Here is a 56,729-nt window from a genome sequence, read left to right on the forward strand (position 1 = left end):
TCGCGGTCGCGGGAGTATCAGGCCGACCAGTCCGGGGCCGAGTTGACGGGTGACCCGCTGGCGTTGGCCAGCGCGTTGCGCAAGATCAGCGCGGGCGTGCAACGCTCGCCGCTGCCACCGGAGCCGCAGCTGGCCGATCAGGCCCACCTGATGATCGCCAACCCGTTCCGCGCGGGCGAGAAGATCGGAAAGCTCTTCTCGACGCACCCGCCGATCGAGGACCGCATCGCGCGCCTCGAGCAGATGGCCGGCCGGGGGCCTGGCCAGTACTAGTTCGTTTGTCGAATGTGCGCGGCAGCGCTGCGCCCGGCGGTACCGTCCAGCTAACTCACAACCTGGAAGGTCGCTGCACATGGAACGCTATGGCAAACGGGCAGCTGCGGCCGTCATCGGCCCGGCCGCGATGGCGCTGGCCCTGTCCGGGCTGCTGGCCCCTGCGGCTTCGGCCGACACCACGCTCACCCTCTTCGAACGCGACGACGTGCAGAATTTCGTCGACCATGGCGAACCCGGGCCCGGTCCTGGGGATCAGTTCCTCTTCGCCGGCGATGTGTTCGACCGTCCTGGCGGTGTGTTCCTCGGGCGCTCGTCTGGCGTCTGCACCACCTTGACCGGTGATGGGCAGGCGGGCCAGACGACCTGCAGCGCTACGTTCGACCTCGCCGGCGGTCAAATCCTCGTGCAGGGTTTCGTGGACAGCAACGCATTGTTCGTTTCGGGCGGCACGAATCCCTTGGCCATCACGGGTGGTACCGGCGTATATCGCAACGCACGTGGTGACGGAACAATTCAGGTACCCGTGGACGTCCCCAATCAGACCGACGCGAACTTCGTGCTCAACGTCATCGACGGGTGAACGAGACCAAGCGTGCTGCGCCCCGGGTCGGCACCGTCTAGGGTGAGCGGGTGCTGAGCAGAATCCTGATCGGCCTGGTCGCTGCGGGGGCAGCTGTGATCGGTGCGCCCGGTGTGGCGTCCGCAGATCCCGAACCAGCGCCGGCCCCGCCCCCGCCCAATGCCAACATGTTCGCGCCCGTCAAGGCGTCCGACTTCGCCATGCAGAACGGCGAGGTCTACGCCTTTGCGGTGCCCGGTGACATCGCTTGCGTGATGACCCGCGGTACCGGCAGCTACGGCTGCAGTGGCCCCATCCCCGCCGCACCGGGCGGCGCCAACGCCGTCACCGGTTCACAGCAGGGCCCGGCCGGCTTCGCCAACGCGGACCGCCCGCTGTACATCTTCGAGACGCTGCCCAAGCCGTTGCCCCCAGGAACGCGCATCAACTTCCGCAACGTCGCGTGCGGGACTGACGGCACCAACACGGTCTGCAACAACAACTACGATGGCGGTGGCTTCGTCATCAGCCCCGCGGGCAGTTTCGTCATCGAACCCAACAATCCGCTGTTGACCAACGACGGCGGCGGGCGCAACCCGTACTTCAACTAGCGACACGTCCCGGGCCCATTTTCGGGCCGGGGTTCGGGATAGATGTCGATCTCGGTGCTATGGGCGAGAACGACGCCATGGTCGTGATTTTCGAAGCGACAGCCAAAATCGCAGCCCTCACATGCCATTCGGCCATAGCACCGAAGTAGGTAGTGACTCCCAGGTCCTCGATTGCCGAAATCGGCTAGAAGCCGGCGCCGTGCACCTCGTGGCCGGGCTTCTCGGCGGCCAGCCCGCGGTAGGCGTCCTCGACGGTAGAGCCGTGGTTGACGACGCCGTCGACTTCGCGCGCGATCGGCATGGTGATGCCGTACTTCTCGGCGAACTCCATGATGACACTGGCGGCCTTCACGCCCTCGGCGACCTGGTTCATCGCGGCGATGATCTCGTCGATGGTCTTGCCCGAGCCCAGTTGCTCGCCAACGTGGCGGTTGCGGCTGCGCTGGCTGGTGCACGTCACGATGAGATCGCCCATGCCGGCCAGTCCGGCGAACGTCTCGCGTGCACCGCCCATCGCGACACCGAGCTTGGACATCTCGGCCACCGCGCGGGCCATCACCAGGGCGCGTGTGTTCTCGCCGATGCCCAACGCGTAGCCCATGCCGACGGCGATCGCGTAGACGTTCTTGAGCGCGCCGGCCATCTCGACGCCAACGACGTCGTCGGTGGTGTACGTACGAAAACGCTGCGTGCGGAACAGGTTTGCGAGATTGGCGGCCAGATGCTGGTCGGGCATCGCCAGGACGGCGGCGGCGGCGTAACCCTCGGCGACCTCACGCGCGATGTTCGGCCCGGCCAGAATCCCGGCAGGGTGGCCAGGCAGCACCTCGTCGACGACCTGGCTCATCCGCATGTTGGTGCCCTGCTCGAGACCCTTCACCAGCGACACCACCGGCACCCACGGCCGTAGCTCCTTGGCCAGCTGCTCCAGCACGCCGCGGAAGCCGTGCGACGGTACGCCCATCACGATGACGTCGGCGCACTCGGCGGCTTCGGAGAAGTCGGTGGTGGCCTGCAAGGTGGGCGACAGCGCGACCTCGTTGCCCAGGTACTTCGTGTTGCGGTGCTTCTCGTTGATGTCGGTTGCGGTTTCCTCCGAGCGCACCCATTGCAGCGTCGGCCCGCGCCGCGCGCAGATGGACGCCACGGTGGTGCCCCAGGAGCCTCCACCGAGGACGACGACTTTGGGTTCGCGTTGTGCAGCAGCCATCCGGTCAGCGTATTGCCGACAGCGGTGGCGGGAGGTGGGTTTTGGCCTAGCGACGCGAGGTCACCAGCCCCAGCCGCCGCCGCCCTTGTTCTGGCCGGGAGTGGCGTGGGCGGGCGTCTGTGTGATCTTGGGGGCCACGCTGATGGGTGCGCGGGTCACGTTGGTCTGCGGCGGCTTCTGCTGGGTCGGCTCGGTGTAGCGGGGGTAGTACCGCGGCTGCTGCGGCGCTGCGGGCGGCGGAGGCTCTGCCGGGGGCGGCGGTGGAGGAGGCAGGGGCAGACCGACGGGTGGCGGGGCGAGCGGGGGCAGCAGGCTGGGTTGCTCGGTCTGCGTCGGCGTCGCCGAGGCGCTGGGCGACGGGGCAGGCGTCGTCGTGGTGCCGGCGTCCTGCGGCGCGGGGGTCGAACTGGGCCACAGCAGTACGACGATGGACGTCACCGCCGCGACGAGGCCGGCGACGAGCAGCGCGATCTTCGCCGCGTTGGAGCGGTACCAAGGCTCTGGCTTCGCGCGGAAGGTCAGCGTCGTGAAGGCCGGGGCGGTGGCGGGGTGCGGGGCGTAACCGTTGGTGTACTGGGGGGCGCCGGCGAAGCCGGGTGGGAGGTGGTCGCGGGTGGGATCGTCGTCGATCTCGTCGGGGAGTTCGACGATGGGCAGCCGCGGATCGGTGGGCGCCTCGTCGATCGCTTCTTCGGCGGCGCGACGAATTTGTCGTCGCTCCACGATGCGCTCTACGGGCTTGACCACCAAACGAGCTTAACCCCGTGGTACGCCCGTTTTCACCCCGATCAGCGCTCTCAGAGGGTCGGGGTGCGGGGTGGCGTTGGGAGGGAACGTCTTTCGCGCGTCAGCGATAGTTGACGAATTGCAGCGCCACGTCAAGATCGGCGCCCTTGAGTAGCGCGATGATGGCCTGAAGGTCGTCGCGCTTCTTGGAGCTCACCCGGATCTCGTCGCCCTGGATCTGCGCCTTGACGCCCTTGGGGCCCTCGTCGCGGATGAGCTTGGTGACCTTCTTGGCGTCCTCGCTGGAAATGCCCTGCTTGATGCTGCCAATCACCTTGTACGTCTTGCCCGACGGCTGCGGGTCGCCCGCGTCGAACGCCTTCATCGAGATGTCGCGGCGGATCAACTTCTCCTTGAAGACGTCGACGGCGGCCTTGACGCGCTCCTCGGTGGAGGAGACCAGGATGATGCCCTCCTCGCCCTGCCACTCGATGGTGGTGTCGGTGCCGCGGAAGTCGAACCGGGTGGCCAGCTCCTTGGCGGCCTGGTTCAGGGCATTGTCGACCTCTTGACGATCGACCTTGCTGACGACGTCGAACGATGAATCCGCCATTGGATCCGCTCCTCCTGTGCTCTGGTGCGTTTTCGTCTTGGGACCATCCTCGTTGTACTCTGCTTCTCGCACCAAACCCGGGTATGGGTTGGTGCAGCCAGGCAGGTTGCCCGAGCGGCCAATGGGAGCGGACTGTAAATCCGTCGGCTTACGCCTACACAGGTTCGAATCCTGTACCTGCCACCAAGTCAGGCCCCCCTTGAGGGGGCCTGACTTGTTCGAACAGCAGAAAGGTGCGCCGTCGGTGCACTCACGGCAACGAGCCGAAAATGGCTGCGAATCTTTTGGTTCTTCTGCAACGAGCGAACCTGCCGAGGGGAAGACTTTGCCCCGTGCGGTGCGATAGCTCCGCGCGAACTACTGGTACAGCGAAGTACTAGGGGGAAGAAATGAAGTATGTGATGGCCTGGACGAGCCGACTCGGCGGCTCCGGCAAGGAGAACGAAGCGGGCGTGGCACGCGCCTTGGAACTGTTCTCGAAGTGGCAGCCCGCTGCGGGCACGACCTTCCACCAATTCGTCGGCCGACTCGATTCCGAAGGTGGATTCGCCGTCGTCGAGACCGACAACCCCACGGAACTGCTGGAGTCGACGGCCAAGTTCGCTCCCTTCAACGTGTTCCAGATCCATCCGGTCGTGGACATCAACGACTGGGCGCAGACCGCGCAGGAGGCAGTCGAGTTCCGAGTGTCGATCGGCTAAACCTGGCGCGCACCGTGGCATAGGTCGACGAGCTGACTGGTAGTCCACGTCGGCGTGACCCTGGGCGTCCGGAGCAGATAGTCGGCGCGCTGCTCCGCAGTGCCGCCGAACGTCTCGGCGAGCCCGTCCAGCATCGTGCGCCGACGGCGCAGTGGGCTCGAGCATGTTCGAGAAGGCCGACAGTTGTCACCGATTGGAACAATCAGGGCGAAACTGAGCGCGGAGCGGATGAATTTACGGATCCAGCACCCGAAGGATGTCGTCGGCTATCCAGCGGTGGCGGGTTCCTGGACCTTCTCCGATTTCACGAACGATTCCTGCGGAAGTGAGCGTTCTGAGAAGATTTGTCGCTCCGGGTTGACTCATATCGAGTCGGGTCTGCACGGCACGAACGGTCATGATCGGGTTAGCGAACAGAAGGTCGGCGACCTCGATTGCGCGACTTCTGCTGCCTTGCAGTGCTATTCGATAGTGCTCACGTAAGTCGGCCAGTTCCTCCGCCCTAGTCACCGCGTCAGCGGCTTGACCAGCAATGCCTGCCAGGAAGAAGTTGAGCCACTCCTCGATTTCTCCGCGTTCTCGGACGAATTGGAGTCGGTCGTAGTACTCCTCTTTTCGCTGCTCGAAGTAACTCGAGATGTAAAGAAGAGGGGTGGGCAAGCGTCCAAGATTGAGCAGGTACAGGATGATGAATAGGCGGCCGATGCGGCCGTTTCCGTCCAAGAACGGGTGGATCGTTTCGAACTGGTAGTGCATGAGCGCGCAGCGCACGAGCAAGGGCAGCTTTGGATCTTTGTCGTGGAGGCATTTTTCCCAATCATTAAGAGCTGCCCACATGTTGTCGACGGTGGGAGGGACGAAGCGTGCGGTTCTTGGTTGATTGTCCGGTGACGAGATCCAGTTCTGCGTCTGGCGAAACTCACCCGGTGTGCGCTCTTGGCCTCGGACGCCGGTCAGCAATATCTCGTGCATCTCCCTGATCAATCGGAGTGAGATCGGAAACTCCGCGAGGCGGGCTAGGCCGTGTTCCAGTGCGAGGATGTAGTTGCGGACCTCCTGGACGTCGGCTCGTGTCGACGTGCCGGACACTGCAGCATCAAACACCTCGGTGACAGACGCTTGTGTGCCTTCAATCCTCGAACTCGCCACGGCCTCACGGGTGATGTAGGCGTTGACCAGCAGGTGTGGGTCTGGAAGAAGCCTCCCTGCGCCAGCTAGTCTCCCGAGGGCGGCGTCAGCTTCCGACAACAACATGATCGTGTGTGGAGCTAGTACGAGCTCGCGCGGGACTGGGCTTGGCTCAAACGCAAAGTAGGCGGCAGTCCCACCGGTCGAAACGGCGCGACCCCAATTGGGAGCTACAAACCTTGTTGGGTCCACAGGCACAAGCTATAACAAAACCGGCTTTTACTTATAGGTTGGCGCAGAACCTACAAACTAGTCTTTAACACAGCTCGATATGCAAGCTAACTACCGCGCTGAACAGGGCGGACGGGTGCAGCGGGTCCGATGGTCGAGATGGTCGCAACTCGGAAGCAAGGCGCGCAGGGCATCGAGTCCGAGGCTGGATTTCGGGTCCCCTGCGCCGCCACGCGAGCGCCCCAACATGCCTCTGAACTGCTGAAATGCATTGCCGTGGTCCAATGGCTATGTGTATCTGCGGCCTCTCTGTGGAACGGTCGCGCTCGTTGCGCTGGCGGTGTCAGTCGTGGGCTGTGACGACCCCGCCCCGCAAGCACAACCGCCCACGGCGACCACCGAGGCTCCGGTCTCCGGAACGCCTACCCCGACACCGGCCGCGCATCCACCACAGAGCTCGTCCGACCCGAGCTGTGATCGCGTGACGTGGCCGCGGCCGATGCCCGCCGTCGTCGGCTTGACCATCGACCGACTTAGCCCTGATATTCAACCGCTGACGTGTCTAGGCGGCGTGACGCTGGTCGGTCCGGACGGCTCGAGCTCGTCTGGTACCGATGCGGGGCAACTGCTGCGCATCGAAGCGGTCTCGGTCGCACCCGGTACGCCCGTGGGACGCGATGATCCCGTCACGGTGACCGTCGCAACCGCCGACACGGCCGGTGAGCCGGCCGGTGAGCCGGCCTACCGACCGTGCTCATGGGTGACCACCGCCGAAGCGGCTGGCTTCCTCGACGTCGCGCCGGTCATCTCCACTCCCATCGGCGATTGGAAGGGATCGACGGACGTCTCGTGCACCTATTTGTTCAAGGACGAGACCCGGCATCCTGAACGTGGGCAGAACGTCTCGTCCGAACTCCGACTGACGGCCGCACACATCGTCGACGCGGCATCCGAATTCGCCGCCAGCACCACAGCCGATTCCACGAGTATCACCGGGATTGGGATCAAGGCGGCGTGCACGCCCATGCCACCCGAGCCCATCACGCAGAAGACCACCTACCGGCTCAGCGTCTTGTTGCCCGACGAGCACCTCTACATTGCCTCCGGATTACGCGGTGAACCCTGCGACGTGCTCGAACGTTTCGCGCGGACTGCGGTATCCCGTATCTAGATCTAACCGCGGAAGCGACACGGGATCTACCAACCCTGAAGCGGCGGAAGCCATTTGAGGCTCTGTTGGCCGTCCGTGAGGTTCGCCTCGAGGGCCGCGGCCCGTGCAGAGACCGAGCTCGCACCACGCTGAGAACTCTGCGCATTCGCATCACCGCGAGCCAAACACTTCTTGGACGCTGGCTGTGAACCTACGTTCAACCGCGGGGAGCACCGCATGCACTAGGAGAACTGAATCAATGACCGTCACCCCAAACGACATCAGGGTGCCCACGCCAAGCGAGATCAAGGTTGGCGCCCAAGACGTGCACCGGTGGATCCAGGACATGGGGTGGGACGTTCCAGGCGGCCGCTCCAAGTACCCGACGAAGTACCAGTTCGACGGCGGAACTCGTGAGCAGTTCAAGGTGATCGTCGGCGAGTACTGCCGAATGGAGAACGAGAAGGACGACCGCCAATACGGCTCCCTGTTGGACAGCTTGGCCCGCATCCAGGCGGGAAGCCGAATCGAGCCGCGGTGGGCAGAGGCGATGAAGTTCGTCACCAACTTCCTCGAGTTGGGGGAGTACGCCTCGATCGGCGGGTCGGCGATGCTGTTGGACGCGGTGACCTCACCCGAACAGCGCAACGGCTATCTGTCACAGGTGGAAGACGAAGTCCGCCACACGAATCAGCTTGGCTACCTTAAGAAGTACTTCGCATCCCAGTACTACGACCCCGCCGGATTCACCGGCGGGCGGGGACACCGCGTCGGAAACCCACTGTTCTGGAACAACCGGCAACAGGCTTGCGAGACGTTCGTCTCGGGCGACCCGGTGCTGATCTCGCTCAACCTGCAGATCGTTGCGGAAGCCTGCTTCACCAACCCGTTGGTGGTCGCGATGACGGAATGGGCTGCGGCCAATGGTGACGAAGTCACGCCGACTGTCTTCTTGTCGATCCAGTCAGATGAGTTGCGCCACATGGCGAACGGTTACCAGACGATCGTGTCGGTCATCGAAAACGACCACAACATGCAGTACTTGCAGACCGACCTGGAGAACGCCTTCTGGATCCAGCACCGCGGCTTCAGCTCGATGGTCGGTAGGTCGTTCGAGTACGGAGCGGTCAACCGCGCCGAGCCGTGGGCGAAGACCTGGAATGACTGGGTAATCGAGGACTGGGGCGGCATCTGGATGGGCCGATTCTCACGGTTCGGCCTCGAATCACCGCGGAACTTGGCTGATGCCAGCCGGGATGCATACTCGGCACAACACGATTCCTTCGCCGTGGCGTACGCACTCTGGCCGTTCATCGGCTACCGCATCGAGCTTCCCAACGACACGGACAAGGAATGGTTCGAACGGCACTACCCGGGTTGGTACAGCACCTACGGCTCGGTGTTCGACAGGTGGCGTGAGATCGGTGTGGAGGATCCGGCGAATCGCACCAGCCCGGTAGAGCATCTGATCGAACTCGGAAAGGTGATGCACATCTGCCGGGTGTGCCAATCGCCCCTGCTGCAGATCGCGGAGGAGATCCAGGACGGCCTTTCAGGCCCGAGCGGCGTGCACACCCGAGTCATCGAGTACGCCGGTCGCAAGCACGCGTTGTGCTCCGACTCGTGCGAACGGATGTACCTCCAGGAGCCGGAACGCTACACCGGTGAGAATTTCCTGGAGATCTTCGACGGCTGGGAACTCTCCGAGATCGTTCGCGCCACTGGCGGAGTGCGCAGCGACGGCAAAACTCTGGTGGCCCAACCATCCTTGAACACCAAACGGCTCTGGACGCTCGACGATCTCGCGGCGTGCGCCATCGTCGTGCGCGATCCGCACGTGGCTGGCGTCAGCTTCGAGAAGTTCTGAGAGCCAGGGATAAACACAGTGACCAATACCTATCGGCGGAGTCTGCTCAATCCCGAGCACGACCTCGAGCGGGAGCCCATCGAAACACAGCGCACGGCGGTGTATTTCGCGAATCCATACCGCCGCCGCATCTCCGAGTACGAACAGGTGCTGCTCTACGCACAGCCGAACCCGGACTGGATCCGCGGCGGCATCGGCGTCGGTGGCTGGGGCACCCGGTTCCCAGGCGGACGAGGAGCGTGGGAGAACTACTTCACCGAGGCCCGCTGCACCGACTGGTTCGCGTTCAGAGATCCCGAGGGGCGCTGGCAGAAGCCGTACGTCGCGGAGAAGGCAGATCAATGGCGTTCGGCGGGTCGGCTGTTCTCGACCTACGGCACCCAATCACTGCACCGGGGCGCAGACCCGGCCTGGATCGAAACGATGATCGGTGAGCACCTCGGCGCGCTCGTGTTCCACGACTACGGCGTGTTCATGGCGCTCGCTTCACCGATACGCGACAGCCTCGTCGACACGCTCCGGGTAGCGATCGTCAACTGGGCCCTCGACTTCCTCGACAGCGCACAGCAGATCCAGGCCGAGAAAGTGTATCTAGGCCAGGCGATTTCAGAATCGCTGGCCGAGCTCGGACCGGCCAAGCAGCGCTGGCTGCACGATCCGGCCTACGTTGGCGCGCGGTCGTTCGTCGAACACCTCTGGCGCGACGGATACGACCACATCGAGGTCGTCTTCGCGCTCGCCCTGATCTACGAGCCCCTGTTCGGTCGATTCGTGCGCCAGGAGCACTTCTATCGACTCGCCCCGCTCTTCGGCGACCGGCTCACCCCGCAAGTTTTGTGGCCGACCTTCCGTTCGGCCGAGGCGGCCAACACCTGGACCCACGAACTGTTCGCCAACATCCTCGGCTCCGACAAGGAATTCGGTGCCTACAACCGCCAGATCATGGCGTGGTGGGCGAAGCGCTGGCTGCCGCGGGCGGTGAGCGCGGTCGCGGGAATCTCCACGATCTTCCCATCAGATGGGCCGATCTCCGGTGCGCACCACGAAACACCGCGGCAGGTCTTCGAAGTGCTTGCCAACGAGTGGATTCAGCACACCGCGCCGCTCTGGGACTCCGACTTGACCGCCGCTGACCTACTCGACTCGTATGACGCCAGTGTCGCGGTCGGTGCGCGGTGACCGAGGTGCAGGCAAGTGAGCCGAACGCCCATCAAGCCGCCGTCGACCGTCGGGTCGCGGATGTCGACGCCGAGCAGGTACGAGCCAACTTGTTCAATCACCGGGGGGTGGTCGAGAACCGCAGGGTGGTGCTGACGCTCACCAAGGCCGACGAGATCGAGGCAACGGTGGAATGGCTTGCCGAGCAATACACCGGCCAGCCAGGTTTCGGCATCGAGGACTGCGGAACCTACTACCGCATCGATTGCCTCGAGGGTTTCGAGATCGACGCCGACGAGATCGCCGAATTGCTGGGGCACCCGTTCTCCGTCTACGACCTGCTCATCAACGTCTCGACCACCGTTGGCCGGGCTTATGTGCACGGCAACGTGTTTGCCATCACCACCGACCTCATCGGGTGGGAGCGGGAGGTCCCTCGATGAGTACCGAGTACAAGGTCGCGCTGACCTTCGAGAGCGCCGACCGCATCGACATCGCCTGCAGGGCAGACGAAGACGTCATCACCGCCGGGCTGCGGCAGGGTCATCTGCTGCTCAGCGACTGCCGCGCGGGCAGCTGTTCGACGTGCCGGGGCTTCCTCGTCGACGGCGACTACGACGAGTTGCTTCCGCACAGTCCTCACGCGCTGACCGACGCCGAGGAGGAAGAGGGCTACATCCTCGCGTGCCGCCTGCGGCCGACGAGCGACCTCGAGATCGACTTCGACTACCCGGCTGATCGAGTGGGCCGCTACGAGGACGGAACGCGTACCGGGCAGATCGTGGAGGCCGAACGGCTCTCCGACACGGTTGTTCGAATCATCGTTCGCACCAACGCAACGCAGGACCCGTTCGCTTGGGATCCTGGCCAGTACCTCCAGGTCACCTTGCCCGCCGTGGGAGCCACCCGCGCCTACTCGATGGCCAACGCACCCGACGGCACTCGTCAACTCGAGTTTCTCATCCGGCTGCTACCCGAAGGGCGCTTCTCCGGGCACCTTGCCGCCGGGTTGGGGAAGGGCGAACCGGTCCGTCTTCGAGGCCCGCACGGACAGTTCACCTTTCGCGGTAAGCACAACCCGGTCTTCGTTGCTGGCGGGACGGGCCTTGCGCCCATCATCGCCATGCTGCGGTCGTTGGTCGGTACCGCGCCAACCACCGCGGCGCGGCTGGTCTTCGGCGTCGCGACGGAATCGGACCTGTTCTACGTCGACGAGCTGGCGTCGTTGAGTCAGGCCCTGCCCCACCTCGACGTCGTCACCACCGTGGAGCGGCCCACCGCCGGCTGGTCAGGCGCGGTGGGTACGGCGACCGACGAGCTCGGCGAGATCGACCCGACGAGGTCCTACTACCTCTGCGGTCCGCCCGGAATGATCAGCGCCGCTGAAGAACTGCTGCTCGGTCACGGGGTGCCCCGCGATCGCATCCACGTCGAACGATTCCTCGAGACAGGAGATCAGTAGCCATGGCACGGACGGCCAAGGCCGCTGCGGGCGCTACGCCCCGCACCGAATACCCGCCCTTTGGAGATCAGGCCTCCCGCGCGGAGTGGACGGAACGGCTCGCACAGGTGACGACCCTCGCTACTGCCCTCGGCCTGCTGATCGATTGGCGCGACGGGCGGGACAAGGCGCTCGAAGAGGCGGACTTCCTCTGGATCGAGTCACGCATCGAGGACAAGGTCGCGGTGTTCCGGTTCGCCGAACTGTCCGGCGAATTCATCGACACCACGACGCTCACCGGCGAGCCGATAGCACCGACATGCGACGCGGCACTCACCGATGCGAGGTCGGCCGTGGACGTGGCGACACTCGAGGCGATCGTGGCCTCGTTCCGACACCGATACAAGCCACCCGTCATGCCCACCGTGCCGTTCATGCGGACCGAGACCGAACTCACCGAACTGCTCATTCTGCGTCGCAACAAGGGCTGGTACGACGAGCCCCTCGAGGAGTTGCGGCGCCGCCGGGCAGCAGTCGTAGTCGATTAATCAGCCGAGACAACACCAACTCTCAACTCATACAAGGAGATCCGATCATGCCCCAGCTTGACTTCATTCAACAAACAGGCGCATTGGGTTATGCGCTGCTACTCGGCCCTGGACTCGTGCTGCTACTCATTGCCCTGGCCGTCAAGGGTGCCGTCAAGACCACCCACAACTTCGTGATCTCAGGTCGGCTGCTGGGCTTCGGTTTCGGCGTTGCGTCGCTGATTTCGGTGTGGACGTGGTCGATGGCCGTCATGCTCTCGTCCGCCCAGGCCTACACCTGGGGCACGTCCGGACTCGTTTGGTTCATCGTGCCCAACGGCCTTGCGGTGATCATCATGGTGCCCTTCGGGTTGAAGGTGCGCCAGAAGATGCCGGCCGGGTACACCTTGGCGGAGTTCATCCGCGCCCGCTTCCAGACCGGTCTCAGCAGCGTCGCGACGCTGATCTTTCTGATCGGCGCGCTGCTCGGCGTCATCATGATCAACCTGGCCGGACTGGTGTTGATCATGCACACCATCTTCGGGCTGACCCCGATCAGCATCGTCGTCACCGGCATCATCGTCGTCACCGTCTACTCGTACTTCGGCGGACTCACCACGTCAGCGGTGACGGGAACCTTGAACACCCTGCTGCTCGGGGTTGGGTCGTCCGTGGTCGTGCTCTACGCATTGGCCAAGGCCGGCGGAGCGCAACTGGTGTTCGAGGAGGTTGACAAGCTCGGGGACCAACACCTGAACCCCTTCAATCCGGTCACGGCAGCGAGTTTCGGGCTGGCACTGGCGCTCGGCCTGCTCACCAACGTCATTGCCGACCAGTCGTTCTGGCAGCGGGTGTGGGCGATCCGCCCCAACGATCTGGGCCGCAGCTTCCTCTGGGCGGGCGTGTGGTTCTACCCGATCCCGTTGGCGCTCGGGCTGCTCGGCTTCATCGGTCTCGCCGCCGGGGTCACCCTCGACGACTTGGGCTCGCTTGGCGCAGGAGCGGTCGGTCCCCATGTCATCGCCAGCCTCGGCCTGCCGGTGATCATCATCGCCCTCTACTCCCTCGTCGTGGTCAACGCCTGCTTCGCCGCCATCGACGGCGCGCTGTCGGGAGTCACCTCGCTGGTGGCGGTCGACATCGTCCATCGCTACTGGCCACAGGTGTCCGAGCGCAGACTGCTCGGCATCACCAAGACCAGCATGATCGTCGCCGCGGCAGTCGCAGGCGGGGTCGTGCTGACCGGTATCGACTACGTGAATCTCGTTACCACCGTGTACTTCTACGGCACCAGCCTGCTGATCCCAGTGACCCTGAGCATCTTCTGGAACCGCCTGACCGGGGCCGGATACGTCTGGGGCGTGGTCGCAGGCATCGTCGTCGGGGGTCCGCTGCGGGAGACGCTGGGCCCGACGTACGGGCCTCTGTTCGGAATCATCGGGTTGATTGCGGCGTCGGCCATCGTGTCCGTCGTCGTCAGCCTCCGCCAGAACCAAGTGTTCGACTTCGACAGTCTTGCAGAGGGCAAGGCAGCGCTTCTTGAGCGGGAAAAGACCACGGCGACAACCGATGACGCATCAGAACCGGAGGCCCCGGCAGTGGAAGACGCACTGCCGCAGCCAGCCGGACAGCAGTAGTAGACAGAACTAGAAAGGCACTGTCGTGACCATTTTCTATATCGGTGCGGGCATCGGCTTGATCCTTGCCGTGGTGTACCTGTACGTCGGCGCGCTCAGCTTCCTGCGGATCCGGCGAGAGTTGCTGAACGGAACCGGGATCGATGAACTGAGGGAGGAGGACGATTCGTCCGCGGTTGCGCTCGTACCCGGGTTCACCTGGAAGGCAACGTTGGCCGTGCTGACGTCGTTCGTCGCCTTGATCATCGCTTCGTACAGCGGTGCGTTCTGGTACGTGCTCGCCTTGAGCGGACTCGGCACCGCGGCGGCGGTCATCGTCGCCTTCGTGCTCGAACTGCGGGAGGATCGCGAACCGGCGGCGCAGAAGGCATGACCAAGAAGAAGACGCACCTGCTGGGCTTCGTCCAGCACGGGGTGATGAATCACGCGTCGACGATGTGGGCGCACCCTCGGGACAAGGTGGGCTATCACTGGTCGCGCCCGGAGTATTGGCGCGACCTCGGCCGCATCATGGAGCGGGGGTTGTTCGACGCGATGTTCATCGCCGACGAGCTTGCGCCGTACACCACGTACAAGGGCAACTCGGATCCGGTAGTGAAGTACGCCGGGCAGTGTCCGGTGCACGAACCCGCCACTCTGGTGCCGATCGTCGGGGCGTTCACCAAACACCTCGGGATCGGCATCACGCTGTCGACATCCTTTGTGCCGCCGTACATGATGGCGCGGCACCTGTCGTCGCTGGACCACCTGACGAACGGCCGCGTCGGTTGGAACATCGTCACCTCGTACTCCAAGAGCGAGTTCCAGGCGATGGGCAAGGAGAACCTCACGCCGCGCGACAAGCGCTACGAGGTGGTCGAGGAGTACATGCAGCTGCTGTATCAGCTGTGGGATTCGTGGGACGACGACGCGATCGTCTACGACCGCGAGAACGGGATCTTCGCCGACCCGTCCAAGGTGCGCGAGGTCGACTTCCAGGGCGAGTTCTTCAAGTCCAAGGGCCGCCACTTCGTTGCGCCGTCGCCGCAGAAGCGGCCGGTGCTGTGGCAGGCCGGATCATCCGAGCAGGGTCGCGAATTCGCTTCCAAGCACGCCGAATCCGTGTTCGGCATCTTCCCGACGCCCAAGAGCATGCGGGCCTACGCCGACGACATCCGCACGCGCGCAGACGATCACGGCCGCGACCCGGAGTCGGTCAAGCTCATCTACGGGCTGCAGACGATCATCGACCGCGACAAGTCCCGCGCCAACGACAAGTACGCGGAGTTCGTGGAGAAGGTGCAGATCGAAAGCGCGCTCGGAATCCTCTCCGGCCATACGGGTTTCGACTTCTCGACGCTGGGCCTCGACGACAACGTCGTGGACGCCGACGTGCAGGGCATCCGCGGGCTGTTCGACGCCATCCTTGAAGCCAAGGACGGCGCACCGGTGACCGTGCGGGAGGCCGCGCAGATCTACGGCGTGTCGATGGGAGCCCCGGTGGCGGTGGGCACTCCTGCGGACGTCGCCGACCAGATGGAGCACTACCTCGACGACGGCGGCTGCAACGGCTTCATGTTGCTGGCGACCGATACGCCAGGCTGCTTCAACGACGTGACCGAACTGCTGGTGCCGGAACTGCAGAAGCGCGGCCGCTACCGCACGCGGTACCCAGGCACGACGCTGCGCGAGAGCCTGCAGGAGTACTAGCAGGCTTGCGAAATCAGTATTGGAAGCTTGCGAAATCGTTAAGGAACGTTGGCCGCACAATGAGGGATTTCTCATAGTCGCGCTGCGCTGCGCCGCCGTTGGGGTTACGGTACGCGCGTGACGATTATGGACGACGTTGCGGCCGCGGTGGCTGCCGACGCCATGCAGGCGGCGCACTTTCGCGTGTCACTCGCTGCCGAACGGGACCAGCTGCTGGCCTCGATCGTCAAGCGCCGGGCGATCATCGACCGCCGCACCAACGCCAACCACATGCGTTCTCAAGTGCGGACCGCCGAGGCCGAAGTGCGCCAGCTCAACCGGCTCATCGAGCGGCTCGACCGCCGCTTCTCGTCCCACTGGGAGACGGGCAGTTAGCTCTGCAGCCGGCTGAGTTCATTCCGTGCGTCGCGCTCAACGAGAAGCGGCACGAAGTCTCGAATGCGACGCCCGTCGTACCGCGCGTGATTGTGGTGCACCGTCAGCGTGACGGTGTCCGGGGCGATCGCGGGAAAGCTTTCTTTTAGCCGGTCGACGACCTGTTTGATCGCCGTCCACTCGCTTGATCTGATCTCCACCCCTACGACCATCGTGGAATGGTCGCACCGTGTTCACTCGGCCGTCAACCTTTGGCCATGTTCGCGTTCGAACGCCTCGTAGGCGACCGCGATGTCGTCGGCGGTGGCATCGGGATGTGCGCGCGCCACCGAGTCGATCGCCATCCACGTCTGCGAGCCCAATGTCGCTGTTACGGTCGGCAATCGGCCACCCACGATGGCCGAGTTGAGCAGGTTCTGAAAGATCCAGCGCGGATCTCCCGACGGCGTCTCGGACGGCACGAATCAAGCTTATGCGGGGTCGCCGACGGCCTGCCCACTTCGCGAGCGCACTTTCCGCACCCCCGCCGCGGCGGTACTCTCGTTATTCGACCTGTGCTGAATTGGGGGGCGAGGCGTATGGACGTGGTCTTGGGGCTTTCGTTGACCCCGACCGCGGTGCGCTGGGTGCTCATCGAGGGGGCGACGGGTGAGGGCGCTCCGATCGACCGCGGATCGCTGCTCGTCGACGAGACCTTCGATGCCGACCGGCTGCTCGACGACCTGCTCGGCGCCGACGCGGATTACCTCGTCCACGCCGTGGGCGTCACATGGGCCTGCGAAGCCGAGGCCGCCGCGAGTGCAATCCTGGCCGCCTTCGACGCCAGGCAGTTGGACAGCGTCCTCGCGATCTCGGACGTCGAGGCCGTCGACGCGCTCGCGTCGGGGATCTCCGACGTCGCCGGTTACGACGACGTCGCCGTCTGCGTCGTGGAACCCGATGCCGCCGTGCTCGCGGTGGTCGACGCCGGCAGCGTGACCGTCGAGCGCATCGACCGCCTCGGTGACGCGGACGCCGCCGAGGTAGCTGCCGCCGCGACGGCGAGCTGGGAGTCCGCCGTCCGCCAGCCCGAGGCGGTCTTCGTGCTCGGGTCGGTCGACCTCGATCCGATCGTCGAGGAACTCTCCGCGGCGTCCGACGTGCCTGTCATCTCCGCCGCCGAAGCCGACCTCGCCATGGCCCGCGGAGCGGCGCTGGCCGCAGCGACGGCCGTCGGCACGCTCGACGCGCAGGCGGCTTCGGCTGGGCTGCTGAGGTATTCGCGGACGGGCGCGTTGACGTCGGTGCTCGTTGCCGCCGTGGTCACGTTCGTCGTGTCGCTGGCGGCCGTGGTCGGGCTCCAGGCGGTGCCGGACCAGCCGTCGCAAAGGGACGTCGTCGACGCCGCCGACCGCGCCGTCCCCGTGGCGCCAGTGCCGTCGGTCGTCAAGGCCGCTCCCATCTCGCCGCCTGCCGCTCCGAAGAAGCCCGCCCCAAAGGCCCTGCCGGGGGTTCTGTCAACCCAATCACCGCCCCAGGTCGCGGAGACCGTCGTGCTTGCCCCGCCGCAGGCCCCCGCGCCGGTGTACGTCCCGCCGTCCGCGCCTGCGTACGTTCCACCGCCGGCTTACGTCCCACCGCCCGCGCCCGTCTACGTGCCACCCGTGCCGCCGCCTCAGCCACGGCTCCGCGATCGGATCATCGAGAAGATCCCGATCATCAACCGATTCCACGAGCCTCAGTACCCGGGCTAGCGGCTGCCGTCAGGCGACGGCGAGGCCGAGCAGCACGTCGGCGAGCACCGCGGGCCGCGAGTAGAACGGCGAGTGGCCTCCGGGGAGTTCCACGAGGTCGGCGTGAAGTCGCTCGTCGGCGATGCGGCGCGCCCACTCGGCACCCACGGCCTGATCATCCCTACACATCACGTAAGTGGTTCTCACGGAGGGGAATTCGGACAGGGTGAAGCACTGCGACGGGGGGAGCGCGGACTGTGGGCTCAGCCGCGCGACGGCGGCGGCCGCGACGGAGTCGTCGCAGTCGGCGTAGAAGATCTTGCGGGCGAGTTCGAGATCGGCGAACGGGGTACGCATCTGGTCGTCGAGCTCACCAAGCCCTTCGTAGAACAGGGGAGAAATCATGTCGGGCTCGCTGGCCAGCTGCTCGATCACGCTGCTGCCGAGCGCAGGAACGACGGCGCACAGGTACACCAGGTGCTTCAGCGGTCGACGCGCCGCGACCAACGGGATGACGCAGCCGGCGAAGGAGTGCCCGACGAGCACGACGTCGTCATGCTCCTGCAGTGCCGCGCAGACCACGTCGGCGCAGTCTTCGAAGCTGGCGGCTCCGTCGTCGAACGGCATGTCCACGGCCACCACGTCGTGGCCGGCGTCTTGCAGCAGCGGCGTCAGTAGCTCCCAGCACCACGCGCCGTGGAACGCGCCGTGGGCCAACGCGAACGTCGTCATGCTGCGATAGTAGGGACGGCAATCGCCGATGTGTCCCGATCCCGGACGAAGGAGGGCCGCGTGGCCCGCACATTCGCAGTGTCAATGACCATCGCCGCGGTCGCGCTGCTGTGGACGTCGGCGGACGCGGCCGCGGAGCCACCGGACGGGACGACGGCCTACGCCATCGGCAAGTGCGTCGACCCGAATCAGCCCGTCCCGCAACGACCGGCCGAATTCGACTACAACTGCGACGCCACCGGCGTGATGCAGGACATGGTCTGGACCTCCTGGGATCGCGACGGCGCCAGGGGCAGCGGCACGGACGCCTCCATCGAATGCCAGCCGAACTGCGCGCAGGGTGCGCGGCTCACCAACCCCATCGTCGTCCACGCGTGGAATCCGTTGCCGCCGAGCAGCATCGAGTGCCCGCAAGGGGTGGAGTTCTACTCGGATCTGACCATCGCGTACCCCAAGGGCGTGCCACCCTGGATCCAGCCCGGCACCACGTGGGACGACGGAACCGACTTCGTGACCATCGACGGCATGCCCGCGGTCCACTTCTCGCACCTGTCGCCGACCTGCCTACCGCGGTAGCCCTTCCGTTAGCCAACGTCATTCAAGATCGTGGTTTGTGCTGGTAGAGCGATAAATCAAGATCACGACACTCGTCGCTGAAATTTGTCGATTCCCTTGCGAGGGTATTGACGGGCCAGTAACGTTTCGCGCAGTTCGACGCCGTCGTCAGGCCTTCGCCACCGCTCGGGGGGACGGCCGGGAAGGGCCTGGCGCGGCGACGAACGTGGGGAAGTCGGGGGACTTTGGCGGCGCGTCTCGCATGGGGGCTTGCGGGGCGCGTCGCCAACCCACGTTCGCATACATACCTTCTGCACAGCCTGCGCACACGTCTGGCGGCGTATCGTTTAGCTTGGGTAAGGAATTGACACCGACGTCGACTCCTCAGTCCCGCAAAGACTTTGGCCCGTGCCGGGGAGGACCAGAGCCGCTGTGTCCACTACAAGGTAATCGCAGGTATTCCCATGAAGCACATGAAGAATCTGAAGACCGTCGCGGCAGGTGCCGCCATCGCCGGAGCGCTCGGGGTGGCCGCGCTGGGAGTCGGCTCAGGCGTCGCGAACGCCGATCCTGGCTGGGGCCACGGCCACGGCCGCTGGGACCCGGGCTGGGGTGCGCCCGGGTGGGGACCGCCGCCTCCGGCTCCCTATTACGGGTACGGCGGGTACGGCGGCGGCTACGGAGGCTACGACGCGCCGCCACCCTGCATCACCGGTCCGCTGGGCTTCGTGCACGTCTGCGCGTAGCCCGGGTCGGAAGGCTCGCCGAAAGTACGGTTGATTGCGGCCCCACTCGGGCGATGTGTACATCAACCGTACTTTCGACGGTTGATCAAACTAGGGCGCTGGCGGCCGACCGTCGATCAGCAGCGGGCCCTTCGCACTGTTGAGTAGCGTCGCCCAGCCTGCGCCGGACACCGCTCCGATGAGGCACGCGACCTGCCGGCTGCCGGCGTCCCAACTCGCCTGCTGGATGGTGCTGAAGACGACGGTCAGCGTCGTCTCGCGCAGCGTGACCGGCGCGAGGTAGGCGTCGGTGGCCTTCACGCAGCCGTCCTTGACGAAGGCGTCCTGATCCGCCTCGGCGGGTAGGCCGCCGGGGAACCGTGCGCCGACGCCGACGGTGCCGGTCACCTCCATCGCGTGCGGTGCGGCGCAGGCCACGGGAAGGTCGGTCGGCAGGTGGCTCGCGGGGTCGATGCCGATGCACGTTCCCGCAGGCCACGTCTTCGACTGGTCCTGGTCGGCGACGCGCCCGACGAACGTCGGTTGAGTGCCGTTGGGGCCGCTCTGCTGCAGTCCGCACAGCACCAGCCGTGTTCCGGTATCGCGCCAGTGCCGTTCGCCGCGCCACAGCATGGCGATGGTGAACCGGCCGTTCGGGTCGTACTTGGGGCCGAGGTAACTCCGCGCCGCGGGCTGGCACCGCTGCTGGCTGAGTTCGCGGATCTCGGCGGTCGTCGGTGGCGCGGCGTCGGGGCCGTACTGGTCGGAGACGTCGACGACCTCGGCGATCTCGAAGCGGTGCGCTTGCGAGCAGTCGACGATGCGCGCCATGTCGGGCTGCTGCTCCGGCCAGATGAGGCAATCGCCAGGCCCGGCGTTCACCGCCTCGTCGACCATCCTGGCCTCACCAGTGACGACCTGGGTGGGCGCACACGCGACGAGACCGCTCACCACCAGGACGAGTGCCGCGACGGCCGAGCTCCGCCACCTTGCCTGCGCCACGAAACCTCCAAGCCTGAAAGGGCCTGTGAACAGCTAAGCACCGCTCGGCCGGGAAAGTGCCCGCAGAAAAGTGTCGGATTCCGAGCGGTTCGGTCCTCCTACCTATGAACGCAGCCATTGGGGCGGCGCCAAACGAAGGAGGCCAGCGATGAACATGCAATATGCGCAGGCCGTACTGATTCACGAGCGGTCCCACCGCAGAGCGCCCGCCGGCTACCTGAGCGTCTCGGAGGCGGCACGGGTCACCCGGCTGCCCATCGCGATGTTCACCAGCCAGCGCTGCTCCGAACGCATTCGTTGACGACGCCGGGAGGTGTGCTGGACGGATTGGCGATTCCCATCCTTGCTCGTCGTCGACTAGTGGACTGGGTTGCCTAGGCGATCAACCATCAGGGTGCGGAGCTCGTCTGTGAGTGCATATATCCGTAAGCCTTGATCATCGAGCGAGCCTGTTGGCTCCACGCCATAGAACATCTGCGGAGAACAGCCGTTTGGTCGTCCATTCCAGTTTGCTCGAATGTAGTCGCGAAGCTCCGCACCTCGACCGTTCCGGCTCGGTAGCCGTGATTCAGAGTTGACCATTTCGGCGATGGAGCCCCCAGGTACCCAGCAATCACTTAGCGAGTTGAAGGACACTTGACCGCTAGCTGATGCGCGTCGAACCGCTCCGAGGTAATTGAACTCAAGAAAGTTCGGAGCAGTCTTCAGTAAGACTTCGGCGCCACTGCAACAACAGGCACCGTCACCCAGAGGTAGTAGGTCCGTGTCCGCTGCGCCGAACGACATTCCGCAGGCATGTGTCTCCGCTCTCAACGAGACTATGGACTCGAGACGACGGGTCGCGGGGAGGAGCCATTCGCGTGCCGATCGTTCCGCCCCCTCGGCGGAATAGAGACGCCCAAGATCAACACCAACAGCCTGGCTCATCCGTTGCGTCCCACGCCATCGCTCCACTGGGAGCTTCAGGTACTCGACGCCGACGTGTCGCACCCCGGCGTCTGCCAGCTCGGCGATGAATGCGGCAGCTTCCTCCTCACGACCAGGCAGAAGCGGTTGCAGCCGAGCGGCGGTGGAGATACCTGCCCGCGAAAGATCTCTGAGCATTTGAATTCGTTCAGTCGGAGAAGGAGCGCCGCGATCCAGCTCCGCCGCTAGTCGGTCGTCCCTGGCGCTGAAGGACACCTGGACGACGAAATCGCCTTCACGGAGTAGCTCGAGGTATCGATCCTCGGCTAAGAGGACGCCCTTTGTGCTGATGATCGTGGGATAGCGCGTCGATGCGAGTTCCCGCAGAAGACTGCGTGATACGCCGAGTTCGGCTTCGAGAGGAGGGAATGGGTCGGACATTCCTCCGAAGTGGATCGGTTGTCGCCGCGTGAGCAAAGCACCGATCGCTGACGCTGGTTCATCGCCGCTCGTCGCTCTCCGCAAGGCCCTACCGATGGCCGCAGGATCCGCGACTTTGAGACCCTTCGGTGACCGCTGACCACCCCGCGCCGCCGCGAAGCAGTAATTACAGGAGAAGAGGCAATCGCTGTACGTGTCGAGGCGGAGCGGAAGGCCGCAAAAATAGAACTGGCTGGTCAGCGAGAGAGCGTATCGGTAGCTCTCATAGGCGCTCACTCAGTGCGAATCTCACGAAGATCGTCCGCGTCGGACGATGCGATCCAAAAGTGGCCGCTCAGCGTGACCGTCTGCTGTTTCGGGATATCGATGCGCGTCGCAGGGGTAGTCACGAATTCAGCCGGCAGCGACGTGCCAGAGCCGTCGCGCGCTACTAAACGAGAGACGCTCACGTCTCGATCCGAACGATTGACTACCGTCATCTCGAGCCTGTACTCGACGTCGCGCGACGAAAGTCCCGCTCCTCGCGCGGCTCCCGTGGACGACCACATTGCTCGAGCTTCCAACCCGTTCGAGATGACCTCGGAATTGTTGGCAGGAGGGTGGACGACTAGCATCGCAACACCGCCAGCGATCATTGCGACGAGTGCCGCGACAATGAGCCCGCGCGAAATGAGATTGCGCATTTCGGTGAGGAACAAGTTCTTGTAACGCTCGTCCAAGTGAAGCAGGTACAGCTGCTTCAGGTCCTGGGTGGCATCGATCCGGTCATTCGAAAGGCCCGTGACCTGCGTAGCAAAGATTTGCCACTGCTCGTCGGCGGCGTTTTTCTCGGCAGTCCGACCCGACTTTGAGTGCCGGGCCCACCGGTCGGGTCCGAACGCAGTCTTGTCTGGCAGGGCGCCGTGGTAGAACCACTTCCAGTTGGTTGCGGGGCCAAGCCAGGGATAGCTGTAATTCGTTTGCCGCATGTATAAGTACCAGACCGCGACTCCAAGCAACGCCAGGCTTACGCCGAGAAAGATGTATCCCACCCGCAGAGGTGTGATCGCGGTGCCGAGAGCGAGTGGGATGAAGGCGAGCCCAATGGGCGCCAAGGCTCCGCCGATTGCTGCGAGCTGGCCACGTCTCGTTTCGGCGTAGTGGATGCCGTCGATACGCTTTCCAATGAGTTGAGACAGCGAGTTGCGCACGCTTACGAGCTCACAGTCTTTGAGCAACGCGATTTTGGGATCAACGGAGAAGTCGTACGCCGGAACGGGCGGCGGCGAGAGGCCGGCAGGTGAATTAGATCCCTGCTGCCCAACTGGGCTACTGCTGTGGTGGTCCGAGCCGCTCACGCTTCCCCCTAGGGTAGGACGGCCGTAGCGTTCTAGCGTATGCGGAAAGTCCACGGGGCCGGGACGGCACGCCGAAGACCTCCGAAGACGCGGCGTCGTCGGCGACCGGGCCAAGATACGCGAAGACTGAAATCATTCGGCTAGCTGCGATTTCGAGCTCTCCGACCCGGCGCCAGCCCAGCTTTTCGTAAAGGCGGATAGCTGCGACGTTGTCTTGCGCGACGTCCAGGACGGGCAGCGCACCGTGGCGATGTGCGTAGTGCGTCGCCGCGGTAACCAAAGCTTCCGCGAGACCGTATCGACGGTAACTCGGCGACACAATCAGTCGGCTCAGGACCATCAGGTGTTCGCACTGGACACCCGAGGCCGTTGTCCAGATATCGCGAGCAGCATGGCTCGCGACCTCATGCAATGCGACGTGCCCTCGGACATTAGGGATGGCGTCGTGAACAACCCAGGCTGCGATCTGCTTGGGTGGCGCCAGCCAGCGAGCGGGGTCCGACGGCCATGAGATCGGATAACTATTCGCCAGGTGCACCGACCGGAGAAGATCGACGCACTTGCGTAGATCGTCCGGTTGCCTCGGCACCACTTCTGGGAAAGGTGCCCTTCTCGGGCTGTCCATAGGTCAAGTTTGACCGATGCCTCCGACAAAGTAGATGCGTAACCGCAGTCGTCGACGGCAAGAGGCGACGTGTCGACCGTGACGCGCGCGAGTGAAACCCGTCGGACGTGTCGCGCGAGTGCCACCGTCTATCGCGAGTGTCACCGTCTATAAGGTCTGGGTGCCGGCGACTCGGGTCGCTTAGAGGCACTAGCGCATGTTCACGTTGTACTAGCGAGGTCCGCGACCCTGACGACTATGGCGTCGGACCTCGTCAGTGCGATAGTCGCGGTCGAGCTCGGCTAAGCGGGTCTTCTCGTCAAGTACATGTGTCATTCCGATTCGCTCAATCATGACTGCTGCGGTAACAGTCGCCCGAATCGCCGAGTTCTGCAAACCTCGATCCGCTACGAAGCTTGCGACAAAGCTGCCAGCATAGGCGTCGCCCGCCCCCGTGTCATCAACGACGGAGACGGGCAAGGGGGGCACTTCATATATGTGCTCATCGCCGTGTGTGCCCACAAACGAGCCTTTGCTGCCCATCTTCAGCGTCACCACTGTAGGGCCAAGTCCGAGCAACGTTTCCAAGATCACTAGCGGGTGACCTGTTAGGTGCGGAAATCGGTTAGGGGTTATAGAGAGGATTGTGACTGCACGGAGAAGCCTTTCAAAATCTTTCTCGGTATCCGACTCCGCCGGGGCGTAGCTAAAAGGCTGAGGATCAACCGAGATGGTAGGAACTATCGCATGCAGCTTCTCCGCCCACGCGATCTGCTCGGCAAGAGGCATTGGGCACAGATGCACAAAGTCATACGGGCCATTTTCTAACAAATGTCCATACATCGAGACAGACGGTGTCGATTCCTCGATCGGCGTCGCAATGTGGGGACATTGCATCCCGATGCCGTCGGCCTCCCGGAGGATCCAGAATCGAAGCGAATCTCGCCGGACGGGTCCATCGAGAACCTCGACGCCATGGCCCGCGAGTGCCTCGATCGTTGCACGCGGATAATCTGAGCCAAGCACTGTAACTATCGTCACGCTCGCACCCCACGCAGCGGCGGCAGCAGTCGCGCCGAGGGCCGCGCCCTGGGGCACGTCGAACTGGGTCACACGTGCTTCTCGATCACAGAGCGTGTCGAGTGTCATGTGACCAACGACCAATCCCTTCATCGAGCGAAGTTGCGGTCGCTGCATTTTGTCCTAGAGACGAATCGCTCATCCCGGCTTGTCAGGCCGGCAAGTCGTTGTTTGCGAACTAGCGCCGGGGTCCTATGGGCTGAAGGAAGAACGCCGTGCAGATCTGGTGGGCGGCCGTCTTGGTCGTAGTTTCGGTGAGCGCCGCACAAGTCAGACCGATGTGGGCGCAAGCTCGTCACTCCCTGGTGCTCCAAACCTAGAAAGTCGTCGGACGATTTACTGACGCCATCCTAGTTACGGCCCCGCACAGATGTCGGCCGTTAGTCATCCCCATCTCGCGCCGCGCGACTCAATTTCGCGCGACGCCGCGGCCTCGCTCACCTCCCCTGGCCCTTGCCGATCGACTCGCCGAATGCGATGCCGATGGCGGGAGCTTCTTTGAGCCGGTGGAGAACTTGCGGAAATTTGCGCAGCTCGTCAAGAGTTTCGTCATCCCTGGCAACGGTGAGGTACTTTCAACCGACACACCGACTGGCCACTGCCGAGGAGTTCACCGGTGGATGGGACACCTTTCGGGAAGTACCAGCTGCAGAAGCTGCTGGGCCGAGGTGGAATGGGCGAGGTCTACGAGGCCTACGACACCAAGACCGACCGCATCGTCGCGCTGAAGGTCCTGCCCCATCACCTCGCCGCGGACGAGACGTTCAAGCAGCGCTTTCGGCGCGAATCCCAGGCCGCCGCGGGTGTCAACGACCCGCACGTCGTCCCCATCCACGGCTTCGGAGAGATCGACGGCCGGCTCTATCTGGACATGCGGCTCATCGAGGGCCAGACGGTCGGCGAGCTGCTGGCCGACCGCGAACGGCCGCTCTCGCCGACGCTGGCGGTTTCCGTGGTGGAGCAGGTCGCGACGGCTCTGGACGCCGCGCACGAGAAGGGGCTGATCCACCGCGACGTCAAGCCGTCGAACATCCTGCTGACGGTGCGCGAGTTCGCCTACCTGATCGACTTCGGGTTGGCGCGCACCGCGGGCGAGTCGGGGATGACGACGGCCGGCAACACGCTGGGCACCTTGGGCTACATGGCCCCCGAGCGTTTCGAAGGCGGGCCGATCGACGGGCGTGCCGACATCTACGCGTTGACGTGCGTGCTGCACGAATGCCTCACCGGCAACCGGCCCTACCAGGCGGACAGCCTCGAGCAGCAGATCGCCGGGCATATGATGTCGCCGCCGCCGCGGCCGTCGGACACCGATCCGAAGCTGGCGGCGTTCGACGAGGTGATCGCCAAGGGCATGGCGAAGAAGCCCGGCAAGCGCTACCAGACGGCCGCCGAGTTGGCCGCCGCCGCCCGGCGCGCGCTCAACGCGCCGATACCCAAGGCCGGCAGGTCTTCTGGGCGGCACTCCGCCGGTCGCGTCAAGACGACCGACCGTCCCAAGGTGTCGCGACGCGCGGTGCTGATCACGGTCGGATCGCTGGCGGTCGTCGCGGTGTGCGCGGCCGGGGCGTGGCTGCTGTGGGGCGGGCCGCTCTCCGGTGACACCCGGCCCGCGAGCATCGCCGAGAGTTCTACTCCGCCTTCGGCTCCCGCCGGCGCACTGCCGGAGCTCGCGGCGTCAGTGCCCGAGGCCATCCGCGGGACGGGCCGGCTGATCATCGGCGTAAACGTGCCGTATGCGCCCAATGAGTTCAAGGACTCGTCGGGCGAGATCGTCGGGTTCGACGTCGACCTGATGAACGCCGTGGCCCGCACGCTCGGGCTGGCGCCCGACTACCGCGAGACGGCGTTCGTGAGCATTCTCGGCTCGGTCAGCGGCAGCGACTTCAACGTGGGCATGTCGTCGTTCACCGACACGAAGGAGCGGGAGGAGCAGGTCGACTTCGTGACGTACTTCCAGGCGGGCACGCAGTGGGCCAGGCGCAGTGGGACGACGGTCGACCCAGATGCGGCGTGCGGCTTGAAGGTTGGGGTGACGTACGCATCGATTCAGGCGACGACGGAAGTCCCTGGCAAGAGCGACGCGTGCGTGGCGGCCGGGCTGTCGCCGATCGACATCGTGGTGTTCACCCGCCAGGACGACCTGACCACGGCGCTACGGAACGGTGAAGTCGAGGCGATGTCGGCTGACTCGCCGGTGACGGGCTTCACGGTGAAACTCAGTGCGGGCGAATTGGATACGGCCGGCCGAGTCGTCGACATGGCTCCATACGGATGGGCAGTGGCCAAGGGGTCGGGGCTGGCGGAGCCGATGAAGACAGCGCTCGAGCACCTGATGAAGACCGGTGAGTACCGCACCATCGCCACCAAGTGGGGTGTCGAGATGGGCATGATCCCGGAACCCGTGATCAACGGAGCGGGTGGCTGATCGGGTGAATGCTCCAGCCGTCGAGCGGGTTTCAGGCGCGCCGAACCTGCTCCTCGGTGCGTTTGACGTCGCCACCGTGGGCTATGCCGCGCAGGAGTTCTTCGTCGCGGGCACGGCTACCAGCTACGCCGACGCGTCCAGCGCGGACTACACCACGCGCATCGTCGTCCTGACGCCGACGGACCCGGCCCGGTTCAGCGGAACCGTGATCGTCGAGTGGCTCAACGTGAGCGGCGGAATCGACGCTCCCGCAGTGTGGTTCATGGCGCATCGCGAGATCATCCGCGCGGGCCACGCCTACGTCGCGGTGTCGGCGCAAGTGGTCGGCGTCGAAGGTGGGGCCAACCTCGTCGGGTTCGACATGTCGTTGAAGGCTCAGAACCCGACCCGCTATGGGGATCTGCACCACCCCGGGGACGCGTACGCCTACGACATCTACTCTCAAATCGGCTTACTCGTCCGGGACCGGGCGGACGAGCTATTGGGCGGCTTGACCCCGGAAACCGTTGTGGCGGTGGGTGAATCACAATCGGCGCTGTATCTGACAACGTACGTTAACGCCGTCGATCAGCGGGCAAAGGTGTTCGACGGATTCCTGATCCATTCGCGATTCGGTCTCGCCGCACCGCTGGACGGCGAGTCCATCTTCGACCCGTCGGGCGAGCCGGAGGCCGCGCCGTTGACCCGGGAGTTGCGCGTGCCCGTGCTGACGGTGATCACCGAGACCGACCTCCTCGGCGCAGTGCTGGCGGGCTATCACCTGGCCAGGCAGCCCGACTCGGATCGGCAGTGCACGTGGGAGCTCGCGGGAACCGCGCACGCCGACAACTACACCATCAAGGTCGGCTTCATCGACTCCGGTTCGGCGCCGCTGGCCGACCTCGTCGCCGCATACGAACCGACCACCACCTTGATGGGCCAGGAGTTGTCGTACTGCATCAACTTCGCCCCGCAGCACCACTACGTGCTGCAGTCGGCGCTCGCGCACCTCGTCGGATGGACGCGCACGGGTGAGACCCCGCCGACGGCCCCGCCGCTGGAGTTGACCGACGCCGAGCCGCCGCAACTGGTGCTCGATGCCAACGGACTGGCGACCGGCGGCGTGCGGACGCCATGGGTCGACGTGCCGATCGCGCGGACGTCGGGCGTCGGCAGTACGGAGCACGTGATGGCGCAGATCTTCGGCTCTGGTGAGGCGTTCGACGCCGACACCCTCGCGCGGCTCTACCCGGACGGCGCGGACGAGTACCTGGCCCGTTTCACCACGTCACTGGACGCGGCGATCGGCGCGGGGTTCCTGCTCGCCGCGGACCGTCAGGAGATCCTCGACCTCGCCGCCGCGACGTATCCGCGGTAGCTCAGCCGCAGGCCTCGTCGTCCGGAAAATCGGGTGGCGGGGAGTCGTCCTCAGTGCCATCGACGGATGGCGACGAACGCTTCCGGTAGCGCTGATATGCGTTTCCGCTGGCAATGCCCAGCGTGTCCCCGATCCTGGTCCACCCGACGCCGACGTCGCGGGCGGCGTCAACCGCCGTTTGCAGGTCGCGCCGCGAGTCCGCGGTGTCCTCGGCCTCGAATCGTTGCCTGGCGGCGGCCAGTAACTCGACGGCAGCCGCTTGCTTTGCGGCACAACCGTGCCCGCGCGGCCGCGGCGGGCCGCCTTGCTCCGTGATCATTGCTCCCTGCGAATTTGCTTGCGCGTCAATCACTTGAGGCCGGGTTGAGTCGACACCGTTGCCTACTCGGGTGATGACAGCGATCTGGTGATACGTCCACATTGAGGCACGAACCGGTCGAGAGTATTGACCATCAGCGACATTCTTTTATCGGTTCGCGACACAAGGGGGTGTCGACCGAATGGGCAATCTGATCGCTTCCAGCTCGCTGTGGGGATTCCGCGAACTCGTCGACGAACTCGGCGGCGACCCGGAGTCGTTCCTGTCCCGTTTCGACATCCCGCGCGGCGTCGAACAGCAGGACGACGCGTTCATCCCCCTCGGCGCGTACAACGACCTGCTGGAGGCCTGCGCCGCTGACCTGGATTGCCCGGACTTCGGACTGCGCCTGGGGCAGTGGCAGGGGCTGGACATCCTCGGGCCGATCGCCGTGATCGCGCGCAATGCGCACACCGTGCGCGAGGGATGGGAGGCGATCTCGCGCTACCTCTACGCGCATTCGACGGGGCTGAAGTTGACGTCCGTACCACTGGCGGCGGAGCGCGCCCTGACGTTCGTCTACGAGGTGAACTTGCCGACGCACGTCATCGTTCAGGGCTATGAGCTCGGCATGGCCATCGCAGCGCGGATCATTCGGCTGTTGTGCGGACCGGACGCGCACCCGACCGTGGTCGCCTTCCCGCACGACCAACAGGGTTCGGACGCGGCGTACCGCGACGCGTTGGGGTGCCCGGTGCGTTTCGGGCATACGCGGTGCGGTTTCCAGCTGTCGCAAGAGCTGGCCGACAGAACCATCGGAGGGGCGGACCCCGAGACCAGGCGCATCGCGGCGAAATACCTTGAGTCGAACTACCTTCCGCCGACGGCGCGGCTGTCCGAACGGGTGGAGGAGCTCGTGCACCGGCTGCTGCCCACCGGGCAGTGCAGTGCCGACGCCATCGCGAGTGAGCTGTCGATGCACACCCGGACCCTGCAGCGCCGACTGGCTGCCGAGGGCATGCGCTTCGGCGAGGTCATCGACCGGGAACGCCGCAGGCTCGCGGTCCGCTACCTCGCCGAACCCGACATGCAACTCAGCCAGATCGCCAGCCTGCTGGGCTATGCCGAGCAGAGTGCGCTGAACCGGTCGTGCCGCCGTTGGTTCGGCAAGACGCCGCGGCAGCTCCGGGCCGAAATGGCGAACTAGTCGTCGACCTTCGGAATCGGTTCCGACGCAGGCGGTTCGGGAACCTTCCCGTCGGCGAATGGGCGCTTGGCCGGAACGGTCGGCCCGTCCGGGGCCACCGGTATGTGCCGCGTGGCGTCGGCGGACGGTGGTGGCGGCTCGGGGCGCCGCTGGATCCGCAGGGCGGTCGTGGCGACCGGCACCTCCGTCGTAGGCACGGGGACCTGCGCGGTGGGTGCCGACGTCGCTGGGGTGGCGATGCGCCGCGTCGAATCCTCTTTGATCCGAACGATCTTCGGCATCGCCACGCGCTGGGTTGCCGCAGCGGGCGCGGCGGCGGTCGGCGGCGCCGGCTCGACGGGAGCGGCAACGGCGAGCGCCGGGGCCGCGGCGCGGGTTTCGCGGCGCCGGACCAACAAGCCGGCCAACGGCCCCGTGACGAGCGCGGCGACGAGGATGGCCAGGCTCAACGCGCAGATCGCCACGTCGAACGTACTGGTGAGCTGCTGGGCCAGGTCGTTGCCGTAGACGGCGTCGAGGCGCCGCGGCGCCGGGTCGGCGTAGCGCGGAGCGAGCGCGACGCCGATGACCAGCTGGGCGGCGGTGAAGACGGCGAGCACCGCGGTGAACGCGGCGATGACGGTCGACGTCAGCCCGCCCTTGGCCAGGTGACGGCGCAGCCACACGGCGATGGCACCTGTGACGACGTTGAACCCGGTCAGCGCGAAGCTGTCGTAGATGGCGCGCGGCAGGTCGAGCGACAGCGCGATCGCGTAGTCGGTGACGCGCAGCCCGGCCGCGGCGAACGACCAGAAGGCGATGAGCGTCAGGCACTTCAGCGCGGCCCCGCGATAGACGGCCAGGGTCGGCGGTTTGATGAGGAAGACGGCGTAAAGCGTGGTCGGAGCCACGATCGCGGCGGCGGCCGCCCAGAATAGGTAACCCTCGAACCCGACGGCGGCGGTCGATGTGTTCTCCGCGATGCCGTGGAAGGCGTCGACGTCGTTGCCGACGCCGGCCACCCACACCAGCACGCCGGCGATCCCGGCGGAGACGCCAAGCGCCGTCGTCGCGAGCCGAGCGGCGGCGGTCTTCTGCACCAGCCAAAGGGAGCCGATGACCAACGCGATCATCGCCACCGCGCCGTACAGCAGCGTGGTGATGACGACGGCGACGTCGCGGCCGCCGACGTCGACGTTGGTGACGAAGAGGTAGCGCAGCCGCCAGTACAGGTTGAAGACCACGAACAGCGCCGCGAGCGCGATCGAGACCACGCCGAGCACCCGGGCCGAGGCGAACCAGCCGCGAAAGTCGTTGTCCTCGATGGTGGTACTGGTGATCGGAGGCTGCGCCGCGAGCAGCGCGCCCGCGAGACCGAGCCACATCCCCGGCCCGACGCCGGGCGGCACGGCACCGGTTCCGCCGTAGCGGACGGTCTGCACGACGTGGAACCCGACGAAGACGAGCACGCAGACGAGATACGGCGCGCTCAGCGCGAACCGAACGCGGCTGGTGCGGCCGACGTCGGCCTGGGGCGCGCCGAGTCGGAACGGCCCGACGTGCGGGGCGAGTGCGGCGCCGATGGCGAGCAGCGTCACCGCAAGGACGGCCAGGAACGCCCAGACGCTGCTGCCGGGGATGCCGACGCCGAACTCGAGGCTCCACGGCAGCAGCAGGGCGGCGACGAGCAGCGCCACCGCCAGCCCGTCGCGCACCCGATTGGTACGGGTGGGGACGTAGCCGACCCGCGACGGGACGGCCGGGGGCGTGGTGGTGGCGACCTGGGCCGTCGCGCCGGCCGCGTCGTAGCGATGGTCGCTCACGTAACGTCCTCTCCGCTTGTGACGATGACATGTTGCTGGACTAACTGTTCCCATTTTCGGCCCGTCGCACAAGGTCGAGGATGTGCGGTATGCGCTGCTCGGGTGCTGGTCCCCAAGGATTTACCAAGCGGCTGCGGTAGCGTTGACGAGGTCGAATCGCAAGGCTCGGCGCGTCGGGGTGGCGGTCGCAGTGCGGTGGGTAAGAGCCCATCGGGCATGCGTAGGACACGCGGAGGCAAGGAGTAGGCCGGTGGACGTAGTCCTCGGGGTGGCGGTGACGGGACCCATGGCGCGGTTGGCCATGGTCGGGTCTCCCGCCAACGGTGGCCAGGTGTTCGACCAGTACGCACTCGACCTGCCCGGTGACGCGATGACCGACCTGGCCGACACCATCGTCGGCACCTCCCGCGCGGTGAACGAATCAGGCAACCGGCTGGCCGCGACGCGGCTGTGCCTGGACGATGCGGCGCAGGCCGACATGCTGCGGCAGATGTTGCTTAGCGCCGGGGTGTTGGACGTCGAGATGGTGTCGGAGGCCGAGGCCGCCACGGAACTGGTTCGGAGCACCGGCGCCGACGCTGCGCTGCTGGTCGACGACGACACCGCGACGCTGACGACCGTCGGAAACGACAGCATCGCGACGTCGGTGCTCGCGTCCCTGCCGATCGGCGCCGGAGGCGCGGCCATCGCGTGCGTGACGGTGTTGGAACGGTTGCAAGGGCAGGCGTTCGAACCCGTGCGGGTGATGCTCGTCGGGCATCGCGAGGACCTGGCTTCGGTTGCCACTGAGATCCGCGAACTCTCGTCGGTGGAGGTGACGCTGCCCACCGATGCGGGCTTCGCGCTCGCGCGGGGAGCGGCGAAGACCGTTGGTGGCGGGGCCTTCCCCATTGAACCGGACGTCCCGGCGGGGCAGCTGGCGCCCGCCGAAGTGGCTGCCGGCGCGGCCACGCAAATGGCCCCTGCGGCCCCGTCCGCCGGTGAGGCGACGGCGATGGGCGGCGCGGTGGGACCGCTGCTGGCGTACTCGATGGCCGAGCCCGACCCGACGCCCATGGAGCTCGGCGACTACGGCCCGGACGAGATGCCGATGGATGAGCTCGGCGAGCTGGTTCCCGAGTACGACGACGATCAGACGGAGTACGTCCCGGCGCTGCCTGCGCCTGCGGCGCCGCGAATGCTGTTGGTGGGCAGCGCGATCGCGTTCGCCGTCGTCAGCGTCGCGACGATGGCCGTGACCCTCGCGATCAACGTGCGGCCGACGGCCGTCGTCAGCGAAATGCCAACGCAGGCCGTGAAATCCGACACGGTCCCAGGGCGTTACCTGCCGCCGGTTCCGCACGAGCCCGACCCGGTGGCGCTGCCGGTCGCGGTGCTGACACCGCCGCCGTCGGCCCCGCCTGCGCCGCAGCAGAGCCCGCGGATCAACAACATCCCGGCCATCAACAACAACGTGCCTGTGGCCCCGCCGGTCGAGCAGCCGCCCGTCATCGAGGCGCCGCCTCCTCCGCCGGCCGAGCTTCCTCCGGCGCCGGGCATCCCACAGCTGCCGCCGTTCATCCCGATCCCGTTCCCGCCGATCGTGATCTTCCCGCCGAGCAATCAGTTCCCGCCGCCGTCGAGCCCGCCGTCGTCGCCACCTTCCAGCCCGCCGTCGTCGCCCCCGTCGTCCCCACCCTCGTCACCGCCGTCGAGCCCACCCTCGAGTCCGCCGTCGAGCCCGCCTTCGTCACCGCCCTCGAGCCCGCCGTCGAGCCCACCGTCCTCGGCGCCGCCCAGCATCCAGTACTCGCCGCCGCCGTCGATTTCGGTGGCGCCGAAGGCGCCGGAGTTCACGGCGCCAGCGCCGGAGCCCGTTTACACGGCCCCGGCCGTTCCGGCGTACACACCTCCGCCTGCACCGGTGCCGGCCTACACACCGCCGCCTCCCGTGGTGGAGCAGGCGCCGGCGTCCCAGGCTCCGGTCGTCCCGCAACTCCCGGTGACGACGGTCGCGGTCCCGTTCCCGTAAAGGGAGTCGCCGACCTCGGACCAGCCGAGTAGCGTCGGGATTCTGATGGCAGTCAGTGTCTTCGACCTCTTCTCGATCGGTGTCGGTCCGTCCAGTTCTCACACCGTGGGGCCGATGCGCGCCGCGAAGAGCTTCGTCCAGGAACTCGGCGAGCGGGTGTCGTCGGTCGTCGGCGTCCGCGTCGACCTGTATGGATCGCTGGCCGCCACCGGAGTGGGGCACGGCACGCCCGGCGCGGTGCTGCTCGGTTTGGGAGGCGAGTCGCCCGAGCACGTCGATCCAGAAGCCGGGCGCAAGCAGGTCGCGGCGATCGACGGCGGCGAATCGCTGATGCTGGACGGTGTCACCGCGGTCTCGTTCACCACCGCGGACATCGGCATGCATCCCGCCGAGATCAAGAACCGGCACACGAACGCGGTGCGGTTCGCCGTCGACTTCGCCGATGGCGGATCGCACGAGGCGATGTACTACTCGATCGGCGGCGGATTCATCGAACGCGATGGCCAGCCGCCCGCGGCACCCGCGGACGTGCCGCTACCGTTCGCCACCGGCGACGAACTGCTGTCGTTGTGCGAGCAGCACGACGTCTCGATGTGGGAGATCGTGTGGCGCAACGAGTGTGCGCTGCGAACCGAGTCCGACGTGCGCGCCGGGCTGCTGCGGATCTGGACGGCGATGGCAGATTGCATCGACGCGGGCTTTCACGCCGAGGGGATCCTGCCGGGTGGGCTCGACGTGCGCCGCCGGGCGCCGGGGCTGCATGGGCAGTTGATGCTTCACGAGGGTGGCGATGCGCACGCCGATTCGATGGACTGGTTGAACGTCGCGGCGATGGCGGTCAACGAGGAGAACGCCGGTGGGGGACGCGTGGTGACTGCGCCCACCAATGGAGCGGCGGGAATCGTTCCGGCCGTGATGTTTTGGGCGTTGCGCTACCTACCTGGGCTGGATGATCCGGAGCGACGCGACGACGCGGTGGTGCGCTATCTGCTGACGGCGGCCGCGATCGCCGTGCTGTACAAGGAGCGGGCGTCGATCTCGGGGGCTGAGATGGGGTGTCAGGGCGAAGTCGGGTCGGCGTGCTCGATGGCCGCGGCCGGGGTGGCCGAGTTGCTCGGCGGCTCACCGCGTCAGGTGGAGAACGCCGCGGAGATCGGCATCGAGCACAACCTCGGACTGACGTGTGATCCGATCGGCGGGCTGGTGCAGATCCCGTGCATCGAGCGCAACGCCATCGCCGCGGTGAAGGCCGTCAACGCCGCCAAGATGGCGCTGCACGGCGACGGCATGCACCGCGTGTCGCTGGATCAGGCCATCGAGACCATGCGGCAGACCGGACTGGACATGCACACCAAGTACAAGGAGACGTCGCTCGGCGGGTTGGCGGTCAACGTTCCGGAATGCTGAGCTTCGGTGTGTTTAGTCCTGGACGGCCTTGGCCAAGGTGACGAACCTCGTCAGCGTCGAGGGATCGCCGCCGCGGCTCAACGCGCGTGACGCTTCGCGGGCCACCCGGACGATCGTCCACCCGCGGGCGCGGTCCTCGTCGAACCCGGCGGCGTCGACCAAGGTGTAGAAGCGGCGCTGGACGCCGCCGCGGACGTCGCCGGCGAGCTCGTCCCAGCGGCTCCACAACATCGGCGCGAGCTCGTAGTGCGGGTCGCCGTTGAGCGGGGTGGGGGCGATCACCAGCCACGGTTCGCGGTCGCCGGTGAGCACGTTGCCGTAGTGGAGGTTGCCGTGCAGGACGCGGTCGGCTGGCTCGGTGGCCAGCTCGCGGCACAACGTGATGGCCTGTTCCACCAGTCGGTGCGGGATCGGGGCGCTGCGCGGGAGGGTGGCGAAGTCGTCGGCCCACTGCTCGAGACACGAAGTGAGCGAACGTAATTGCGGCATCGCAGCCACGTGAAGGCGTCGGTAGAGCCCGGCGACGACCTCGCAGGCGTCGATGTCCCAGAGCGTCTCTAGGGTCTCGGGTCGGAGCCGTTCCAGAAGCACGGCGCGACGGTGAGGGTCGGCGCGCAGCAGCCGGACGGCGCCGTCACCGCCCCAGCGCCGCAGCACGAGGTGCGCATGCTCGGACTCGGCGTCGGAGGTGCTGATCTTCAGTACGGCCGCAATGCCGTCGGCGCGCACCGGGAGCACCGTCGCGTGCGAAGTCTGGATGGCCGTGCCGTCGGGGCGTAGCTCCCACTCGGCGACGAGGTCGTCGAGTTCGGTCACACACTCAGCATCGCATCCAATCCAATCCATCCCCTGCCCAGCGTGATTGACAGCGAGTGTTCAGCGAGCGGACGCCAAGTTTGCAGACCGTGAGCCGTGGCAGCATGGATGCAATGGAACGTGGACGCGGCGCTCGATTCGGCCGAGCGGTCTCGGCGTTCGCGACTGTGGGCGCCGTGGTGTTGCTGGCCGCCTGCAGCACCACGATCGTGGGCAAGCCGATGGCGCAGCACGAGCGAGCGCAACAAGACCAGGTGCATAACAAGGTTCAGTGGGGGCAGTGCGAGGTCGAGGGGGGCGGCAGCGCGGACAAGCTCCCCTCCGGCACTCAGTGCGGCAACCTCGCGGTGCCGATCGACTACGCGAAACCCGGGTCTGGCGACGCGCAGCTCATGCTCGTCCGCTTTCCGGCCACCGGCGACAAGATTGGATCGTTGGTCATCAACCCTGGCGGACCAGGGGAGTCGGGCGTCGACGCCGCCGTCGGCCTCGTCGACTCGCTGCCCGGGCCGATTCGTCAGCATTTCGACCTCGTCGGCTTCGACCCGCGGGGAGTGGGTTCGTCGACACCCGCACTGCGATGCAACTCGGACGCGGACGAAGACGCCGAACGCGCCGATCCGCAGGTCGACTACAGCCCCGCCGGCGTGGCGCACATCGAGGACACGGAGAAGGCGTTCGTCCAACGCTGCGTCGACAAGATGGGCAAGGACTTCCTAGCCAACGTCGGAACCGCCACCGTGGCCAAGGATCTCGACGCGCTGCGTGACGCGCTGGGCGACGACAAGTTGACGTATCTCGGCTACTCGTATGGCACCGCGATCGGAACGGCCTACGCGGAGGCCTATCCGGATCGCGTCCGGGCGATGATCCTCGACGGCGCCGTCGACCCCGACGCGGATCCGATCCAGTCCACCATCGACCAGACCGCAGGTTTTCAGAAGGCGTTCAACGACTTCGCCGCCGACTGCGCGAAGGCTCCGGACTGCGCGCTGGGCGCCGACCCGGCCAAGGCGGTCGCGACATATCACGACCTCGTCGACCCCTTGGTCGCCAAGCCGGTTCCCGCGGGCGCCGGGCGCGTGCTCGGCTACAGCGACGCCATCACCGGCACCCAGATGGCGATGTATTCGCCGACGTTCTGGAAGTCCTTGCGGGACGGCCTTTCCGAGCTGTCGGCAGGCCACGGCGACACCCTCTTGAAACTCGCCGACAACTACTTGGACCGAGACCCGGCTGGCCACTACGGCAACTCGAACGACGTGCTGGTCGCGGTCAACTGCGTAGACCATCCGCCGATGGCCGACCGTGCGAAGGTCGTCGACGAAGACCGGCGGCTGCGGGAGGTGGCGCCCTTCCTGAGCTACGGGTCGTTCACCGGGAATGCCCCGTTGGACGCCTGCGCCTTCTGGCCGGTGCCGCCAACCAGTGCGCCGCACCAGGTGTCTGTCCACGGCCTCCCGCCGACGCTGGTGGTGTCCACCACCAACGATCCGGCGACGCCGTATCAGGCGGGCGTCGAGCTGGCCCGGCAACTCGGCGGCGGACTACTGACGTTCAAGGGCACTCAGCACACGGTGGTGTACCAGGGCGACAAGTGCGTCGACGACTATGCGACGTCGTACCTGATCGACGGAAAGCTGCCGCCGCCCGGTTCGACCTGTTGATCGTCAGCCGAGGTGAACGGTCTGGCGTGACACCGAGAAGTAGTGCCCGGTGTTGTTGTCGATGCACATGATGCCGACCGTCTCGCTGGAGCAACTGATCGAGCCGAGCGTCTGGTACGTGCCGTATTCGAGCGTGTGCGTGGGGGGAGGCAGCTCCTGGCCATAGCAGCCGAACCTCGCCGCGGAGCCCTCCTCCAGGTCGACACGGTCACCCCAGGCCGCCTGGCAGTTCGCCGGCTGCGAAGCAACCCAGTCGTGATTCGTGACCGCGCACAGGGCGGTGCTTTGGCCGCCGGTGGCGATGTACAAGTTGCAGCGGATGTTGCCCGAAGGGGATTGGAACGGGCCGCTCGCGACGACCTCGTGCGCGACGGGTGTCGCTGGGACCGGAGCATCCACCGTCACCGTCACGGGCGGGGGTGCGGTCACCGTGACGGTGGTGACCGGCGTCGCCGGTGGTGTCGATGGCGCCACCGGTGCCTGTGTCACCGTCGAGATGACGGGGGTGACCGTCGGGGCTTGCGCGGTAGTCGCGCCGGTCGACGGCGAGCAGGCGGCGAGCGCTGCGGCGGCGAGCGCGAAGACCCACACGTGGGGTCGCCGCGCGATCGTCAGGTGCTGGTTCTTGTCCATGTGGGTCTTCCTTTCGGGTGTTCGTGGTCGTGTCGTGGTGATGGAAGATTGCGCTGGAGCGCTTGGAGGAACCTTGGGGTGAGGCCGGCCTAGACCACCGCGCATCGCCCACCGAACGCGGGCGTGGTAACACGTGTACCCTGGCAAGCGAGCAATTGGCTTGTGCTGCTTTGACTTCGGTGTCGTCGCAGGTCGCCCGCCGCGGGGAGCGGGTTGGGCCGGCCAACATGCGGGAACATCGTCAACGCTGACGGGTTGACCTGCGGGGTCACCACGAATCGCAGCGAAAAGTTGGAAGGAACGCACATGGGCTCCCCGAGCGTCGGCTCACGTCTGGGCACGCATTTCGGGTCGTACGAGCTACAAGAGTTGATCGGCATGGGCGGGATGGGCGAGGTCTATCGCGCCTACGACACCGTGCGCGAGCGGATGGTGGCACTCAAACTGCTGCGCGCCGACGTGGCCGCCGACTCGAGCTACCAGGACCGTTTCCGGCGCGAGTCGCGCATCGCTGCGCGGCTGCAGGAGCCGCACGTCATCCCCGTGCACGACTTCGGTGAGATCGACGGCGTGCTCTACATCGACATGCGGCTGGTCGAGGGCGCCAGCGTGAAGGACGAGCTCCGCGTCAACCGCACACTCCCGCCGGCGCGCACGGTGTCGATCATCGCCCAGGTCGCTGCCGCGCTGGACGCCGCGCACGCCGCTGGCTTGGTGCACCGCGACATCAAGCCCGAGAACGTGCTGCTCACGCCGGACGACTTCGCCTATCTGGTGGACTTCGGCATCGCCTACGGCGGAGGCGAGGCGAGCGTGACGCAGACCGGGCTGGTCATCGGGTCGTGCGCCTACATGGCCACGGAGCGGCTGAGCGGCCAGGCTGGCGGCCCGGCGTCGGACGTGTACTCGTTGACGTGCCTGCTGTACGAATGCCTCACCGGTCGGGCGCCGTTCGAGGCCGGTGACCTGCGGGAAGTCATGATCGCGCACATGTTCACGGCGCCGCCGCGGCCGAGCGTCATGCGTCGGGGGATCAACCCCGCGTTCGACGACGTCGTCGCGAAGGGCATGGCCAAGAATCCGGCCGACCGGTACGCGTCGGCGGGCGCGCTGGCCAAGGCCGCCGCGGCGGCCGTCAACGGGCAGCCCGCGGCTAGCCCGGTCCCCCCGCAGAGCACGCGGCAGTTCCCGGCGGTTCCGCCGTCGTACGCGCCTCACCCACCTCCGGCCCCGGTCAAGAAGTCGCGATTCAGCAAGCCACAGGTGGCGCTGCTGGCCGGGACGGTCGCCATGTTCGCGCTTGCAGCGGTGTTGGCTGGGGCGATCGTCATGACGGGTGGCAGCAGCGGAGGCTCCGAACCGCAGAGCACGCTGGCCGCGCCGCCGCCGTCGACGATGACCGTCACTACGACGGCACCGGCCACCTCCGAGGAGACGACGACGTCCACCACTACGACGACGCCGTCGACGACCACGTCACCGTCGACGGGCGCGTCGATCGCGGGCATGTCGGACACCGACGGGCAGGGCTTCGTCGGCCATTCGGCGCGCTGCGATGCGGGGAGCACGCCCGCGGCGGCGATCAGGACGGCGAACTCGCTGGCCATCGTGTGCGAGACGGCACCCGGTAACTACTACTACCGCGGCGAGCGGTTGAGCGACGGCGCTCAGCTGCAGCTGGCGAATGCGGTGCCGGCGAGTGGTGGCTTCGACGCCATCAACCCGGCCGACGGCGCGCGGTACCAGGTGCGGCCCGACCAGCTGACGATCTCGAGTAGTCGTGGAAGCGAAACGGACCCGGCGCTGGAGTACGGCTCGGCCTAACTGGCCAACCCGGGTCTAGTCGTAGATGACGGCGAGTCCGCGGCGCTGAAGGTCCGCCAAGCCGTCCCTCATGGCTTGAAGCTGCTCGGGTGAATGTCCCACCCAGTCCGTGAGCTCGCCGATTATTCTCACGGGCTCCCGGGTCCGGTAGGAGCGAGTCGGATTTCCGGGAAGCTTCTTGTCTGTCACGTTTGGGTCGTCCTCCAGTGCGCCTTCCGGTTCCACGAGGTAGATCCGGCACCTGCCGTCGCCTTGCGCCAGCTCGGCACCCCACGCGGCAGCATCCAACGTCTGGGTCACGTAGACGTGGTTCATGAGGCGTCCTTCCTCGAAGTTCGATTGGCGCCCGGGCACCAGGAGATCGCCCACTGAGAGGTCGGCCCTGGTGCCGTGAAGGAACGCACCCGACTCGTGAACTTCGAAAGGTATCGGCACCGCAGCCCCATCCGTTGTCGTTGGTTGGGAGATTGTGCAGCACGTCAGGGGCCTTGCCGCAAGCCCCCCTTGCTGCCATAAAATGAGCACGGGACAAGCGACGCGAGGCTGCGCTGCCCGCTGATCGCGGTCCTAGGCAATGTCCCTTCCGCACTCCTACGGTCGAAATGCGCACCACGGTCGTGATTTTCGGGTCGACACCGCGATAGCACGACCATGGGGTGCCTCTCGGCCCTATCGGGTGGCGGGATTCGTGCGCTGAACCGTGTGTGCCGTGCAGCACAATGGTGGAGTAGAGGGCGCGCATAGGAGGAACGGTGCTTGTTGATCCGCAAATCTTGAAGGCATTTGCCGGAGAGGTCGACGGTGTCTCCGCCTCGATTAAGGCAGCGGACGTCGGAACCAAGGTGACCGCGGCTGCCGACGGAGTACCCGGTTCAACCACTCAGTGGGCGGCACACGCCGTCGGCGAGCACTTCGGTGCGATGGCCGGCAAGCTTGCCGACAACGTGGCCAAGATGGGTCAAGCGGTGCGCGGTGCAGGTGACACCTTCGAGGTGGCCGACGATGCCCTCGCGGGGAATTTCGACGGGCTGTTCTAACGGTGTTGCCTTCACGACCTACGCTGCGCGGGTGGAATCCCGATTCACTTGCGACGTCGGCCGTGGGTATCACCTCGGCGGCGGAGTCGGCCTGCAACGCAGTCAAGGGCATCGATGACGCATGCCAACGAATGCCTGAGACCCAGGCGTGGTCCGGACGATCGCACGACGCAGCAGTCGCGATGTTCGGACGGGCGGATCGAAATGCTAGCCGCTTGTTCGACTATGCGAATGGCGTAGCGCAGGCGTTCCAGCGCGGCAGTGAATCGATTGGTACTGCCCGAATCACCTTGCTGAACAAGGCCGACCAACTCGACGCTGGGCCGCTCAACGTCACCGATCAATGGGTGGTGCTGATCGATCCGGTCAGGATGTCCGCTGAGAAGCTGGCCCAATTCGAAAAGCTGGCCGAGGAGGAACAATCGACCGTCAACAAGATGCTCACCGCCGTCGGTGATGCGGACGATGACACCGCGAACGCGGTCGCGGCCGCGGGACGAGGGTTCGGATTCGTGGAGGAGGGTCCGTCGAATGACCCATTCACAATCCCGAAGTCGGCTCGGCCACCCAATCAGGTGCCTGATCCTCGCGATCCCGTCGGGATGCTCGCGCAGCAGGCGATCCGCGACGGGGACATGTCGATCACGATCCGGGACGTCAGCGAGCCGGTCAAGAATCAGTACGGCGACACCGTCACGACTGTCACCATGCAAGACGGCAGCAAACAGGTGATGACTCAGTACGAACCCTTCGACTGGCCCAGCAAGCAGAACTTCACGTCCATCGAGCAATTCGACAAGAATGGCAACGAAGTGTCGCGATCGAGTTCGTGGCACGACCCCGGCAACGCTTGCGACTACACGTCGGTCACGTGGCCCGACGGATCCAACTTCACCATGTCGATGGATTCGACCGGTCACCGCACAGCCGGGTTCTCCACGGCGGGCGGGAGGCACTCGGCCGTTCCCGTCGAACTCATCGACCAAATCTCCCTGATCAGCGGCTCGGGGCTTTCGGGACTGGAGCAGCACATCACTCATGGCGGATCGCTGCCGATGTTGACTGCCGAGTCGATCGAAAACGTAGGAAAGACAGCCAAATTCGGCGGACCGGCGCTGTCAGTAGCGACGACTGTCTTCGACATGATGGCGGCTGAAACCTCTCGCGACGCCTGTATCGCCGCGGTCGCCGGAGCAAGCGGTTTCGGGGGTGGATGGGGTGGTGCGGAAGCAGGTGCCGCGTTGGGCGGACTTTTCCCGCCGGCGGCGCCCGTCGCGGTTCCGGTGCTAGCGACCGTGCTGGCATTTGGAGGCGGATACTACGGCGCGGATCTAGGAAAGTTTGTGGGCGGAGTGGTGTGTCCGTACTGACGATGCCTGAACCCGCCAATTGGTCGACAGGACGCGCAAGGGTCTTATGGATCTGGGTTGCCGTAGCGGTCGTGCTCTCCGGCAGCATCTACTGGGCGGTGCGCGCCGTGCTTCGCGGCGAATATCTCACGGTTATCGGCCTCAGCGGGATCGTCGTATTCCCGCTCCTGATGATCATGGCGCTGGCTCTGGTGATGCTCGGAAGAACCTCGCTGCGTGGGAGTTTCGACTCCAGCGGATCGACGCTTCGCACCGATCGGACGTTTGACGGGTGCTTCTACATCGGCCTCGTCGTGACCATCGTTGGTGGGGCGGTGCTAGTGCGTTACCTCCCGACTGGGACGCTCGCGATACCCATGAGTCGTGGCTGGCAGCTCTTCTCGCCAGCCTTGGTGGTCGTCGCGATCGTCTTCTCAGTGATCGGACTGATCAGCGCCTGGCGTCGTGGCGGGCTCGGCTATGTCAAGCTCACTCCCGCGGGTGTTGATATCGCCAATATCCTCTCGACCCAGTCTGTCCGCTGGGACGACATCGTCGGCATTGCCGACCATTCTGACGTGAACCGGAAGACGCGCAAGGCAATTGTGTTGCGGCTCGCGGATGGCGCCGAGAAGGTCGTCGATGGGGCCGACTTCTACGTCCCGAGAGGTGCAGGCCTGTACTGGATGGTGCGGCACTACTGGCGCCATCCCGATGAGCGAGCTGAACTAACCGACGGCCGGGCATTGGAACGGTTGAGTGCGCAGCGGCTCGACCTCGAGGAGTAGGTGGGGAGCGACGACGCTAGTAGCCGGCTCGGCCGTCGCGGCAACCGTCAACATCTCAAAACGCCATCTCGCCTGCAACGTCGAGGTGGGCACTTCGGATGCCGACACTGCGGTGAGATCGCGAAATCGTCTTGGATCGCGATCTCGCAGCAGTTTCGACGACCACCAGAGAGCAAGCCGAGCGGCTCGGGCCGTGTTGCGTCGTGGTTCGCCGGTCCAGCCCCCCCGCTACGAGGGACGGCGTTTCGTGGAGACGAGTACTGCGGTACTCACCCCGATCGGCGGCACCCGGCGCACCCTGTAAGTAGGCCACGAAACATGGCCGCGAGGGGGATGGCGATGAGCGCCCAGCAGCAGCAGAAACTCGATTCCTTCTATGCGCTCGACAACGTGGTCACGGTGAAGATCACGATGCCGCAGGCCGATTGGGATGCGGTGCGAAACGAGGAGCCCAAAGGCGGTCGGTGTAACTTCGAATGGACCGGAGGCGCCAGATACACGTGGCGAAAGGCGACTTCGGTCGAGATTTCCGGCACACACTTTCCCGCAAGGACCACGTTCGCAGACGTGGGCATCAAGAAGAAGTCATTCTGCGGTTCGATAGACGGCAGCAAGCCGTGCCTGCACGTCGACTTCGGCAAGTTCGGCGATGCCAACGTCCCCGGGATCGAAGCCCTGATCGGGTCGCGGTACGTGACGCTCAACAACTCCATTCAGGACGAGTCCTACGTCAAGCAGACGCTTGGCTACCGGTTGTTGGGCATGGCCGGACTGCCCCATTCGCGATGCAACTACGCCAGGGTGTTCGTGAACGGAACGCCGATCGGCCAAGGCGGCGCCAGCGTCAACAGCCCCGGCGTCTACGTCAATGCCGAGCCGATCATGAAGCGCTACATCGAGCGGAACTTCAACGGCAACATGAAGGGCAATCTGTACGAACTCGAGCATCACGACGATTTCCTCGAAGAGCGGCTGAACTTGATCGGGGTGGAGTCCCTCTCCAAGTTCGAGGACAAAGCCGATCTGAAATTCGCGATTCGACACATCAAGGCGAACGGGCTGGCCGGCGCAGACCAGATGCTCGACATGGATCAGTTCCTCAAGGTCTATGCGATGGAGTTCTTCCTCAAGCATTGGGACGGCTACGCCGACAACACCAACAACACCTACGTCTACAACGACGTGACGGCCGTCGCGGCCCCCGGCGTGGGCAACGTCAAGTTCAAGATGATCCCGTGGGGAATCGACCAGACATTGCAGCCAGGCCGGCCGTTCAAACTGGGCCGTGACGGGGTGATCGCCCAGCTGGTGCGCAACGACGACACCCGTCGCCAACGATTGTTCGACCAGCTCCGGGCGTATCGGGACACCCTGTTCAGCCGCGAGCACCAGCAGACGGTCGTGAAGCCGTTGATCGACCAAATGCAGGCAATGCTCACGGGTTTCGGTGTGCCCGATGCCGTGGCGAAAGTCGGTTCGGTGCGGCAGCAACTGCGCCTTGCCGAATCGGCCGGATACATTGCTGCGGGTCTGCCTGGCGCTGCCAAACCGGTGTACATCCTCAAGCACGACACCAGTGCCTGTCTGCATGCCAGCAACACCGAGTCGATTCCGCCGGGCGTACCGGCTCCGGCGAACTTCGAGGTCTACCACCAACCGCTGCGCGACGACAACGACGCAACTGATCTGTGGGTCCTCAACGACCTTGGGACGGGAAAGTCACTGACCAATCAGGCCTTCAACCGCAATCTGCATGCCAGCGGAACGCAAGTCACGCCAAAGGGACACAAGTTTCTCTATACGTGTGCGCCGAACAACGGCTTACGTGCCGAGGAGTTCACGATCGCCCCTGTACCCGTCCCGGTCACGGACACGGCCAACCCGCCGGGCCGCTTCGCGTACACCGGCTACTTCAACCTCGTCAGCGTGCGGACGAATGAGATGGCGAAGTTCGGGCTCGACCTCACCCCAGGCGGCAGGGCCAGGGTCCACCAGGAGTTGCCCGGGTCGAACCTCTACTTCTACTGATCCATGCCGGGGTGGGCGAGCACTGCGTAGCCACCGCGGTCGTCGATGACGAGGATCTTCTTCTCGTTGCCGCTTCGAAAGGTCGTGACGCCTTCGGGTTTCATCTTCTGATGGAAGGTGACATCGAGCAGCCGGACCTTGTCGCTGCTGCCGTTCCAGGTGCCGAGTTGAAACGGTGCGTCGCTACCGCTGATCGAGCGCCCGAGCAGGATCAGGAAGCCACCGGTCTGCTCGTCGTAGTGGATATCGCGGATACCCTGTGTCGCCGTCGATTTCGGCACACGGATGCGGACGACGGACGGCGTCCCGAGCGCCGACGTGGTCCACGAAGCCGCGGCCACGTCGACGGGAACGCGGATGAGCGTGATTTCTCCGCGACCCGTAGGCCCGCGGAGGCCGAACAGAAGCGCACCTGCGTGCGAATCCCACGCCAGCCCTTCGATGTCCAGCCCACCCGCATCCGGGTCGCGTTCGCCGGCGTCCTCCAGCCAGTCCTCGTGGTCCAGTAGCCAGGCACGGAATCCGGCCATCGGTTCCGCGCGCAGGGCACCGTGCGGCGGGTAGCGCACGCGCACCAATCCGTCGGACCGGGTGGTGCCCAACAAGCACAGCGACGATGCGACGATGAGAAAGAGCTCGCCGTTCAGGTCGACGCGGGTGAGGCCTTCGGGATCGCCCAGATCTCCGCTCGTGATGCCTGCCAGTGGGCGTCGCGCAATGCGCTCGGCTACGGCATCGTCGTCATCGAGTACGAGTTCGAATAGTGCCGACGGATCGCGGTTGTCGACGAAGACGAATCGGTGCGGCCCCACCTGCGCGACGCCTGAGGCGTTGTACTCCGTATGCGTCCGGTCGTTGTTCTCGCCGAACGGCGTCGACCTGATCTTCGACCGCCCGCTGATCCGACTCGCGGCGTTTCGAACGGCGCGAAACCCGGCGGTGAGCTTGTCGGTCCAGTGCGCCACGTCGTCCTCCCCATTTAAGTATGGAGGCGAGGCCCCGATGGGAACGGCGAATTGCCACCCACGCGAAGTGCCCACCTCCGAGCGACAGAGGAGGATCGCTCGGAGGTGGGCAGGCGCGGCGGGTCAGAGCAGGCCGAGCAACTCCAGGTCGGTGACGTACTTGACGATCACCGGCTTGGTGAGGTGCGGGATGTCCTTGTCCGGCCCGATCTTGGCCTCCTGCACGGCGGCGCGGAAGTGATCCGCCGGTGCGAGCGACCCGTTGATCGGGTGGTCGGGCTTCTGGTAGTTGTGCAGCAGCGGCAGTAGCGACGCCTGGCGTTGCTTCTCGGGCAGCGCCCGCAGCGACGTCTCGAACCGCTCCAGCCACGGCGCGTATCCGGGCACCCGGGCGATCGGGTAGCCGGCCTCGACGAGCCAGTCGACGAAGGTGTCCATGCTGATGCCGTCGTCGTACGGGTTCATCACGTGATACGTCTCGAACCCCTCGACGACGTCCGCGCCCAGCGTGGAGATGGCGTCGGCGATGAATTCGACTGGCAGCCCGTCGAAGTGGGCCCGCTGCCTGCTGCCGCCGGCGTCCAGTTCGTAGAACGAATTCGGCGCGATGCCCGTCGCGACCACGCTCAGCATCATCCGCGTGAACATATCCGGCACGTTCAGCTGCCCGGCGTGGGTCGTGTCCGCCATGATCATGTCGCAGCGGAACACCGACACCGGCAGGCCAGCCAGGTCGTGCGCCTCGCGCAGCAGCACCTCGCCGCCCCACTTGCTGTTGCCGTAGCCGTTGGCGTAGTTGTCGCCGACGGTGCGCGTGGCGCTCATCTGCCGGACGTCGGTCTCCTCGACGAACGTGCCCGCCGCGATGCCGTCGCCCACGCCGATCGTCGAGACGTACACGTAGGGCTTGATGCGGGTGGTCAGGGCGATGCGGATGAGTTCCGCGGTGCCGACGACGTTGGGCCCGAACAGCTGGCTGTAGGGCAGCACGTGGTTGACCAGGGCGGCCGGGTCGACGATCAGGTCGACGGTGTTGGCCAGGCGTTGCCAGATCGCATGCTCCAGACCAAGATTCGCGTCGCCCTTGTCGCCGGCGAGCACTTCGAGGTGTTCGGCCGCCAGCGCGCGGTAGTGCTGCAGCAGCTTCGGGTCGCCGCTGTCGAATGTCGCGTCGAGCCGTTGTTCCGCGGCGTCGATGTCCTTCGCGCGGACCAGGGCGATGACCTTGCCGCCGACCAGGTGCATGCGTTCCAGCCAGTCGAGTAACAAGTAGCGGCCGAGGAAGCCGGTAGCGCCGGTGAGCAACACCGTGCGCACCTCGGAACTCGGCCCCGGCAGCGACGGTGCCGCCGCTAGGGTGGCCGCGTCGATGAACTTGTCCAGCGTGAGGTCGCTAGCGTGCACCTCGGTGGCTTCGCGGCCGTGCACGGCGTCGTAGGTGGGTCGCATGGTCCCGCCGGCCCGTTGGTCCTCGACGTAGGCGGCGATGGCGGCGAGGTCGCTGGCCGGGCTGACGATCACGCCGACGGGCACGTCGACGTCGAAGATGTCGCGCAGCAGGTTGGCAAAGGTCAACGCCGACAACGAGTCTCCGCCGAGGTCGGTGAACGCCGCATCGGGTGCGACGTCTGTGGACGCGGCGCCGAGCAGCGCTCCGGCGGCTCGTCCGACGGTCTCCAGCACGGGCCGATTCGCTCCGTCCCGCCGGAGCTCGCGCAGGACGTCGGCCTGACCGTCGGAGAGGTCGACGTAGAGCTGCTCGAGCTCGGGGCCGTAGTACTCCTTGAGTTGGGGGCGGGCCAGCTTGCGGATGCCGGTGAGCAGCCCGTTCTCGAGCGTGAAAGGCCGTGTCTCGACGAGGAAGTCGCGCGGGATCTCGAAGGACTGCAGGCCGGTTTCGCGGGCGATGCTCTGCAATGCGTTACTCAGCAGCGGCTTGACCGCGGCGAGATCGCCCCTCACGGCGGCCAGCGCGTCGTCGGTGGGGACGATCACGGCGAGCACGTAGGAGCGAGCGCTGTTGCCGTACACGAAGATCTGCCGGATCGACGGGTGGCCGCCGTAGGCCGCCTCCAGCTTGGAGACGGTGACGAACTCGCCCTGCGAGAGCTTGAGCACGTTGTTGCGGCGGTCGACGTACTCCAGCTGGTCGGGTCCGAGCTCGGCCATGACGTCGCCGGTGTGATACCAGCCGTCGGCGTCGAAGAGTTCGGCGGTGACCTCGGGGCGTTTGTAGTAGCCGGGGATGAGATCCGTTGACTTGACGTACAATTCGCCGCGCGGGTGGGGGCGGTCGGTGGCGAAGTAGCCGAGCTCGGGCACGTCGACGAGCTTGTAGTCGAGCACCGGCGGGCGCCGCAGCTTCCCGTCGACCAGGACGACGCCGTCTTCGGTCGAGCCGTAGCCGTTGATGAGGTGGATGTCGAGCAGATCCTCGGCCCAGGCCCGCAGTTCGCTGGAAATGGGCGCGGAACCCGTCATCGCCGAGAATTGGCGTCCGCCAAGGAGTTTCTCACGCGCGTTGGCCATGACCTGGACTTCGAGGGCTTCGCGGTCGGCGCCGACGGTGAAGCGGCGGTCGACTTCGCTCTGCACTTCCTGGAACAGCATCTCCCAGATGCGGGGAACCAGATCGAGCTTGGTGGGGCGCACCAGGGCGAGGTCGTCGAGCAGGGTCGACAGGTCGCTCTTGCCAGCGAAGTAGGCCGTGCCGCCGACGCCGAGCGTGGAGTACAGGATGACGCGGCCCATGACATGGCTGATGGGCATGAAGTTCAGGGTGATGGCCGGGAGCTTGCCGTCGGTGTCCCAGTCGGGGGCGAACCAGCCGCGCCAGCAGTTGGCCATGAGGCGGTCGGTGTACATGGCGCCCTTGGGGGTTCCGGTGCTACCGGAGGTGTAGATGAGCAGGCGCAGGTCGTCGTCGTGGCCGCGCAGGACCTCGGGTCCGTCGGTGTGCTTGGCGCCCTGGGCGATGATGTCGTCGAGCGTCTCGACGGGGACGGCCTTCTCGTTCAGCCTGGCGGTGGCGTCTTCGAAGGCCTCCCGGTGGTCGTCGATCTGGGGGTGGTAGTCGAAGACGACGACGCGCTGGGGTAGATGCGCGGTGAGCGCGAGTTCGACGGCGTCGGCGAGGTGGTCGACGCTGGAGAGGATCGCGACGGGTTCGGTCTCGACGAGGATCGGGTGCAGTTGCGTGAGGGGTGCGCTGGTTTGCAGCGGGACGGCGACGGCCCCGGTGAGGGACAGGGCCATGTCGACGACGGCGTAGTCGGCGCTGGTGAAGCCGAGCGTCGCGACGCGGTCGCCGGGGTGGACTGGGTTGTTCGCAAGGGAGTCGGCGAGGGCCTTCACGCGGGCCCAGGTCTCGGCGTAGGTGATGGTGTCGAAGCGGGGCTGGTACTCGGCGACGGTGCGGCCGGTGGCGTCGGTGACGAATTCGACGGCGCGCTGGCCCAGCGCAGGCCGCTCGGCGTAGCCGGTCATGACGGTGCGGATCACGTCGGCGAGCAGGGCGCCGGGGGCGTTCTGGGCGGCGGTGATGGATGGATCGGGCTGGGCGGCAATGAGTTGCGTGTCGCCAGAGGTCAACTGCTGGAAGCGGTATTGGAGCCGTGCTTCGCGGGCGTTGGCGGGAGTCATGGTTGTCTCCTCTGACAATCGGTATTCAATGTGGTAGTAGGTCGCACGGCGTTGTGCCCTATTTCGGAAAGTAGGTTAGGAAACCTATGTATTCCTGAGACTTGGCTGTGCGGCGGGGAGGTGGGCGATCGTTCGGCAACCTCGGTCAACGGCGGCGAGGTGCTATGTAACCGGGCTAGCAAACCAATCGCGCGGTGTTGGAGCCGCAGCAAGCGACCCGGTGACGTTGGTCACCCGCGGCTTCGCATTAGTCGTAAATGACGGCAAGCCCCTGACGCCTGAGGTCCGCCAAGCCGTTGCGCATCGCGTCGATCTGCTCGCGTGAATGCCCTCCCAGTCCAAGAGCTCGCCGATTACTCGCACGGGCTCGCGGGTGCGGTAGGAGTGAGTTGGATTCGGGGGAGCTTCTTGTCCGTCACGTTCGGGTCGTCCTCCAGTTCCGGTGTGCAGGGGTTCGGTCCAACTTCTTCACAGTCGAATCACAGCGCCAGAGAACGGCAATGACGGCGGAAACGCCCTCATCGGGGGCAGCGCGTCGATATCTTGACGTCTCAGAATTCAACACTGCACGGGGGGATTGAGATGACTGAGGCCATTGGTAACCCAGTAAATGACGGCGTGTCGAGAGCTCAGCAGAGACTCGAGAACTGGGGAGTGGACTTCTCGTTCGACGCCGTCGCGCCGACCATCCAGACCGCACTGGAAGTCCTACAGCAATCGGACGTGCCAACGCCACCACGGGGAGTAGAGATCGTCGTCGAGTTGACGACGATCGCCGCCATGATGCGCGTGCGATTCGAAGAGGATGCATTGACGGCCGACGAGATCGGCGGCTATACCGAAGTACTTCGAGGATTCCTGAATAGCTGGTTCCATGAGTGAATCGCCGCAGCCTCGGGATCACGACACCATCGCCCGAAGGCTTGAGAAATACGAGCGATTCGTCAGGCTTGGTGCGTACCTCGGTGGCGCGCTCGGAGGGCTTGCCCTGTTCGGCGACCTTGCCAAGGACTCCTTTCAGGACGCAGGGGCACCGCTTCGGGCTACGTTCATCACCCTCGCCATGGTGACCGCTCTGACGATAGGGACTGCGTTCAGCGGGTTCGAATGGGCTCAGACGGTGTTGAAGCGCAAGCTGGTCGATACCAAGAGCGCGGAACAGGACCTCGTTGGGGCCGTCGGACCCGACGAATGGCCATGGAGCGCGTGGCTTGCTCAGAGGTTCGCTCCGATCCTTCTTGTACTTACTGGAATCTCCCTCGTTGTCGCCACGTGGTGGAGCAACAAAGGCATTCGCCAGACGGTCGCGCGTGCTCGTGCCGCGCTAGATGGCCAAGCGATGTCGGCCCTTGTGGTGCTGTGGGTGCTGTTGGGCCTGGTGGTTGCGTGCGTCGTTGTATGGGGGTTCGTGCGTCTGGCGAAGGGTGAGCGAAAGAAACCCGACCGCGGGCTCGTCCTCGAAAGCCTCGCGGTGGTTATCACGAGCGATCTCAAGCACTTTGGACGCATCGGCACAGTCAAGTCGCTGACACTGGACTCTGACGGGTTCGACTTTGGGCTGAAGTTCCCGGACGACGTGACTGTCTACGGTTTCCCGGGCAACGCGGTCACACCCGTTCTGGAATCCGGCGTCGATGGATTGCCACAGTTCCAGCAGGCGGCAGACGACTCCCTCAAACGCCTGCCGGCACCCGCTGCGCGGACGCGCGCATCTCGTCACGCAGCGACGTGAACTCCGAGATCGTCCGCGTCGCCACTGACGCGACCGGGCGGGCGTTGCGGCCGGTGGCCTCGGTCTTGGACACCATCACCACACTGTCGATGTAGGGCTGAATGGTGGTGGCGTTCTGCACCGTCGCCACGATCACCAGCTGGAAGCCGAACTTGCGGAACGCCTGCAGCGCCTGCTGGGCGAACTGCGGATCGGACTTGGAGAACGCCTCGTCGAGCATCAACTGCGCGAAAACCGGTGTGTTGTCCGTGCTTTCGGGGCTGGCCAGGTTGAAGCTCAGCGCGCCGGCGAGGCAGAACGCCATCAGCTTCTCCTGCTCGCCGCCAGAGTTGTCGCCAGCGTTGCTGTGCGTGCGGATGAGCTCGTCGCTGGCCACGTCCCACTCGGCGCAGTCGAAGGTGAACCGGTTGCGCACGTCGAGCGCGTCGCGCGTCCACGCCTTGTCCTCCGGCGCCGTGGACGCCAGCCGGTTGCGCAGCCGCAGGATGTCGGCGTACTGGTCGAGGATCGCCTGCTTGTCGCCCAGCCCGACCTCGGCGATGCGCCGCGAGATGGACCGCACGATCTCGGTGAGCTCGTCCACCGCAGCCAGGTGACGCGGGGTGGCCCGCAGCGTCAGCCGGGTGCCGCGGTTGAACTCCACCGCGCCCAGTCCGGTGTTGACGCGGGTGATCTGATCGCTGATGCGCCGCGTCTCCTGCTCGGCGACGCGGTGCAACGTCAGGATCGCGTCGGGGGCCTGCTCGGTAACGAGGCGCATCATCCGCTCGTAGGCCTCGGGCAGTTCGCGCTCGTCGATGTGGCGGCACAGCGCGACGTAGTCGTGGACCCGCTCATCAAAATCGTCCGAGTCGTTCGGAATCGCGTCGGGGAACGACGTGTCGAACGTGTTGAGGATGCGGGCCAGTTCGTCGTAGGAGCGACGCCGGCTCTCCCGCAGCTGCTCGCGGTCTCGCTTTACCGCGGTGAAGAGCGCATCGCGGTGCGGCTCGGGGTCGAGCAGGTCCAAGCTGACGGGCAGTTGTGCGGCGTAGCGGTGCAACAACTCCGTCAACGGCTCCGACACGAACGCAGGCGACAGCCGGTCCTGAAGCTCGAGCAGCCGGGTGCGGCGCTCGTCGAGGTGGTCGCGGCGGGTCTGCAGCGCGCCGCGGCGGGTCATGAACTTCTGGATCTGCGACCACGCTTCGTCGGCGCGTGCGCTCAGGGCCTCGATGTCGGGATGGTCGGCCAGTAGGAGCTCGAACTGCTCGCGCAGCCGGTCGGCGTGCCCGTCGGCGGTCTCGGTGTCGACCTGGCTCCACTGCGGGAACTGCTCGCAGATCGCCTTGCACGCCGCGGCGCGGTCGCGCCACTGCTGGCGCTGGGCGGCGATGTCGTCGGCGGTGCGCCGGGCCTTCTGGTAGGCCTCCTCGGCGGTGGCCAGTTCGAGCGTCAGCGCGTTGAGCTTGGCCGACACGTCGCCCTGGTACAGGTACTCGGACTGCTTGACGGCCCGGCGGTCGTCCTTGATGGCGAGCCGGTCGGAGTCCTTGTACAGCCCGGTGTCGGTGACCGCGCGGCGGTAGCGGGCGAACAGGTCTGGGGTGTCGACGCAGACGTGATCGCCTGCGCTGGTGATGACGTCGACGGCCTCGGCGGCGCACGGGTGACTGGGGTCGACGGCGAACAGCTTGCCCGCCAACGTGTTCGGCTCGGGGTCGACGGGCTCGGCGCCGAGCATCTTCGTGCGAACGTGGTGCAGTTGCAGCCGTCCGCGCATGTCGGTCTCGTTGACGAGCCGCAGCACCTTCTCCCAGTGGTCGTCGGGCACCAGCAGTCGCAGCCCGGCGCCGCGCAGCACCTTCTCGACGGCGGACCGCCAGCGGGACTGGTCGGGCTTCAGGTCCATCAGTTCGGCGATGTAGGGGAGTGCGGCGGCGTCGACTCCGATGGCGGCGCAGATGTGGTCGCGCATGGCGAGCGCGAACTCGGGCAGCGCGGAGCCGACGTGCTCGACGCGCTTGAGTTCCTTGGCGGCGTCGTCGCGGGCGATGCGGGCCGACTTCTGGGCGTACTCGGCGTCGGTGGACGCCTCCCGGTTGCGTTCGACCTTGGCGAGCAACTCGGTGGCCTGGGTGAGCAGTTCCTCGCGCAGGTTCCAGAACTCGTCGGCGGTCTCCGGTATCTCCACGTCCTGCGCGTTCAGCAGGTCCTCGTAGGCGGTGCGGCGGCGCTCCACCTGCTCGGCCTCGGTCTCGGCGGCAGTCACCTGCGACTGCAGCGGCGCAAGATTCGCACTGGACCCGCTAATCTGCGCATTGAGCGAATCCGCTTCGGCCTTGGCCAGATTCAGGCTGCGGGTGACGTCCTCGTTCTCGTTCTCGAGTTGGGCGATGGTGCCGTCGAGCGTGGCGATCTGCTCTGGGGTCTGCGCGAGCCGGACGTGGTCGGTGAACGCCCGCACCATCGGCGCGTCGACGAGATCGATGATGCCGAGGTCCGAGGACTCGGAGGCATAGCGATGCTGGATCTGCTCGATGTCGCCGAGGATCTTGCGCTTCTTCTGCGCGACGGCGAGCAGTTCGCGGGCCTCGACCAGCGGGTCGATCTGCTTGAGCGCCTCGGGCAGCCGGGCCAGGCTGTCGGGCTCGTCGAGCATGAACTCGCGGACGAACTGCTCCAGTCCGCCAACGCTTTTCAGCGACTTGGCCTTGCCGAGCAGCTGCTGGGCGGCGTCGGAGGCGCGGATGCCGATGGTGGCGTACAGCTGCGCGAGGTACTGCGATTCGACTCTGGAGGAGAACCGCCACTCGTCCTTGAACACGCCGGCGTCGAAGCGGCCGGCGGCCCAGCGGTTGCAGACGTCTTCGACGTCGAGGTCGCCGTCGCCGAGCACGAACCGGCTCGACGAGTCGTTGCGTGATTCACCGGTGAGCCACTTGAGCACCAGACCGGTGACGGCGCGGCCGGACTCGCTGGTGTAGGTGACCGCGACGGCCGACCATGCGGTGCCGTCGCCGCGCAGGTACATCACCCGGCTCGTGCCGCCGTCGCTGCGCTGGCCCCAGGCACCGCGGACGTACTTGTCGACGGTGCGGCGGCCCGCGCTGGATCCGGCGGCGGTGTTGTCGCCGGAGGCGTTGAAGTTGCGCCGGTTGAACGGCAGGAAGCCGAGCGAAATCGCATCCAGCAGTGAGGATTTGCCGCTTCCCGAAGCTCCGGCGATCAGCGCCCCGCCGGGGCCGAACGGGATCGAGTGGTAGCCGTCGAAGACGCCCCAGTTGACGACCTGCAGCCGGGAGAGATGGAACTGTTCAGTCAAGGTCGGCCTCTTCGTCTGTGTCCTGCGGGGTGCCGCCGTTGAGCAGCTGGTCGAACTGCTGTTGGAGTTCGGTGATGACCGAAGCGGTCATGATGGCGGTGATGACGGGACTGATGAGGTAGCTGTCCTCATCGTCGCGGCTCTTGCGCAGAATCTCCAGGCCGGCGAGCCGGGCGATGGCGGCGTCGACGCGGGCGGCGAAGGCAACGACGTCGCGGTCGACGTCATTGAGCACGCTTGAGAACAGTCCGTGCATCTCCTCGCGGCTGATGAGCACGCTCTGCCCACCGGAGGCACGCATCATCTGGACGAGGTGCAGCGCGAGGATCGAGTCGTAGGTGCCGAGCGGCTCGCGGCGCAGAAGCTTGATGCCCCTTGCGGATTCGTAGCGGGCCTGTTCGACGTACGCGACGTCGGTACCGTCGACGATGCGCAGCAGCAGGTCGAGTTCGGAGAGCCGGACGGACAGTTGGCTGCGGTATTCGAGCACCCAGCTGTAGACGTCGGCGTCGGCCTCGGCGCTGATGTAACGCCGGGTGAGAAGGTGCTGCAGCGCCCAGCAGGCGCGGTCGGGGAGTTCGGAGACGTCGCCGTCGAAGCGCGGCCTGCGCTGGTGCGGGGGGCGGGCGGTCTGGTCGACCTGCGGCAGGGAGGAGAAGTCGATGTCGGAGTCGGTGGTCACGAGGCGGCTCCGGCGAGGGTGGTGATCGGTTCGGTGAACATCAAACGGGGAACCTCGATTTCGCGGTCGCGGCCGTCCAGGGAGCGGAAGCGGACGGTGGTCGACTCGGTGGTGTCGGCGTCGGGTTGTTTGAGCGCCCAGGACCACAGCACGATGACGTGGCCGAGGTAGGCGGTATCGAGCATGGCGACGGCCTGGGGCAGCGAGACGGGTCCGTCGCTCATGGCGGCGTTGAGCATGTCGGTCATGACGGGCGCGTCGACTTGGGTGGTGAGGGCGGAGAAGCTGGTGAGGTCGACTTCGCCCTCGGCGGTTACGGCGGGCTTCGGGTTGGACAGGTCGCCGATCTTGAAGCTCAGTGCGCCAACGGAACTGATGGCGTGGCGGGCGAGCGGGACGTCGATGTCGAGGCGGGAGTCGATGAGCGAGGTCTTGAGTAGTGCGCGGGCCGCGCCGATGGCCTCGTTGAGTTGGCGGGCGACGCCGCGGCTCTGCTCCATGGTGCCGAAGGCGGTGAAGCGCTTGACGCGTTGGGCGCAGCGCTGCTGGATGCGTTCGACTTCGTCGATCTGGTGGCCGACGAGTTCGAAGAACCCGGCCATCACCTTGCGCAGGGCGGGGTCCAGCGCAGGCAGGGCCTCGGCGACGGCGGCGACGTCGGCCTCGAACTCGGCGCGCTGGTCGGGGTCGTTGATCATGCGCAGGAAGGCGCGGTGGCTGTCGCGGCCCTGGGAGTCCCACGCGGCCTGGTAGTCGGTG

The 56,729-nt window shown here is 65.8% G+C and carries 54 protein-coding genes, 1 tRNA gene and 1 pseudogene (2 of these 56 only partly in view); 32 read left to right on the top strand and 24 right to left on the bottom strand.

What is annotated here, in order from left to right; all coding sequences use genetic code 11:
- The 3 genes from htpX to SLQ33_RS09410 form a co-directional block, all read left to right on the top strand.
- Window positions 1–273 carry the 3' portion of a zinc metalloprotease HtpX gene (gene htpX, locus SLQ33_RS09400; RefSeq protein ID WP_319453548.1) on the top strand. It extends 606 nt beyond the left edge of the window, so only the last 273 of its 879 coding nucleotides appear in the window; the start codon falls outside the window, past its left edge; it ends in the stop codon at window positions 271–273.
- A gap of 79 nt (window positions 274–352) precedes the next feature.
- Entirely contained in the window at window positions 353–856 is a 504-nt protein-coding gene (locus SLQ33_RS09405) for an allene oxide cyclase barrel-like domain-containing protein (RefSeq protein ID WP_319453549.1), read from the top strand.
- A gap of 50 nt (window positions 857–906) precedes the next feature.
- On the top strand, window positions 907–1,446 hold the full coding sequence (locus SLQ33_RS09410) for a hypothetical protein (RefSeq protein ID WP_319453550.1): 540 nt from the start codon (window positions 907–909) through the stop codon (window positions 1,444–1,446).
- A gap of 184 nt (window positions 1,447–1,630) precedes the next feature.
- Here the strand turns inward: SLQ33_RS09410 and SLQ33_RS09415 are convergent, their stop codons facing one another.
- From SLQ33_RS09415 to SLQ33_RS09425, 3 genes are all read right to left on the bottom strand, one after another.
- Window positions 1,631–2,656: an NAD(P)H-dependent glycerol-3-phosphate dehydrogenase gene (locus SLQ33_RS09415; protein ID WP_319453551.1), complete on the bottom strand. Its 1,026-nt coding sequence runs from the start codon at window positions 2,654–2,656 to the stop codon at window positions 1,631–1,633.
- A 60-nt stretch (window positions 2,657–2,716) separates the two neighbouring features.
- Window positions 2,717–3,403 (bottom strand): hypothetical protein, encoded by a 687-nt coding sequence (locus SLQ33_RS09420; RefSeq protein ID WP_319453552.1) that lies wholly within the window; start codon window positions 3,401–3,403, stop codon window positions 2,717–2,719.
- A gap of 100 nt (window positions 3,404–3,503) precedes the next feature.
- Window positions 3,504–3,995 carry a YajQ family cyclic di-GMP-binding protein gene (locus tag SLQ33_RS09425; protein ID WP_319453553.1) on the bottom strand — a complete coding sequence of 164 codons (492 nt, stop codon included), beginning with the start codon at window positions 3,993–3,995 and terminating at the stop codon, window positions 3,504–3,506.
- Between the two features lie 100 nt (window positions 3,996–4,095).
- On the opposite strand from SLQ33_RS09425, the gene SLQ33_RS09430 reads away from it, so the two are divergent.
- Both SLQ33_RS09430 and SLQ33_RS09435 read left to right on the top strand, forming a co-directional pair.
- Window positions 4,096–4,181 (top strand) — tRNA-Tyr (locus SLQ33_RS09430).
- Window positions 4,182–4,384: 203 nt separating this feature from the next.
- Window positions 4,385–4,696 (top strand): DUF3303 domain-containing protein, encoded by a 312-nt coding sequence (locus tag SLQ33_RS09435; RefSeq protein WP_319453554.1) that lies wholly within the window; start codon window positions 4,385–4,387, stop codon window positions 4,694–4,696.
- Here the strand turns inward: SLQ33_RS09435 and SLQ33_RS09440 are convergent.
- Both SLQ33_RS09440 and SLQ33_RS09445 read right to left on the bottom strand, forming a co-directional pair.
- Window positions 4,693–4,830, bottom strand: a complete 138-nt coding sequence (locus SLQ33_RS09440; RefSeq protein ID WP_319453555.1) for a hypothetical protein — start codon at window positions 4,828–4,830, stop codon at window positions 4,693–4,695. The two genes, SLQ33_RS09435 and SLQ33_RS09440, sit on opposite strands and share 4 nt — an antisense overlap.
- Window positions 4,831–4,930: 100 nt before the next feature.
- Entirely contained in the window at window positions 4,931–5,944 is a 1,014-nt protein-coding gene (locus SLQ33_RS09445; RefSeq protein WP_319453556.1) for a Fic family protein, read from the bottom strand.
- 592 nt (window positions 5,945–6,536) lie between these two features.
- Between SLQ33_RS09445 and SLQ33_RS09450 the strand changes: the two genes are divergently transcribed.
- From SLQ33_RS09450 to SLQ33_RS09495, 10 genes are all read left to right on the top strand, one after another.
- Window positions 6,537–7,226: a hypothetical protein gene (locus SLQ33_RS09450; RefSeq protein WP_319453557.1), complete on the top strand. Its 690-nt coding sequence runs from the start codon at window positions 6,537–6,539 to the stop codon at window positions 7,224–7,226.
- 238 nt (window positions 7,227–7,464) lie between these two features.
- Complete coding sequence (locus SLQ33_RS09455; protein WP_319453558.1) at window positions 7,465–9,072, top strand: methane monooxygenase; 1,608 nt, start codon at window positions 7,465–7,467, stop codon at window positions 9,070–9,072.
- A gap of 18 nt (window positions 9,073–9,090) precedes the next feature.
- The gene (locus SLQ33_RS09460) at window positions 9,091–10,251 is read left to right on the top strand and encodes a toluene hydroxylase (protein ID WP_319453559.1); all 1,161 of its coding nucleotides are present in this window, start codon (window positions 9,091–9,093) and stop codon (window positions 10,249–10,251) included.
- Entirely contained in the window at window positions 10,248–10,673 is a 426-nt protein-coding gene (locus tag SLQ33_RS09465) for an MmoB/DmpM family protein (RefSeq protein WP_319453560.1), read from the top strand. The genes SLQ33_RS09460 and SLQ33_RS09465 overlap by 4 nt, the downstream gene beginning before the upstream one ends.
- Window positions 10,670–11,692, top strand: coding sequence for a 2Fe-2S iron-sulfur cluster binding domain-containing protein (locus SLQ33_RS09470; RefSeq protein WP_319453561.1), 1,023 nt, complete (start codon window positions 10,670–10,672; stop codon window positions 11,690–11,692). Before SLQ33_RS09465 ends, SLQ33_RS09470 begins: the two co-directional genes overlap by 4 nt.
- Before the next feature lie 2 nt (window positions 11,693–11,694).
- Window positions 11,695–12,219, top strand: coding sequence for a methane monooxygenase (locus SLQ33_RS09475; RefSeq protein WP_319453562.1), 525 nt, complete (start codon window positions 11,695–11,697; stop codon window positions 12,217–12,219).
- A gap of 47 nt (window positions 12,220–12,266) precedes the next feature.
- Window positions 12,267–13,835, top strand: a complete 1,569-nt coding sequence (locus SLQ33_RS09480; RefSeq protein ID WP_319453563.1) for a sodium:solute symporter family transporter — start codon at window positions 12,267–12,269, stop codon at window positions 13,833–13,835.
- 25 nt (window positions 13,836–13,860) lie between these two features.
- Window positions 13,861–14,208 (top strand): hypothetical protein, encoded by a 348-nt coding sequence (locus tag SLQ33_RS09485; RefSeq protein ID WP_319453564.1) that lies wholly within the window; start codon window positions 13,861–13,863, stop codon window positions 14,206–14,208.
- Entirely contained in the window at window positions 14,205–15,524 is a 1,320-nt protein-coding gene (locus SLQ33_RS09490; RefSeq protein ID WP_319453565.1) for an LLM class flavin-dependent oxidoreductase, read from the top strand. Before SLQ33_RS09485 ends, SLQ33_RS09490 begins: the two co-directional genes overlap by 4 nt.
- A gap of 117 nt (window positions 15,525–15,641) precedes the next feature.
- A complete protein-coding gene (locus tag SLQ33_RS09495; protein WP_319453566.1) occupies window positions 15,642–15,899 on the top strand; it encodes a hypothetical protein in 258 nt (85 codons plus the stop codon).
- Here the strand turns inward: SLQ33_RS09495 and SLQ33_RS09500 are convergent.
- Both SLQ33_RS09500 and SLQ33_RS09505 read right to left on the bottom strand, forming a co-directional pair.
- Complete coding sequence (locus SLQ33_RS09500; RefSeq protein ID WP_319453567.1) at window positions 15,896–16,111, bottom strand: three-helix bundle dimerization domain-containing protein; 216 nt, start codon at window positions 16,109–16,111, stop codon at window positions 15,896–15,898. The genes SLQ33_RS09495 and SLQ33_RS09500 overlap by 4 nt on opposite strands.
- Window positions 16,112–16,132: 21 nt before the next feature.
- Window positions 16,133–16,360, bottom strand: coding sequence for a hypothetical protein (locus tag SLQ33_RS09505; protein WP_319453568.1), 228 nt, complete (start codon window positions 16,358–16,360; stop codon window positions 16,133–16,135).
- 117 nt (window positions 16,361–16,477) lie between these two features.
- On the opposite strand from SLQ33_RS09505, the gene SLQ33_RS09510 reads away from it, so the two are divergent.
- A complete protein-coding gene (locus SLQ33_RS09510; protein WP_319453569.1) occupies window positions 16,478–17,632 on the top strand; it encodes a hypothetical protein in 1,155 nt (384 codons plus the stop codon).
- Window positions 17,633–17,641: 9 nt separating this feature from the next.
- Here SLQ33_RS09510 and SLQ33_RS09515 read toward each other — a convergent pair whose 3' ends face one another.
- Window positions 17,642–18,343, bottom strand: coding sequence for an alpha/beta fold hydrolase (locus tag SLQ33_RS09515; RefSeq protein ID WP_319453570.1), 702 nt, complete (start codon window positions 18,341–18,343; stop codon window positions 17,642–17,644).
- A gap of 60 nt (window positions 18,344–18,403) precedes the next feature.
- On the opposite strand from SLQ33_RS09515, the gene SLQ33_RS09520 reads away from it, so the two are divergent.
- A complete protein-coding gene (locus SLQ33_RS09520) occupies window positions 18,404–18,919 on the top strand; it encodes a hypothetical protein (RefSeq protein ID WP_319453571.1) in 516 nt (171 codons plus the stop codon).
- A 452-nt stretch (window positions 18,920–19,371) separates the two neighbouring features.
- Complete coding sequence (locus SLQ33_RS09525; protein WP_319453572.1) at window positions 19,372–19,644, top strand: hypothetical protein; 273 nt, start codon at window positions 19,372–19,374, stop codon at window positions 19,642–19,644.
- Window positions 19,645–19,734: 90 nt separating this feature from the next.
- Here SLQ33_RS09525 and SLQ33_RS09530 read toward each other — a convergent pair whose 3' ends face one another.
- A complete protein-coding gene (locus tag SLQ33_RS09530; RefSeq protein WP_319453573.1) occupies window positions 19,735–20,625 on the bottom strand; it encodes a septum formation family protein in 891 nt (296 codons plus the stop codon).
- A gap of 148 nt (window positions 20,626–20,773) precedes the next feature.
- Here SLQ33_RS09530 and SLQ33_RS09535 point away from each other — a divergent pair, with 148 nt between their 5' ends.
- The gene (locus SLQ33_RS09535; protein ID WP_319453574.1) at window positions 20,774–20,926 is read left to right on the top strand and encodes a hypothetical protein; all 153 of its coding nucleotides are present in this window, start codon (window positions 20,774–20,776) and stop codon (window positions 20,924–20,926) included.
- A gap of 56 nt (window positions 20,927–20,982) precedes the next feature.
- Here the strand turns inward: SLQ33_RS09535 and SLQ33_RS09540 are convergent, their stop codons facing one another.
- The 4 genes from SLQ33_RS09540 to SLQ33_RS09550 form a co-directional block, all read right to left on the bottom strand.
- A complete protein-coding gene (locus SLQ33_RS09540) occupies window positions 20,983–22,248 on the bottom strand; it encodes a radical SAM protein (protein WP_413467618.1) in 1,266 nt (421 codons plus the stop codon).
- Window positions 22,245–23,309: a hypothetical protein gene (locus tag SLQ33_RS09545; RefSeq protein WP_319453576.1), complete on the bottom strand. Its 1,065-nt coding sequence runs from the start codon at window positions 23,307–23,309 to the stop codon at window positions 22,245–22,247. Before SLQ33_RS09545 ends, SLQ33_RS09540 begins: the two co-directional genes overlap by 4 nt.
- On the bottom strand, window positions 23,281–23,934 hold the full coding sequence (locus SLQ33_RS33595; RefSeq protein ID WP_413467619.1) for a GNAT family N-acetyltransferase: 654 nt from the start codon (window positions 23,932–23,934) through the stop codon (window positions 23,281–23,283). Before SLQ33_RS33595 ends, SLQ33_RS09545 begins: the two co-directional genes overlap by 29 nt.
- A gap of 210 nt (window positions 23,935–24,144) precedes the next feature.
- Entirely contained in the window at window positions 24,145–25,086 is a 942-nt protein-coding gene (locus SLQ33_RS09550; RefSeq protein WP_319453577.1) for a carbohydrate kinase family protein, read from the bottom strand.
- Between the two features lie 523 nt (window positions 25,087–25,609).
- Here SLQ33_RS09550 and SLQ33_RS09555 point away from each other — a divergent pair.
- Together SLQ33_RS09555 and SLQ33_RS09560 are read left to right on the top strand one after the other, a co-directional pair.
- On the top strand, window positions 25,610–27,421 hold the full coding sequence (locus SLQ33_RS09555) for a bifunctional serine/threonine-protein kinase/transporter substrate-binding domain-containing protein (protein WP_319453578.1): 1,812 nt from the start codon (window positions 25,610–25,612) through the stop codon (window positions 27,419–27,421).
- Entirely contained in the window at window positions 27,414–28,778 is a 1,365-nt protein-coding gene (locus SLQ33_RS09560) for an alpha/beta hydrolase domain-containing protein (RefSeq protein WP_319453579.1), read from the top strand. The genes SLQ33_RS09555 and SLQ33_RS09560 overlap by 8 nt, the downstream gene beginning before the upstream one ends.
- A gap of 1 nt (window position 28,779) precedes the next feature.
- Here SLQ33_RS09560 and SLQ33_RS09565 read toward each other — a convergent pair whose 3' ends face one another.
- On the bottom strand, window positions 28,780–29,097 hold the full coding sequence (locus tag SLQ33_RS09565; protein WP_319453580.1) for a hypothetical protein: 318 nt from the start codon (window positions 29,095–29,097) through the stop codon (window positions 28,780–28,782).
- Window positions 29,098–29,278: 181 nt separating this feature from the next.
- On the opposite strand from SLQ33_RS09565, the gene SLQ33_RS09570 reads away from it, so the two are divergent.
- Window positions 29,279–30,283 (top strand): AraC family transcriptional regulator, encoded by a 1,005-nt coding sequence (locus tag SLQ33_RS09570; protein WP_319453581.1) that lies wholly within the window; start codon window positions 29,279–29,281, stop codon window positions 30,281–30,283.
- On the opposite strand, the gene SLQ33_RS09575 is transcribed toward SLQ33_RS09570, so the two are convergent.
- Window positions 30,280–32,085 (bottom strand): hypothetical protein, encoded by a 1,806-nt coding sequence (locus SLQ33_RS09575; RefSeq protein ID WP_319453582.1) that lies wholly within the window; start codon window positions 32,083–32,085, stop codon window positions 30,280–30,282. The two genes, SLQ33_RS09570 and SLQ33_RS09575, sit on opposite strands and share 4 nt — an antisense overlap.
- A gap of 250 nt (window positions 32,086–32,335) precedes the next feature.
- Between SLQ33_RS09575 and SLQ33_RS09580 the strand changes: the two genes are divergently transcribed.
- Together SLQ33_RS09580 and SLQ33_RS09585 are read left to right on the top strand one after the other, a co-directional pair.
- Complete coding sequence (locus tag SLQ33_RS09580; protein ID WP_319453583.1) at window positions 32,336–34,096, top strand: hypothetical protein; 1,761 nt, start codon at window positions 32,336–32,338, stop codon at window positions 34,094–34,096.
- Window positions 34,097–34,141: 45 nt separating this feature from the next.
- Window positions 34,142–35,503 carry an L-serine ammonia-lyase gene (locus SLQ33_RS09585; protein ID WP_319453584.1) on the top strand — a complete coding sequence of 454 codons (1,362 nt, stop codon included), beginning with the start codon at window positions 34,142–34,144 and terminating at the stop codon, window positions 35,501–35,503.
- Window positions 35,504–35,515: 12 nt separating this feature from the next.
- Here the strand turns inward: SLQ33_RS09585 and SLQ33_RS09590 are convergent, their stop codons facing one another.
- Window positions 35,516–36,319, bottom strand: a complete 804-nt coding sequence (locus SLQ33_RS09590) for an aminoglycoside phosphotransferase family protein (RefSeq protein ID WP_319453585.1) — start codon at window positions 36,317–36,319, stop codon at window positions 35,516–35,518.
- Between the two features lie 113 nt (window positions 36,320–36,432).
- Between SLQ33_RS09590 and SLQ33_RS09595 the strand changes: the two genes are divergently transcribed.
- Window positions 36,433–37,986 carry an alpha/beta hydrolase gene (locus tag SLQ33_RS09595; RefSeq protein WP_319453586.1) on the top strand — a complete coding sequence of 518 codons (1,554 nt, stop codon included), beginning with the start codon at window positions 36,433–36,435 and terminating at the stop codon, window positions 37,984–37,986.
- Window positions 37,987–37,989: 3 nt separating this feature from the next.
- On the opposite strand, the gene SLQ33_RS09600 is transcribed toward SLQ33_RS09595, so the two are convergent.
- Entirely contained in the window at window positions 37,990–38,619 is a 630-nt protein-coding gene (locus SLQ33_RS09600) for a hypothetical protein (RefSeq protein WP_319453587.1), read from the bottom strand.
- Window positions 38,620–38,925: 306 nt separating this feature from the next.
- On the opposite strand from SLQ33_RS09600, the gene SLQ33_RS09605 reads away from it, so the two are divergent.
- Window positions 38,926–40,443: a serine/threonine-protein kinase gene (locus tag SLQ33_RS09605; protein WP_319453588.1), complete on the top strand. Its 1,518-nt coding sequence runs from the start codon at window positions 38,926–38,928 to the stop codon at window positions 40,441–40,443.
- 15 nt (window positions 40,444–40,458) lie between these two features.
- Here SLQ33_RS09605 and arr read toward each other — a convergent pair whose 3' ends face one another.
- Window positions 40,459–40,878, bottom strand: a complete 420-nt coding sequence (gene arr / locus SLQ33_RS09610; RefSeq protein ID WP_319453589.1) for an NAD(+)--rifampin ADP-ribosyltransferase — start codon at window positions 40,876–40,878, stop codon at window positions 40,459–40,461.
- A gap of 317 nt (window positions 40,879–41,195) precedes the next feature.
- On the opposite strand from arr, the gene SLQ33_RS09615 reads away from it, so the two are divergent.
- The 4 genes from SLQ33_RS09615 (at window position 41,196) to SLQ33_RS09630 (ending at window position 45,645) form a co-directional block, all read left to right on the top strand.
- Window positions 41,196–41,480, top strand: coding sequence for a type VII secretion target (locus SLQ33_RS09615; RefSeq protein ID WP_319453590.1), 285 nt, complete (start codon window positions 41,196–41,198; stop codon window positions 41,478–41,480).
- 215 nt (window positions 41,481–41,695) lie between these two features.
- A complete protein-coding gene (locus tag SLQ33_RS09620; protein WP_319453591.1) occupies window positions 41,696–42,850 on the top strand; it encodes a hypothetical protein in 1,155 nt (384 codons plus the stop codon).
- 71 nt (window positions 42,851–42,921) lie between these two features.
- Window positions 42,922–43,617, top strand: a complete 696-nt coding sequence (locus tag SLQ33_RS09625) for a hypothetical protein (RefSeq protein WP_319453592.1) — start codon at window positions 42,922–42,924, stop codon at window positions 43,615–43,617.
- 339 nt (window positions 43,618–43,956) lie between these two features.
- A complete protein-coding gene (locus SLQ33_RS09630) occupies window positions 43,957–45,645 on the top strand; it encodes a CotH kinase family protein (protein ID WP_319453593.1) in 1,689 nt (562 codons plus the stop codon).
- Here SLQ33_RS09630 and SLQ33_RS09635 read toward each other — a convergent pair.
- The 3 genes and pseudogenes from SLQ33_RS09635 to SLQ33_RS09645 all read right to left on the bottom strand — a co-directional run.
- Window positions 45,639–46,610, bottom strand: a complete 972-nt coding sequence (locus tag SLQ33_RS09635; protein ID WP_319453594.1) for a DUF3616 domain-containing protein — start codon at window positions 46,608–46,610, stop codon at window positions 45,639–45,641. The two genes, SLQ33_RS09630 and SLQ33_RS09635, sit on opposite strands and share 7 nt — an antisense overlap.
- 123 nt (window positions 46,611–46,733) lie before the next feature.
- Complete coding sequence (gene car / locus SLQ33_RS09640) at window positions 46,734–50,252, bottom strand: carboxylic acid reductase (RefSeq protein WP_319453595.1); 3,519 nt, start codon at window positions 50,250–50,252, stop codon at window positions 46,734–46,736.
- A 247-nt stretch (window positions 50,253–50,499) separates the two neighbouring features.
- Window positions 50,500–50,689 (bottom strand): annotated as a pseudogene (locus SLQ33_RS09645) (NAD(+)--rifampin ADP-ribosyltransferase); the annotation flags it as partial.
- A 217-nt stretch (window positions 50,690–50,906) separates the two neighbouring features.
- Between SLQ33_RS09645 and SLQ33_RS09650 the strand changes: the two are divergent.
- The gene (locus SLQ33_RS09650) at window positions 50,907–51,134 is read left to right on the top strand and encodes a hypothetical protein (RefSeq protein ID WP_319453596.1); all 228 of its coding nucleotides are present in this window, start codon (window positions 50,907–50,909) and stop codon (window positions 51,132–51,134) included.
- The gene (locus SLQ33_RS09655; RefSeq protein WP_319453597.1) at window positions 51,127–51,984 is read left to right on the top strand and encodes a hypothetical protein; all 858 of its coding nucleotides are present in this window, start codon (window positions 51,127–51,129) and stop codon (window positions 51,982–51,984) included. Before SLQ33_RS09650 ends, SLQ33_RS09655 begins: the two co-directional genes overlap by 8 nt.
- Here SLQ33_RS09655 and SLQ33_RS09660 read toward each other — a convergent pair.
- The 3 genes in view from SLQ33_RS09660 to SLQ33_RS09670 are tightly spaced (each overlapping or abutting the next) and all read right to left on the bottom strand, a layout consistent with a single transcriptional unit that may run on beyond the window.
- Window positions 51,926–55,288, bottom strand: coding sequence for an ATP-binding protein (locus SLQ33_RS09660; RefSeq protein ID WP_319453598.1), 3,363 nt, complete (start codon window positions 55,286–55,288; stop codon window positions 51,926–51,928). The two genes, SLQ33_RS09655 and SLQ33_RS09660, sit on opposite strands and share 59 nt — an antisense overlap.
- The gene (locus SLQ33_RS09665; protein ID WP_319453599.1) at window positions 55,281–55,970 is read right to left on the bottom strand and encodes a DUF4194 domain-containing protein; all 690 of its coding nucleotides are present in this window, start codon (window positions 55,968–55,970) and stop codon (window positions 55,281–55,283) included. The genes SLQ33_RS09660 and SLQ33_RS09665 overlap by 8 nt, the downstream gene beginning before the upstream one ends.
- On the bottom strand, window positions 55,967–56,729 hold the 3' portion of the coding sequence (locus tag SLQ33_RS09670; RefSeq protein ID WP_319453600.1) for a DUF3375 domain-containing protein. It continues 686 nt past the right edge of the window; 763 of the gene's 1,449 nt are visible here — the last part of the coding sequence; its start codon lies off the right edge, out of view — the gene reads right to left on this strand; the stop codon is at window positions 55,967–55,969. The genes SLQ33_RS09665 and SLQ33_RS09670 overlap by 4 nt, the downstream gene beginning before the upstream one ends.

The sequence above is a fragment of the Mycobacterium sp. RTGN6 genome, from assembly GCF_033804605.1.
GTDB lineage: Bacteria > Actinomycetota > Actinomycetes > Mycobacteriales > Mycobacteriaceae > Mycobacterium.

Excerpts from the sequence above, each read along its gene's own strand:
- SLQ33_RS09595 (WP_319453586.1), top strand. The coding sequence starts at position 36,433 with ATGGAACGTGGACGCGGCGCTCGATTCGGCCGAGCGGTCTCGGCGTTC.
- SLQ33_RS09510 (WP_319453569.1), top strand. The coding sequence starts at position 16,478 with ATGGACGTGGTCTTGGGGCTTTCGTTGACCCCGACCGCGGTGCGCTGG.
- car (WP_319453595.1), bottom strand. The coding sequence starts at position 50,252 with ATGACTCCCGCCAACGCCCGCGAAGCACGGCTCCAATACCGCTTCCAG.
- SLQ33_RS09525 (WP_319453572.1), top strand. The coding sequence starts at position 19,372 with ATGAAGAATCTGAAGACCGTCGCGGCAGGTGCCGCCATCGCCGGAGCG.
- SLQ33_RS09490 (WP_319453565.1), top strand. The coding sequence starts at position 14,205 with ATGACCAAGAAGAAGACGCACCTGCTGGGCTTCGTCCAGCACGGGGTG.
- SLQ33_RS09470 (WP_319453561.1), top strand. The coding sequence starts at position 10,670 with ATGAGTACCGAGTACAAGGTCGCGCTGACCTTCGAGAGCGCCGACCGC.
- SLQ33_RS09435 (WP_319453554.1), top strand. The coding sequence starts at position 4,385 with ATGAAGTATGTGATGGCCTGGACGAGCCGACTCGGCGGCTCCGGCAAG.
- SLQ33_RS09605 (WP_319453588.1), top strand. The coding sequence starts at position 38,926 with ATGGGCTCCCCGAGCGTCGGCTCACGTCTGGGCACGCATTTCGGGTCG.
- SLQ33_RS33595 (WP_413467619.1), bottom strand. The coding sequence starts at position 23,934 with ATGGACAGCCCGAGAAGGGCACCTTTCCCAGAAGTGGTGCCGAGGCAA.
- SLQ33_RS09585 (WP_319453584.1), top strand. The coding sequence starts at position 34,142 with ATGGCAGTCAGTGTCTTCGACCTCTTCTCGATCGGTGTCGGTCCGTCC.
- SLQ33_RS09600 (WP_319453587.1), bottom strand. The coding sequence starts at position 38,619 with ATGGACAAGAACCAGCACCTGACGATCGCGCGGCGACCCCACGTGTGG.
- SLQ33_RS09440 (WP_319453555.1), bottom strand. The coding sequence starts at position 4,830 with ATGCTGGACGGGCTCGCCGAGACGTTCGGCGGCACTGCGGAGCAGCGC.
- SLQ33_RS09565 (WP_319453580.1), bottom strand. The coding sequence starts at position 29,097 with ATGATCACGGAGCAAGGCGGCCCGCCGCGGCCGCGCGGGCACGGTTGT.
- SLQ33_RS09425 (WP_319453553.1), bottom strand. The coding sequence starts at position 3,995 with ATGGCGGATTCATCGTTCGACGTCGTCAGCAAGGTCGATCGTCAAGAG.
- SLQ33_RS09405 (WP_319453549.1), top strand. The coding sequence starts at position 353 with ATGGAACGCTATGGCAAACGGGCAGCTGCGGCCGTCATCGGCCCGGCC.
- SLQ33_RS09655 (WP_319453597.1), top strand. The coding sequence starts at position 51,127 with ATGAGTGAATCGCCGCAGCCTCGGGATCACGACACCATCGCCCGAAGG.
- SLQ33_RS09550 (WP_319453577.1), bottom strand. The coding sequence starts at position 25,086 with ATGAAGGGATTGGTCGTTGGTCACATGACACTCGACACGCTCTGTGAT.
- SLQ33_RS09480 (WP_319453563.1), top strand. The coding sequence starts at position 12,267 with ATGCCCCAGCTTGACTTCATTCAACAAACAGGCGCATTGGGTTATGCG.
- SLQ33_RS09630 (WP_319453593.1), top strand. The coding sequence starts at position 43,957 with ATGAGCGCCCAGCAGCAGCAGAAACTCGATTCCTTCTATGCGCTCGAC.
- SLQ33_RS09415 (WP_319453551.1), bottom strand. The coding sequence starts at position 2,656 with ATGGCTGCTGCACAACGCGAACCCAAAGTCGTCGTCCTCGGTGGAGGC.
- SLQ33_RS09455 (WP_319453558.1), top strand. The coding sequence starts at position 7,465 with ATGACCGTCACCCCAAACGACATCAGGGTGCCCACGCCAAGCGAGATC.
- SLQ33_RS09570 (WP_319453581.1), top strand. The coding sequence starts at position 29,279 with ATGGGCAATCTGATCGCTTCCAGCTCGCTGTGGGGATTCCGCGAACTC.
- SLQ33_RS09515 (WP_319453570.1), bottom strand. The coding sequence starts at position 18,343 with ATGACGACGTTCGCGTTGGCCCACGGCGCGTTCCACGGCGCGTGGTGC.
- SLQ33_RS09535 (WP_319453574.1), top strand. The coding sequence starts at position 20,774 with ATGAACATGCAATATGCGCAGGCCGTACTGATTCACGAGCGGTCCCAC.
- SLQ33_RS09500 (WP_319453567.1), bottom strand. The coding sequence starts at position 16,111 with ATGGTCGTAGGGGTGGAGATCAGATCAAGCGAGTGGACGGCGATCAAA.
- SLQ33_RS09475 (WP_319453562.1), top strand. The coding sequence starts at position 11,695 with ATGGCACGGACGGCCAAGGCCGCTGCGGGCGCTACGCCCCGCACCGAA.